At 62.4% G+C, this 50687-nt stretch carries 46 protein-coding genes and 2 tRNA genes; 25 read left to right on the forward strand and 23 right to left on the reverse strand.

Annotation, left to right across the window (positions count from 1 at the left end; translation table 11 throughout):
• Nucleotides 1-408, forward strand: a 408-nt coding sequence (locus tag CIT26_RS29495) for an ATP-dependent DNA ligase (RefSeq protein WP_483423510.1), incomplete at its 5' end; no start/stop codon positions are given.
• A gap of 677 nt (nucleotides 409-1085) precedes the next feature.
• Here the strand turns inward: CIT26_RS29495 and CIT26_RS29505 are convergent.
• The 4 genes from CIT26_RS29505 to CIT26_RS29520 form a co-directional block, all read right to left on the reverse strand.
• Entirely contained in the window at nucleotides 1086-2345 is a 1260-nt protein-coding gene (locus tag CIT26_RS29505; protein ID WP_095495839.1) for an O-antigen ligase family protein, read from the reverse strand.
• Complete coding sequence (locus tag CIT26_RS29510) at nucleotides 2342-3877, reverse strand: undecaprenyl-phosphate glucose phosphotransferase (RefSeq protein ID WP_095495840.1); 1536 nt, start codon at nucleotides 3875-3877, stop codon at nucleotides 2342-2344. The genes CIT26_RS29505 and CIT26_RS29510 overlap by 4 nt, the downstream gene beginning before the upstream one ends.
• 107 nt (nucleotides 3878-3984) lie before the next feature.
• Nucleotides 3985-5115 carry a glycosyltransferase family 4 protein gene (locus CIT26_RS29515; RefSeq protein ID WP_095495841.1) on the reverse strand — a complete coding sequence of 377 codons (1131 nt, stop codon included), beginning with the start codon at nucleotides 5113-5115 and terminating at the stop codon, nucleotides 3985-3987.
• Nucleotides 5116-5120: 5 nt separating this feature from the next.
• Nucleotides 5121-5684 (reverse strand): polysaccharide biosynthesis/export family protein, encoded by a 564-nt coding sequence (locus CIT26_RS29520; RefSeq protein ID WP_095495842.1) that lies wholly within the window; start codon nucleotides 5682-5684, stop codon nucleotides 5121-5123.
• A 360-nt stretch (nucleotides 5685-6044) separates the two neighbouring features.
• Here CIT26_RS29520 and CIT26_RS29525 point away from each other — a divergent pair, with 360 nt between their 5' ends.
• Nucleotides 6045-8234, forward strand: a complete 2190-nt coding sequence (locus tag CIT26_RS29525; protein WP_095495843.1) for a GumC family protein — start codon at nucleotides 6045-6047, stop codon at nucleotides 8232-8234.
• A 46-nt stretch (nucleotides 8235-8280) separates the two neighbouring features.
• Here the strand turns inward: CIT26_RS29525 and CIT26_RS29530 are convergent, their stop codons facing one another.
• Complete coding sequence (locus CIT26_RS29530) at nucleotides 8281-9510, reverse strand: GNAT family N-acetyltransferase (RefSeq protein WP_095495844.1); 1230 nt, start codon at nucleotides 9508-9510, stop codon at nucleotides 8281-8283.
• 91 nt (nucleotides 9511-9601) lie between these two features.
• On the opposite strand from CIT26_RS29530, the gene CIT26_RS29535 reads away from it, so the two are divergent.
• Entirely contained in the window at nucleotides 9602-10657 is a 1056-nt protein-coding gene (locus CIT26_RS29535; RefSeq protein WP_095495845.1) for a polysaccharide deacetylase family protein, read from the forward strand.
• A gap of 315 nt (nucleotides 10658-10972) precedes the next feature.
• Here CIT26_RS29535 and CIT26_RS29540 read toward each other — a convergent pair whose 3' ends face one another.
• Both CIT26_RS29540 and CIT26_RS29545 read right to left on the reverse strand, forming a co-directional pair.
• On the reverse strand, nucleotides 10973-12718 hold the full coding sequence (locus tag CIT26_RS29540; protein WP_095495846.1) for an adenylate/guanylate cyclase domain-containing protein: 1746 nt from the start codon (nucleotides 12716-12718) through the stop codon (nucleotides 10973-10975).
• Nucleotides 12719-13241: 523 nt separating this feature from the next.
• Entirely contained in the window at nucleotides 13242-13460 is a 219-nt protein-coding gene (locus tag CIT26_RS29545) for a DUF2842 domain-containing protein (protein ID WP_029353452.1), read from the reverse strand.
• Nucleotides 13461-13611: 151 nt separating this feature from the next.
• Here CIT26_RS29545 and CIT26_RS29550 point away from each other — a divergent pair, with 151 nt between their 5' ends.
• A complete protein-coding gene (locus CIT26_RS29550; RefSeq protein ID WP_095495847.1) occupies nucleotides 13612-14703 on the forward strand; it encodes a COX15/CtaA family protein in 1092 nt (363 codons plus the stop codon).
• On the opposite strand, the gene CIT26_RS29555 is transcribed toward CIT26_RS29550, so the two are convergent.
• Genes CIT26_RS29555 through speB form a run of 3 tightly spaced genes read right to left on the reverse strand, consistent with a single transcriptional unit; the run spans nucleotide 14693 to nucleotide 17496 of the window.
• Nucleotides 14693-15532 carry an aminoglycoside phosphotransferase family protein gene (locus CIT26_RS29555; protein WP_095495848.1) on the reverse strand — a complete coding sequence of 280 codons (840 nt, stop codon included), beginning with the start codon at nucleotides 15530-15532 and terminating at the stop codon, nucleotides 14693-14695. The two genes, CIT26_RS29550 and CIT26_RS29555, sit on opposite strands and share 11 nt — an antisense overlap.
• The gene (gene argC, locus CIT26_RS29560; protein ID WP_095495849.1) at nucleotides 15533-16465 is read right to left on the reverse strand and encodes an N-acetyl-gamma-glutamyl-phosphate reductase; all 933 of its coding nucleotides are present in this window, start codon (nucleotides 16463-16465) and stop codon (nucleotides 15533-15535) included.
• Between the two features lie 23 nt (nucleotides 16466-16488).
• Nucleotides 16489-17496, reverse strand: coding sequence for an agmatinase (gene speB, locus CIT26_RS29565; RefSeq protein ID WP_095495850.1), 1008 nt, complete (start codon nucleotides 17494-17496; stop codon nucleotides 16489-16491).
• Nucleotides 17497-17913: 417 nt separating this feature from the next.
• Here speB and CIT26_RS29570 point away from each other — a divergent pair, with 417 nt between their 5' ends.
• Complete coding sequence (locus CIT26_RS29570; RefSeq protein WP_095495851.1) at nucleotides 17914-18972, forward strand: glycerophosphodiester phosphodiesterase family protein; 1059 nt, start codon at nucleotides 17914-17916, stop codon at nucleotides 18970-18972.
• Between the two features lie 123 nt (nucleotides 18973-19095).
• On the opposite strand, the gene CIT26_RS29575 is transcribed toward CIT26_RS29570, so the two are convergent.
• On the reverse strand, nucleotides 19096-19968 hold the full coding sequence (locus CIT26_RS29575; RefSeq protein WP_095495852.1) for an aldo/keto reductase family oxidoreductase: 873 nt from the start codon (nucleotides 19966-19968) through the stop codon (nucleotides 19096-19098).
• A 94-nt stretch (nucleotides 19969-20062) separates the two neighbouring features.
• Here CIT26_RS29575 and CIT26_RS29580 point away from each other — a divergent pair, with 94 nt between their 5' ends.
• On the forward strand, nucleotides 20063-20971 hold the full coding sequence (locus tag CIT26_RS29580) for a LysR family transcriptional regulator (protein WP_095495853.1): 909 nt from the start codon (nucleotides 20063-20065) through the stop codon (nucleotides 20969-20971).
• A 79-nt stretch (nucleotides 20972-21050) separates the two neighbouring features.
• Here the strand turns inward: CIT26_RS29580 and rpsI are convergent, their stop codons facing one another.
• The 3 genes from rpsI to CIT26_RS29595 form a co-directional block, all read right to left on the reverse strand.
• Nucleotides 21051-21533, reverse strand: a complete 483-nt coding sequence (gene rpsI / locus CIT26_RS29585) for a 30S ribosomal protein S9 (RefSeq protein ID WP_027155304.1) — start codon at nucleotides 21531-21533, stop codon at nucleotides 21051-21053.
• 1 nt (nucleotide 21534) lies between these two features.
• Nucleotides 21535-21999, reverse strand: coding sequence for a 50S ribosomal protein L13 (rplM, locus tag CIT26_RS29590; RefSeq protein WP_023798353.1), 465 nt, complete (start codon nucleotides 21997-21999; stop codon nucleotides 21535-21537).
• 231 nt (nucleotides 22000-22230) lie between these two features.
• Nucleotides 22231-22695: a PaaI family thioesterase gene (locus CIT26_RS29595; protein WP_095495854.1), complete on the reverse strand. Its 465-nt coding sequence runs from the start codon at nucleotides 22693-22695 to the stop codon at nucleotides 22231-22233.
• A 178-nt stretch (nucleotides 22696-22873) separates the two neighbouring features.
• Here CIT26_RS29595 and CIT26_RS29600 point away from each other — a divergent pair, with 178 nt between their 5' ends.
• The 6 genes from CIT26_RS29600 (at nucleotide 22874) to CIT26_RS29625 (ending at nucleotide 27226) form a co-directional block, all read left to right on the forward strand.
• A complete protein-coding gene (locus CIT26_RS29600; protein ID WP_095495855.1) occupies nucleotides 22874-23695 on the forward strand; it encodes an enoyl-CoA hydratase in 822 nt (273 codons plus the stop codon).
• Between the two features lie 2 nt (nucleotides 23696-23697).
• The gene (locus CIT26_RS29605; RefSeq protein WP_095495856.1) at nucleotides 23698-24120 is read left to right on the forward strand and encodes a VOC family protein; all 423 of its coding nucleotides are present in this window, start codon (nucleotides 23698-23700) and stop codon (nucleotides 24118-24120) included.
• 12 nt (nucleotides 24121-24132) lie between these two features.
• Nucleotides 24133-24909 (forward strand): AAA family ATPase, encoded by a 777-nt coding sequence (locus CIT26_RS29610; RefSeq protein ID WP_095495857.1) that lies wholly within the window; start codon nucleotides 24133-24135, stop codon nucleotides 24907-24909.
• The gene (locus CIT26_RS29615; RefSeq protein WP_095495858.1) at nucleotides 24906-25427 is read left to right on the forward strand and encodes a CoA-binding protein; all 522 of its coding nucleotides are present in this window, start codon (nucleotides 24906-24908) and stop codon (nucleotides 25425-25427) included. Before CIT26_RS29610 ends, CIT26_RS29615 begins: the two co-directional genes overlap by 4 nt.
• Nucleotides 25428-25573: 146 nt before the next feature.
• The gene (locus CIT26_RS29620; RefSeq protein ID WP_095495859.1) at nucleotides 25574-26854 is read left to right on the forward strand and encodes an O-acetylhomoserine aminocarboxypropyltransferase; all 1281 of its coding nucleotides are present in this window, start codon (nucleotides 25574-25576) and stop codon (nucleotides 26852-26854) included.
• A gap of 21 nt (nucleotides 26855-26875) precedes the next feature.
• Nucleotides 26876-27226, forward strand: a complete 351-nt coding sequence (locus CIT26_RS29625; protein ID WP_095495860.1) for a cupin domain-containing protein — start codon at nucleotides 26876-26878, stop codon at nucleotides 27224-27226.
• On the opposite strand, the gene CIT26_RS29630 is transcribed toward CIT26_RS29625, so the two are convergent.
• Nucleotides 27227-28480 (reverse strand): cytochrome P450, encoded by a 1254-nt coding sequence (locus CIT26_RS29630; protein ID WP_095495861.1) that lies wholly within the window; start codon nucleotides 28478-28480, stop codon nucleotides 27227-27229.
• 146 nt (nucleotides 28481-28626) lie between these two features.
• On the opposite strand from CIT26_RS29630, the gene CIT26_RS29635 reads away from it, so the two are divergent.
• The gene (locus CIT26_RS29635) at nucleotides 28627-29730 is read left to right on the forward strand and encodes an NAD(P)/FAD-dependent oxidoreductase (protein WP_095495862.1); all 1104 of its coding nucleotides are present in this window, start codon (nucleotides 28627-28629) and stop codon (nucleotides 29728-29730) included.
• A 1-nt stretch (nucleotide 29731) separates the two neighbouring features.
• Here the strand turns inward: CIT26_RS29635 and CIT26_RS29640 are convergent, their stop codons facing one another.
• Nucleotides 29732-30322, reverse strand: coding sequence for a hypothetical protein (locus tag CIT26_RS29640; RefSeq protein ID WP_095495863.1), 591 nt, complete (start codon nucleotides 30320-30322; stop codon nucleotides 29732-29734).
• A 334-nt stretch (nucleotides 30323-30656) separates the two neighbouring features.
• Here CIT26_RS29640 and clpP point away from each other — a divergent pair, with 334 nt between their 5' ends.
• The 4 genes from clpP to CIT26_RS29660 all read left to right on the forward strand — a co-directional run bounded on the left by clpP (nucleotide 30657) and on the right by CIT26_RS29660 (nucleotide 36042).
• Nucleotides 30657-31286: an ATP-dependent Clp endopeptidase proteolytic subunit ClpP gene (clpP, locus tag CIT26_RS29645; protein WP_095495864.1), complete on the forward strand. Its 630-nt coding sequence runs from the start codon at nucleotides 30657-30659 to the stop codon at nucleotides 31284-31286.
• A gap of 294 nt (nucleotides 31287-31580) precedes the next feature.
• Nucleotides 31581-32855, forward strand: coding sequence for an ATP-dependent Clp protease ATP-binding subunit ClpX (gene clpX, locus CIT26_RS29650; protein ID WP_027155315.1), 1275 nt, complete (start codon nucleotides 31581-31583; stop codon nucleotides 32853-32855).
• A 308-nt stretch (nucleotides 32856-33163) separates the two neighbouring features.
• Nucleotides 33164-35575: an endopeptidase La gene (gene lon, locus CIT26_RS29655; RefSeq protein ID WP_095495865.1), complete on the forward strand. Its 2412-nt coding sequence runs from the start codon at nucleotides 33164-33166 to the stop codon at nucleotides 35573-35575.
• A 194-nt stretch (nucleotides 35576-35769) separates the two neighbouring features.
• The gene (locus CIT26_RS29660; protein ID WP_095495866.1) at nucleotides 35770-36042 is read left to right on the forward strand and encodes an HU family DNA-binding protein; all 273 of its coding nucleotides are present in this window, start codon (nucleotides 35770-35772) and stop codon (nucleotides 36040-36042) included.
• A gap of 85 nt (nucleotides 36043-36127) precedes the next feature.
• Here CIT26_RS29660 and CIT26_RS29665 read toward each other — a convergent pair whose 3' ends face one another.
• A complete protein-coding gene (locus CIT26_RS29665; protein ID WP_095495867.1) occupies nucleotides 36128-37150 on the reverse strand; it encodes an aldo/keto reductase in 1023 nt (340 codons plus the stop codon).
• A gap of 304 nt (nucleotides 37151-37454) precedes the next feature.
• Here CIT26_RS29665 and CIT26_RS29670 point away from each other — a divergent pair, with 304 nt between their 5' ends.
• Entirely contained in the window at nucleotides 37455-38198 is a 744-nt protein-coding gene (locus CIT26_RS29670) for a creatininase family protein (protein WP_095495876.1), read from the forward strand.
• Nucleotides 38199-38403: 205 nt separating this feature from the next.
• On the opposite strand, the gene CIT26_RS29675 is transcribed toward CIT26_RS29670, so the two are convergent.
• The 3 genes from CIT26_RS29675 to CIT26_RS29685 all read right to left on the reverse strand — a co-directional run bounded on the left by CIT26_RS29675 (nucleotide 38404) and on the right by CIT26_RS29685 (nucleotide 42221).
• Entirely contained in the window at nucleotides 38404-39321 is a 918-nt protein-coding gene (locus CIT26_RS29675; RefSeq protein WP_095495868.1) for a carbohydrate ABC transporter permease, read from the reverse strand.
• A 13-nt stretch (nucleotides 39322-39334) separates the two neighbouring features.
• Nucleotides 39335-40456: a carbohydrate ABC transporter permease gene (locus tag CIT26_RS29680; protein ID WP_095495869.1), complete on the reverse strand. Its 1122-nt coding sequence runs from the start codon at nucleotides 40454-40456 to the stop codon at nucleotides 39335-39337.
• 100 nt (nucleotides 40457-40556) lie between these two features.
• Nucleotides 40557-42221, reverse strand: a complete 1665-nt coding sequence (locus tag CIT26_RS29685) for an ABC transporter substrate-binding protein (protein ID WP_029353498.1) — start codon at nucleotides 42219-42221, stop codon at nucleotides 40557-40559.
• A gap of 293 nt (nucleotides 42222-42514) precedes the next feature.
• On the opposite strand from CIT26_RS29685, the gene CIT26_RS29690 reads away from it, so the two are divergent.
• The 3 genes from CIT26_RS29690 to rbsK all read left to right on the forward strand — a co-directional run bounded on the left by CIT26_RS29690 (nucleotide 42515) and on the right by rbsK (nucleotide 45045).
• Nucleotides 42515-43573, forward strand: coding sequence for an ABC transporter ATP-binding protein (locus CIT26_RS29690; protein WP_095495870.1), 1059 nt, complete (start codon nucleotides 42515-42517; stop codon nucleotides 43571-43573).
• Between the two features lie 88 nt (nucleotides 43574-43661).
• A complete protein-coding gene (locus tag CIT26_RS29695) occupies nucleotides 43662-44114 on the forward strand; it encodes an RbsD/FucU family protein (RefSeq protein ID WP_095495871.1) in 453 nt (150 codons plus the stop codon).
• A gap of 4 nt (nucleotides 44115-44118) precedes the next feature.
• Complete coding sequence (rbsK, locus tag CIT26_RS29700; RefSeq protein ID WP_095495872.1) at nucleotides 44119-45045, forward strand: ribokinase; 927 nt, start codon at nucleotides 44119-44121, stop codon at nucleotides 45043-45045.
• A 329-nt stretch (nucleotides 45046-45374) separates the two neighbouring features.
• On the opposite strand, the gene CIT26_RS29705 is transcribed toward rbsK, so the two are convergent.
• Nucleotides 45375-46160: an ion transporter gene (locus CIT26_RS29705; protein WP_095495873.1), complete on the reverse strand. Its 786-nt coding sequence runs from the start codon at nucleotides 46158-46160 to the stop codon at nucleotides 45375-45377.
• A 630-nt stretch (nucleotides 46161-46790) separates the two neighbouring features.
• Here CIT26_RS29705 and CIT26_RS36165 point away from each other — a divergent pair.
• The 3 genes from CIT26_RS36165 to CIT26_RS29720 all read left to right on the forward strand — a co-directional run bounded on the left by CIT26_RS36165 (nucleotide 46791) and on the right by CIT26_RS29720 (nucleotide 49388).
• A complete protein-coding gene (locus CIT26_RS36165) occupies nucleotides 46791-47336 on the forward strand; it encodes an EF-hand domain-containing protein (protein WP_143747941.1) in 546 nt (181 codons plus the stop codon).
• A gap of 53 nt (nucleotides 47337-47389) precedes the next feature.
• Nucleotides 47390-48496 (forward strand): flavodoxin family protein, encoded by a 1107-nt coding sequence (locus tag CIT26_RS29715; RefSeq protein ID WP_245319606.1) that lies wholly within the window; start codon nucleotides 47390-47392, stop codon nucleotides 48494-48496.
• A 367-nt stretch (nucleotides 48497-48863) separates the two neighbouring features.
• Nucleotides 48864-49388 carry a DUF1003 domain-containing protein gene (locus CIT26_RS29720; protein WP_095495878.1) on the forward strand — a complete coding sequence of 175 codons (525 nt, stop codon included), beginning with the start codon at nucleotides 48864-48866 and terminating at the stop codon, nucleotides 49386-49388.
• 94 nt (nucleotides 49389-49482) lie between these two features.
• On the opposite strand, the gene CIT26_RS29725 is transcribed toward CIT26_RS29720, so the two are convergent.
• Nucleotides 49483-49559, reverse strand: a tRNA-Asp gene (locus CIT26_RS29725).
• A 214-nt stretch (nucleotides 49560-49773) separates the two neighbouring features.
• Here CIT26_RS29725 and CIT26_RS29730 point away from each other — a divergent pair.
• A tRNA-Val gene (locus CIT26_RS29730) sits at nucleotides 49774-49849 on the forward strand.
• Between the two features lie 99 nt (nucleotides 49850-49948).
• Here the strand turns inward: CIT26_RS29730 and CIT26_RS29735 are convergent.
• Nucleotides 49949-50608 carry a pentapeptide repeat-containing protein gene (locus CIT26_RS29735; RefSeq protein ID WP_206072830.1) on the reverse strand — a complete coding sequence of 220 codons (660 nt, stop codon included), beginning with the start codon at nucleotides 50606-50608 and terminating at the stop codon, nucleotides 49949-49951.
• Nucleotides 50609-50687 lie beyond the last annotated feature (79 nt).

The following is a 50687-nucleotide window of genomic DNA, read 5'->3' on the forward strand; positions in this document are numbered from 1 at the left end:
TTGCGTAAGGCCTTCACGCGGCGCCAGCACGATCTCTACTTTGTTGCCTTCGATCTGCTGCACCTCAACGGCCACGACCTGCGCGACATGGCGCTCCAAGAGCGCCGCGACATCCTTGCCGGCATCATCCCGCCTGACATCCGCATCCAGTTCAGCCAGGCGCTCCCGGGCGACGCCAATGCGATCTATCACCTGATCGACCAGGCCGGCCTTGAGGGAATGGTGTCCAAGCGTCGAGACACTAAGTATCGCAGCGGCCCGTCGACCAACTGGCTGAAGACGTCGGGGAATTCGAACTGCTCGGCGACCTTCGAAAGTGAAGGGCTCGAAACGCGGGAACCTTTCATCCGCGAGCCGCTTTGTGTGCATGTCCCAAGCCGTGCAACCACCCATATTGCCAAAGGGTAGCCCAGATCGGGACGTCAACTGTGAAGTCGCCTTGGAAGTCGCATTTGCAGCCTTGGTGACCGCCTCGGAAGCGAAGGGGTGGACGCCGCGCGAAACGGCTGCAGCCCTACTGAAACTCGCAACGGAGCATGCCCAGCGGTTCAGGCTTGTGCCGGCTGAGCCGCCAAGGTGGCGAACGCGAAGAGGTATGTTGATCGCGTGTGCCGCGCTCGTGTTTTTGCTGTGTGCAGCCATCGTTTGGTGGGGTGCTTAGATGACGATCAACGTTTCGCCCCCGGATACGGCCGTTGCCGCGGTCGTAGTGATGGCGTTGCCGCCTATACGTTGGATTGCGCGACGCTCGCCTAAGTTCATCCGGCCTGCGCCATGCCGACGGCTATGCCTATGCCCATCACCAGCCCTGCAGCGAGTTCCCGCCATATTCGACGGCGATGGCTAAGACCACCACTCGCTACGCCCACGTGCTGGACGAAGAGGTGGCCGCAGCGATGGAGTTGCTACAAAACGCTGTCGCGAAGTCCCGAAAAAAGTCCCGAACTAGGAAGGGGAAAACGGCATAACGCAATGAACTTTAATCGAAATCCGCGTTGCGCCCAATTTCCTCGGGGTCAAGGGGTCGTCGGTTCGAATCCGGCCACTCCGACCATTTCAAAACTTAGACTTGCCCCCGAAATCCATCATGCCTTAGCCTTCGGCGCAGGCAGCGCCAGCGGCCGCAACTGCCGTTGATGGCGGTATTCCAGCGCGATGGCGCCCCAGATCAGTCCGAGCAGCAGATAGACGTGGCGCCAGTGATCGATGTCGATGAAGGTGCCCAGCGCGATATTGCCGATGAAGGCGACATAGGCGCACAGAAGGTAGGGCTGCCACGGCCTGTCGCGCAGGAGAATGCGAAAGCCGGCTGATATCGTCCAGCAGGTCAGCGTCAGGAACGACACGAAGCCGACCCAGCCATAATCCATCAGCATTTTTAGCCAGATGTCGTGCGTGTCCTCACCGAAAATCGTGCCGAAGACGAGCGGGCCGATGCCGAGCGGATGCTCCAGCGCCATCTGGAAACCGATCGTGTAGCGGGCGAAACGGCCGAGGCGGGCGGTATCGTAGCTCTGTTCCAGCTGGGCGCGGCTGGAAAACATCTCCGAGACGCCCGGCAGCTGCAGGATGATGAGCATCGCTATGACCAGCAGCGAGATGGCGGCGATGGTCATGACGACGACACGCAGCCGGAATTTTCCGCTGGCGCTCTGCAGAAACAGGGCGCCGGTGAGCAGGATCGCCGAAACGCCGAACATGCCCCAGGCGCCGCGCGAGAAGGAGAAGAAAATACCGGCCGTGATGATCAGCAGCGGCACCGCCAGCAAGGGCATGCGTGAGACGGGGCCTGTAAGCAGGAGGTAGAGCAGGTAGACGCCGGGCAGCACCAGGAACGGCCCGAACACGTTCGGATCCTGAAACGCGCCGGTGGCGCGGTCGTATTTGGTGAAGATCTCCGCCCCCGGGAAGGAATGAAAATAGCCTGCTATGCCGAGCAGCGAGGTCAGCACCGCCGACATCACATAGGCCAGGAAGATCACCCGGTAGAGATTGGGCTGGACTGATGTCACCGAGGCGAAGAACACCGCGGTGAAGGCAAGGAACAGCGACACGCAGAGATAGAGCGGGGTGTTGGCAATGTCCGACATCTGGGTCATCGAGATCATGCCGCCGATGTTCATGACCACCAGCAGCACCAGCAGCGGCGCCGCCGCGCGCGATATGCGCAGGCCAAACAAGCACCACGCTATGATCAGCCCGACCATGTAGAGGTCGTATGGCGCCGGCTCGGCGATGACGAAGCCGGACAGGAAGACGCCCAGGAAAATCGCGCCCGACGCAATCAGCGCGATCAGCTTGGCGTTGACGGCAGCCGGCGGCAGCTCACGCGCGACGGCGCTCAATAGGCATTTTCCGTATTGAGCAGCCGGATCGGTGTCAGGAACAGAATCCTCAGATCGAACAGCAGCGACCAGTTTTCGATATAATAGAGGTCGTATTCCGTCCGCATGCGGATCTTCTCGTTGGTGTCCATCTCGCCGCGCCAGCCATTGATCTGCGCCCAGCCGGTGACGCCTGGCTTGACCTTGTGGCGTGCGAAATAGCCGTCGACCACCTCATTGTAGAGAAGGTTGTGCGACTGGGCGGCAATGGCATGCGGGCGCGGCCCGACCAGCGAGAGCGAACCGAAAAGCGAGTTGAAGAACTGCGGCAACTCGTCGATCGAGGTCTTGCGGATGAAGCGGCCGACGCGGGTGACGCGCGGGTCGTTCCTGGTCACCGTCTGCTTGGCCGTCGGGTCGGCCTTGTCCGTGTACATCGAACGGAACTTGTAGACCTCGATGATCTCGTTGTTGAAGCCATGCCGCTTCTGGTGGAACAGCACCGGTCCCTTGCTGTCGAGCTTGATAGCGATCGCGGTCACCAGCATGACCGGCGAGAACACGATGATGCCGATGATCGAGAAGACGATGTCGAAGGCGCGCTTGGCGACCGAATCCCAGTCGTTGATCGGCTTGTCGAAGATATCGAGCATCGGCACCGAGCCGATATAGGAATAGGCGCGCGGCCGAAACTGCAGCGCGTTCGAATGCGCCGAGAGCCGGATATCGACCGGCAGCACCCACAGCTTCTTCAAAAGCTGCAGGACACGCGATTCGGCGGTCAGCGGCAGCGACACGATCAGCATGTCGATGCGGGCGATGCGGGCGAACTCGATGAGCTCGGAAACGGTGCCGAGCTTCGGATATCCGGCGACGATGGGTGGCGAGCGCTTGTCGCCGCGGTCATCGAAGATGCCGCAGATGCGGATGTCGTTGTAGGGCTGCTTTTCGACGGAGCGGATCAGGACTTCCGCCGCCGTGCCGCCGCCGACGATGACGGCCCGGCGCTCCATGCGCCCGTCGCGCGCCCAGCGCCGGATCAGCTTGGACATCATTAGCCTGAGACCGAAGATCAGCATAAAGCCGACAACGAACCAGGTGCCGAAAAACAGGCGCGAATAGTCTTCCGACATCTTCATGGCGAATGCCGTCAGCGCCATCAAGGCGAAGGTGCCGGCCCAGACCAGCAGCAGACGGCCGAAATTGGCGAGCGGCCGCATCAACGAGACGACCTGGTAGCAGTCGGTGACGTCGAGCAGCACCACGGCGAGGAACGAGGCGGCGGCGATCGTCAGCGGGTATTGCCAGGCGAAATGGCTGAGGAAGCCGACATAATAGAAATAGACGCAGAGGCCCGACAGGAACAGCAGCGTGAATTCGACCATGCGCAGGACGCCGCTGACCATGATCGGCGACATGGTGTCGCGCCTGTATTGCGACGCGACCTGACGGGCGACGTCGTTCATCCCGCCAAGCTTATCGCCGCTGGCCGGGCCGTCGAATTTGCGCACCGCGTCTATCGAAAAGCGGCGTGCGGGATCGATCTCGTTCATGGGTGCATCCGCAAAGCTTCCCTGAGGTGAATAGCAAAAGAGAGCTAAGAAACCCTTGAAACAACAGGTGGCTTTGGAGAAGCTTTTGGGGCTAGCGCCCTTTGGGGCTAACGCTTGAGCGCGGCGAAATAGGCCGTCTCGATCGCGGCGGCCATCACGTCGGCGCCGAATCGCGTCTTGAGGTCGGCGGTGTCGGGCATCAGGCTGCTATACGCTTCGGGGTCGGCCAGCGCCGCGCTCATCTTGCCGGCGAGTTCGCGCGGGTCAGGCCGGATCAGGGCAGGGGAACCGGCTCCGAAGATTTCCGGGATGCCGCCGACGGCGGTGGCGATCATCGATTTGCCGGCGGCGAGCGTTTCCAGCACGATGTAGGGCATGGCTTCCGCGCGCGAGGGAACGACAACCAGTTCGGCCATCGCGAAGGCTTTGCGCGCCGGCATCGGCGGCAGGAAGCGCATATGGCCTTCGAGCCCGAGCCGCTTCACTTGCGCATGGTAGCGCGGCAGGTCGTCGCCGTCGCCGACCATCACCGCTCTCACCGGGCGGCCGAGCCGCGTTCCGGCAAGGACCAGCGCATCGATGAAGATGTCCGGTCCCTTGAGGTCGCGCATCATGCCGATATAGAGGACGTCGGCCGCATTCTGCTCGGTCCGCACCGGCTCGAACTCGGCGGCGCTCAGGCCGTTGTAGACAAGGTTGTTCGGGATGGGCGGTTCGCCGACCTTCCTGCGATATGTCTGCCTTTCATAATCGGAGACAAACAGAAGATAGTCGGTGAAGCGCGCCATGAATCGTTCGAGCGCGAAGAACAGCTTCCCCGTGGCGGTGGTCTCGTCATAATGAAGAGAGCCGCCGTGAGGCGAATAAAGGCGGGCTACGCGAGACCTTGATACCCGCAACAATGAGCCGAACAGGCGGGCATAGGCGCCACCCTTGGCGCCATGCCCGTGGAGCACGTCCGGCCGCAATTCCTTGATGATCCCAAATGTGCGCCAGGCCGAGGCGAGATCGCCCGGTCCGACATGCCGCTGCATCGGCGTACGATGGATGCCGAGCGCCATTGTGCCCTTCATCTGTTCGAACAAATGTTCCTCGAAGTCGCCGCCCGTCGTCGAATCGCAGACGATGCCGACGGCATGCCCGGCGGCGACCTGCGCCTCGGTCAGGTCGCGCACGTGACGAAAAATCCCTCCGACAGGTGAGCGAAAGCAGTGAACGATCCTGAGTGTGTCCGCCACGTGGACTAGAACAGGCGTTCGCGAACATAGACCGTGTCGCCGGGCAGGAGCGGGTCGGAGGTGGCCACGCGACCGGTCATGACCTTGCCGTTGATGTCGCGGGTGATATCGACGCTTTCCTGGTTGGCGCGCGGGCTGAAACCGCCGGCGATGGCAATCGCCTTTTGTACGGTCAGGCCCGGAACATAGGAGTACTGGCCCGCGGCACCGACTTCGCCCATGATGAAGATCGGCCGGTAGCGGTCGATCTCGACCGAAACGTCCGGATCGCGCAGGTAACCCTGGCGTAATTTGTCGGCGATCTCGCCTTCGAGTTGCTGTGCGGTGTGGCCGCGCGCCGGTACGGCGCCGACGAGCGGGATGGACAGATAACCGGATTGGTCGACGCTGTAGACGTTGGTCAGCCCTTCCTGCTCGAACACGGTCACGCGGACCCGGTCGCCGGCGCCGAGGCGATAAGGCTGATCGAGCATTTTATGAAAGGCGGCCGGCGCCGGCCGGTAGCTGGAGCAGCCGGCAAGCAACGACACGGTGAGCAGCGCGCGGAAGAGGGAAGCAGTGCTTTTCATGGCCGGACACGTACCTTCGACTGGCCGCTGTTACACCGCGGCAAACTTTGGGAGTCGAGGTCCGTTATCATCCCGTTAGGGTTAATGGCCGGTAAAGGCGCGCGGCCGAAGCGGCGGCAACCGACAGAAGACGGCCGGTTTTGATGTTTTTGTTGCCGCTTGCAAGTAAAACCTAACAGATGCTTACCGCGATATTAACGGCTGAGTTACCATAGTTGTTTACGGTGCATCCTGACCAATGCATGTCGCCCCAAAAGTGCGCAGCGGTTTTGGGACAACGACATGCATGAAAACAAGAGCTTAAAGCGCGTTGCATGAACCTGTTCAAGGCGACGTGTTTTAAGTACCGGAGCAGGATGCATGTCCGTTCAATCCGCGGCCGCAGATGTCGACGTCGATCTCAGGCAGCTCTTCGCAAGCCTTGCGAGGAATTGGCCGCGCATTCTTGTCGTCGCGCTGGTCGTAACCGGCCTGGCGTTCGCGCTCACCTGGCTCGCCACGCCGCATTACAGGGCCGAAACACGGCTTTTGATCGAAACGCGCGAATCGGTTTACACGCGCCCCGACGGCACCAATGACAACGACAAGCCGATTCTCGACGAGGAAGGCGTGACCAGTCAGGTCGAGGTTATTTCCTCGACCGACATCCTCAAGCAGGTGGCGCAGAAGCTCAATTTGTCGCGGCTTGCCGAATTCGACGAGACGGCGGACATGCCGGTGTCGAGTCGTCTGCTCGTCATCGCCGGCCTGAAAAGCGACCCCAACGAGATCCCGCCGGAAGAACGCGTGCTGACGAAGATGCGCGAGAAGCTCAACGTCTATCGCGTTGAAAAATCTCGCGTCATCGTCATCGAATTCTCCTCGGAAAATCCCAGGCTCGCTGCTGAAATTCCGAACGCCATAGCCGACGCTTACATCTCCGTCCAGGGCAATGCCAACATCGAATCGAATTCCGCCGCGACCGACTGGCTGGCGCCGGAGATCGCCGACCTGTCGAAGCGGGTGAAGGATGCCGAGGCCAAGGTAGCAAGCTACCGCGCCCAGTCCGATCTTTTGATGGGCGGCAACAATTCGGTGCTTGCCACGCAACAGCTTTCCGAATTGTCCAGCGAACTGTCGCGGGTGCGCGCCAATCGCGCCTCGGCGGAAGCGACTGCCGACAGCGTACGCAGGGCGCTGCAGAACGGCGGCTCGCTGGATGCGGTACCGGAGGTGCTTTCTTCCGAACTCATCCAGCGGCTGCGCGAGCGGCAGGTCGAGCTCAAGACCAACATCGCCGACCTTTCCACCTCCTTGCTCGACAATCATCCGCGCATCCGGGCGCTGAGATCGCAGCTTGCCGATCTCGACCGCCAGATCCGCATCGAGGCGGAAAAGATCATGAAAGGGCTGATGACGCAGGCGCAGACTGCCCAGGCCCGCGAAAACCAGCTTGTCGGCGACGTCAACACGCTGAAGGCCGCATCGGCGCGCGCCGGCGACCAGCAGGTCGAACTGGACGCGCTGCAGCGCGAAGCGACCGCCCAGCGGCAACTGCTCGAATCCTACCTGACCCGTTACCGTGAGGCGTCCTCGCGCAAGGACAGCAACTATCTGCCGGTCGACGCCCGTGTCTTTTCGCGCGCGGTGGCGCCGTCCGAGCCCTATTTCCCGAAGATCCTGCCGATCGCCGGTGCGGCCTTCGTCGGCTCGTTGCTGGTCATGGCGATCGTTACGCTTCTGCAAGAGCTGTTTTCGGGTCGCGCCATGCGGCCGGCCGCCGGCGCCCGCTTCGAGCGGATCGAACAGGTCGCGATGCCGGTTGCCCACGAACCCTCCAATCACGAACCGACCGATTTCGAGGACGTCGAGGATCGGGCGGCGGAAGCGCAGGTGGAGCCGCAAGCGGCTGCCGCGGCGCCGGCAACTGCCCCAGCAACTGGCGAGGACGTCGAGCCGGTGCGCCCCACCCTTGGCGAGGTCGAAATCGACAGCGCGGTGGAAAAACTGATCACAAGCGGTGCGGCACGCGCCATATTCGTGTCGCCGGAAGGCGACGAGGCGGCCGCCTCGGCGGTGCTGGTGGCGCGTGAGGTTTCCGACGCCGGCCTGCGTGTGCTCCTGCTCGATCTCACCGCTTCGGGCGCCGCTTCGCGGCCGATGCTGGACAGCGGGCTTTTCCCGGGCATCACCAATCTGCTCGCCTCCGAAGCGCAGTTCAGCGACGTGATCCACCCCGATCTCTATTCGGACTGCCACGTCATTCCCGTCGGCACCGCCGATCCGGTCCGCGCCATGCGCGCCGCCGACCGGCTGCCGATCATCATGCAGTCGCTGACCACCGCCTACGATCTGGTCGTGGTCGAATGCGGACCCGCAGACGCGCAAGGCATCAGCCGCCTTGTCGGCGAGGGCACCGAGGTCTTCCTGTCGCTGCTGGAGCCGGACGACGAGGTGGCTCAGGCCGCAGTCGAACTGATCGAGAGCGGCTATCCCGACCTGACGCTGGTGACGCCGGTCGGCCATGAGACGCCAGGGACGCCGATACCCGGACGGCGCTCCGCCGCCTGAGACGGTTCGACAATTCTGCTCAATGCTCCGGAAATCTCGGCAGCGGTCAGCTGTCATCTTCGCCCGCCGCAGGTGCTGCCTGTCCGGCCGTCTTGCGGCGCAGCATCTTGGTCAGCTTCCAGATCGTCGGGCTGTTCTTGACGAAGGCTTTCAGGCGCGCGCTTTGCCGCAGGACAAACACCAGAGCGCGGCCCGTCAGCGTCAGCGGAATCAGGACCTCGAAATGCTGGGTCTCGATATCGCACCACAGCCGCTTGTAGGGTTCGTCGCCGACCGAGAAATCATAGACATCGAACCCCCTCTCGCAGGCTTCCTCGATGTTGTCGAAGAACAGGAAGTCGCCGGGGCTGGCATGGGCGACGTCGTCGTCGGCGATCGCTCCGAACTCGCAGATCAGGCGTTTTCCCGAGCGGCTCGATCCGGTGACCGCGCGAAGCTTGCCGGCGACTTCGAGCCCATGCAGCACGAAGGACGGCTTGTCGTCGGAAAGCGCTTCGACGAACAACGCGCGGAAGAAAGCACGAACCTCCGGCTCGCCGAAGACGTTGGCGACGCCCATCTTGCGGAAGCGGAACTCCTTCATCTCGAAAAACGCATCGAGCAGTCTGTTCACCTCGCCGGCAGTCTGCGCCTCGATGCGGCGGTGGCTGCCGACGGCCTCGAATTTGCGCGCCTGCGAGCGGTGCCTCTTGCGCCTGCGCTTGCCGCTCGCGCGGGAGAGCAGTGCATCAAAACCTCCCGCCAAGTCGACGGCCAGCGACAGGTTGGGGCTTGGAAAATGCGCAAGCGAGGCAAGCGGATTGGCAATGCCGTCGAGATCGGGCAGCAGCCGTTCCAGTGCGACGAGGTCGATGTCCGGCCGCGCCTTGGCGACCGCCGCCAGCATCGAGCGGATTGCCGCGCCATCCGCCTTGGTCAGCCAATACGGGTCGGCGGCGGCGAAATTGCCGTTGGCATGGCGACCGCCCATGAAACGGGCGACGCGGAACGGACCGCTGCTGGTGACTTCCAGCGCCAACGAAAAAGCCGGCCTGCCTTCAGCGTTCAGCGTCGCCAAAACGGTGTCCGCTTCGGCATATCTGGCCCAGTTCAGGACCCAGGCCGGGCTCTGCGCCGGCGCGAACAGCGCCGAACGGCAGAACTCGGCATAGGCCGCAAGTGCCGCACCGTCGGCGACCGAGACCGACAGGCCGGCATGATCCGCAGACAGCGCGCGCGGCGCCGCCTCCATGGCTTCGAGCCGATTGCCGCCAAATGACGCGGTGGCGTCAACCATACCTCAATCCTTTAGGGCGTATTCACCGCGTTTGGGGGCTCGCATAGGCGCATTCCGTGCTTGGATGAGCCTAGGCGCAAAAGGTGAATGAATGATCGACGGGGGCGAGGCGATCCGGAAACTGGCGCTCAACGTCGTCCGCTATACCGGTCTTGCCCCGCTGGCCAAGCCGTTTGTCGGCGGCATCGGCGCCATCCTGATGCTGCACCGGGTCACCGCGAGGCCGGAAAAACCTGATAGCGTCAACCGGCATCTCAACATCGCGCCTGAGTTCCTCGACGCCGTGATCGCCGACATGAAGGCGAACGGCTATACATTCGTCACGCTGGACGAGGCGATCGAGCGCATCAAGGCGGGCGGCAAGGATGGCCAGTTCGCGGCGATCACCGCCGACGACGCCTACCGCGACAACATGACCGAAGCGCTGCCGGTGCTGGAAAAGCACGGCGCGCCGGTCACCATCTATGTCGCGCCGGGGCTGATAAACGGCGCCGCCGATCTATGGTGGGAGGTGGTCGAGGACATCGTCAGCGCGCGCGGCCGGTTGATTCTGACAACACCGGACGGCCCGGTGACGATCGATTGCTCGACCCCGGGCAAGAAACTCCAGGCCTTTGCGCGCCTGCACGACTATCTGACGCTGGAGGTCCGCGAGGAGGACCAGCGGGCGGTGCTGCGCGAATTGGCGCGGTCGAACGGCATCGAGCGGGACGCGCGCCAGAGCACTTTGATGAACTGGGACGAGATCCGCGCCATGGCAGGGCATCCGCTGGTGACGATCGGCGCACACACCGTCAATCATCGCAATCTGAAGCGGCTTCCCGAAGCCGATGCGCGGCACGAGGTCGACGACGTCAGGCGCATATTGCAGGCCGAACTCGGCGAGGCGCCGCGCCATTTCGCCTATCCCTATGGCTATGCCAGCGCCGTTGGCGACCGCGAAGTCGGCTTTGCCCGCGACGCCGGCTATGCCTCGGCGGTGACGACGCGTCACGGCGTGCTGCGCGCCGAACATGCCGGCTTCCTGCACGCGCTGCCGCGCATTTCGGTCAACGGTCGCTATCAGAGCGTTGCCCATATCCGCACGATGCTGTCGGGCGTGACGACGCCGCTGGCCAATGCCGGCAAGATGCTTGTCACCATCTAGTGGTGAAAGTCTGACACTTGGTACCGGTGGACGGCAAGAACCGACCCCTTGCGGACCATCCCTGATGGGAGGTCAAGGGAACGTCGTGACCCGAAGGCGACATTTGTCTGGACGTCGGTAGGTCTCGTCAGGGTGGAAACCGGAAGTTCGACGCGAACCCAACAGAGAGCTCGCCGGCTGTTCACAGCTGCTCTACGCGCTCAGTCCTCGGACAACCCGGCCAGAGAACTATCCTTCCAGAAGCGACGCGGGATCAAGGGACGTCGCCTGGCCGGACGTGACGCGCAGGAGAGGGCATCTTTGCAAACGCGACGATCACTCCGGCACGCCGGCAATACCCAGCGCCTCGACGTAGCGCTCGGCGAACACCTTGTCCCGCCACGGGTTGATCTGCCTCTGCAGGCCGAGCGTGTAGGTCGGGAACGCCTCCATCAGCCGCCGCGCCGCCGCCTGCGCTTCGTCCGGCCGATTGAGTTTGACCAGCGCCATGATCACCACCCGGTGCGAGGAGCCGTAATTCGGCATCTCGCGCAGCGCTCGTTCTCCCCAAGCCAGCGCTTCCTCGTAGCGTTCGAGCATCAGGTAGCTCATCCCGATGCCGGAGAGCGCGATGCCCTTCTCGGGGTCGACCGGGCTCAGCCGCATTGCCCTGTGGAAGTGCTCGATCGCGACGAGGGGGCGGCCGGAATGGGCGTTCACCCAGCCGCTGCCCGTATAGCCCTGCGCCGAGTTGGGGTTGAGGAGCAGGGACCGTTCGATCGTGTCCAGCGCCGTCTCGTAATCCTTGGCGCTGTAGGCGATCACCTGCGCGGCGAAACGCAAGCTTGTCGGGTCGTCTCGCGCGTCCGCCAGCACCTCGCGGGCCATGCGCAAGGCGACGCGGATATCGTCGGGCTCGTGCCAGCACTGACTCACGGACAGGCTGCGGATATAGGCACCGAGTGCCTTCGCCAGGGTGAAGCCTGGGTCGATGCTGAGCGCCTCGTTGGTGAGCCGGCGCACGTCGGCGAAGCCTTCGCGCGTCATGCTGTAGAAGCGCGGCAGCGCACGAAGGTAGAGGTCGTAGGCACCGATGTAGTCGGTCGGCTTCATGCGCGCTTGCTTGATCTCCTCCAGCCGGATGCTCGGCTCGACCGCACCGACGACGCTCTCGGTCACCTTGTCCTGCAGGTCGAAGATGTCGCTCACGTCGCCCTCGAAGCGGTCGGTCCAGACATGGTGCCCACTGATCGCGTCCACCAGCTGCCCGCTGATACGCACCCGTGATCCTGCTCTGCGGATGCTACCTTCGAGCACGTAGCGGACGCCCAGCTCACGCCCGACCTGGCGCAGGTCCACCGCTCGGCCCTTGTAGGTGAAGGACGAGTTGCGGGCGATCACGAAGAAGGAGTTCACCCGGCTCAATCCCGTGATGATGTCCTCCACCAGTCCGTCGGCGAAGTATTCCTGGTCGGGGTCGCCGCTCATGTTGGTGAAAGGCAGAACCGCGATCGAGGGTTTCGCGGGCAGGGGAGGCGGTGCAGCCACCGAGGCGCTGGCGTCGGTCTCGACGCGATAGGCGCGTACAGGCCGCTCGATGTTCTTGAGGCGCAGGTCGCCGAGCAGCGTGAAGCCGCCGTCGAGCTTGCCCTGAAGGTGGTCGTAGGCGGTGCCCGAGACGACCACGGCGCCGGGATCGGCGATGCTTTCGAGGCGGGCGGCGATGTTGACACCGTCGCCGTAGAGGTCGCCGTCCTCCTCGCAGACCACGTCGCCGAGATTGACGCCGATGCGGAAGCGAATCCGCTCTTCCTCGGGCGTCTCCGCCTCGTGTTCTGCCAAAGCCTGCTGGATCGCCATCGCCGAGGTCACCGCGTTGACGACGCTCGCGAACTCGCACAGCATGCCGTCGCCGGTGAGCTTGACGATCCGGCCCTGATGCTCGGAGACCAGCGGTTCGAGGAGGTCCTTGCGGTATGACTTGAGCCGCTCGAGCGTGCCGCGCTCGTCGCGCTCCATCAGGCGCGAATAGCCGACCACGTCGCAAGCCAGGATCGCTGCGAGGCGGCGCTGCGCGGTCATTGCACCGCCCGGCCAGGCGCGTGCACGCGGGCTGCCTCGCGCCCATGCCCCGCCAACTTCCAGACGCCTAACGTGCATGGCATCCATCTCTCCCAGCCGCCGCCCGTCGCCGATTCAGAACGGAGAACGCAGCTTGACCTTGCCTTCACGAGATTTCGCTATCCCGCTTGCGAGGCGTGGAGCGATCCAGTCGCCGCGCTAACAGCCAACCGGCGACACGCCCACGCAGCCTCTGGGGACGCTGACACGCCACTCCCAGAAGGCCGGAGATATTTGCTGCCCTTGGTAACCGGTTGACGCCACCGTGGCGGTGCTTTTGTCACCGCGATGTAACAGCGAGATGCCCTACGAACGCGCGCATCGGGCATCACACCAGACGTTCGCGCTTAGAGGTGCTGAGGTCGGAAAGTGGCGCTGCCTGCGCGTTCCGATCGGCGACACGGAAGGCAGAAAACCACGCTGAGCTGCCCTACGCGTCGGGTAGCAAGCGTCAGGCTTTCACCACTAGCGGCGGCGGCGAGCCTCAGTTCTTCGGCCGCGGGGGCTCCAGGATCAGCCATTTGATGATGCCCATAGCCGGCAGCACCCAGAGCATGCCGCTGAGCAGGAAGAACAGGAAATGCGCCCACGGTCCCGATTCCGCCAGTTGGGCAACCGCCACGATCGATGCGACCAGCGCATAGACGATGACCAGCGCCACCAGCAGGAAGGTTCCGATCAGCTTCTTCAGGCGAATGGGCATTTCGTGATCCGTTGACCCCTACCGCTTATGCCCAACCAAAGAGACACGCAACCCGCAAGAAGCGGCGCGACGGCGTGCCGCGCTGTCCGGTCTTGCCAGTGGGGTTGCGATGGTTCACCAATCCGCGACTGCAACCTGCCGGGACAAGCCTATGGCTGCCATATCAACTGCCGCGCCTTTCGTGGCCCGCGACCGCGACCTGCGCAACCGGGCGCTGGTGCGCGGCTGGCTCTACGTCGTGCTTCTGGTGCTGTTCGCACTGGTGCTGGTCGGCGGCGCCACCAGGCTCACCGAGTCCGGCTTGTCGATCACCGAATGGAAGCCGATCCACGGCATCATCCCGCCGCTCAACGACGCCGAATGGCAGGAGGAATTCCAGCGCTACCAGCAGATCCCGCAATATGCCGAGCTCAACAACGGCATGAGCATCGAAGCCTTCAAGTCGATCTTCTGGTGGGAATGGCTGCACCGCATCCTGGCGCGCGGTGTCGGCGTGGTTTTTGCCGTGCCGCTGGTGTTTTTCTGGGCGACGCGCCGCATAGAACGTGGTCTTGGACCGAAACTATCAGGCATCCTCGTTCTCGGCGGCCTGCAGGGCGCGATCGGCTGGTGGATGGTGGCGTCGGGGCTGGTCGACCGGGTTTCCGTCAGCCAGTACCGGCTGGCGACGCATCTGACGCTGGCCGCGCTGATCTTCACCGCGACCATGGTGGTCGCGCGTGGATTGGCCCCTCATTCCGCGCCCGCCGCCGACCGTTCGACGCAGCGTCTGGCCGGCTTTGTCGTGTTGCTGGCGCTGATCCAGATCTATCTCGGCGGGCTGGTCGCCGGCCTCGATGCCGGCCTGAGCTACAACACCTGGCCGCTGATGGACGGCAAGCTTATCCCCGGCGATCTGTTGATCCTCGAGCCGGCATGGCGCAACTTCTTCGAGAGCCCGAAGACGGTTCAGTTCGTCCACCGGCTCGGCGCCTACGCGATCTTCGTCGCAGCACTTTGGCACATGATCGCGACGCACCGCCGTCAGTCAGGCACGACGCATGCGCACCGCGCGTCGTTGTTGTTTCTGCTGGTGCTGGCGCAGGCCTTGATCGGCATCGGCACGCTGCTGATGCACGTGCCGCTGCACATGGCGCTGACGCATCAGGCATTCGCGCTTGTCCTGCTAGGGTTTGCTGCAGCGCATTGGCGCGGCACCAAGGGCGCTTATCCGCTGCCCAACCAGATCGCCGTCAGAGGCTGAGCCGCACCGTCCTGATCGCCGTGGCAATGGACAATTCGCGGCTTTCCTCGATCGCGTTGGCGTCCTCATGATGCCATGACGCCGACAAGCAGCCATAGGCGACGGCATGATCCAGGATGGCTGGTGGCGTTTGGCCGAGCGTCTTGGCGAAGATCTCGGCCATGTGGGCAATCCGCCGGGGATCACGGCAAAGATCGTCGCGCTCGAGCGGGTTGTAGAACATGTTCGCCGCATCGAAGCCGGGATCGCCGAGAACGCCCTTCGGGTCGATAGCCAGCCAGCCGCGCGGTCCCAGCATGATGTTGTCGTGATGCAGGTCGCCATGCAGTGGCAGCACGTCGACAGGATCGGCCAACAGCCGGTCCGCGGTCGCAGCCGCTTCGACGTAGAGGCTCTTTTCGTCGGCGTCGCGATCGATCTTCGCCTTCTTGAACAGGCTGGAGAACCGTACCCGCAGCGGCTGCAGATCCGGTGGGGCAGGGTGGTCAGATGGCGAGAACAGTCTTGCCATCATTTCGGCCGCGATTGCTGTGGCGGCGTTGTCTCCCTGCTTCGCGAGTACCTGTGACAGCAAGGTTTCGCCGGCATATTCGAGCAGCATGCAGTGGCCGTCGCGGCCGAGCAGCCGCACCGCGCCTTCGCCGCGCCGCCAGGCGAGAAAATGCTCGCCGCGCAACTCGTCTTCGACATCGTCGAAAGCTTTAAGGGCCTTGACGATCGCCGGTGAACCGTCCGCGCGAACAACCTTCCAGACGCGGCTGCTGAAGGTTTCGGCAATCAGTTCTGGCGCACCGACCTTCCAGCGTTCTGGAAATGCAGGAGCGTCCATTCAGTGCTTGAGGCCGAGCATCAGATCCATGTTCTGTACAGCAGCACCCGAGGCGCCCTTGCCGAGATTGTCGTAGACGGCAAGCAGCAGCGCCTGGGCCCTGTCGTCGTTGGCGAAGACATAGAGCTTCATCCGGTTGGTGCCGTTGTATATTTCCGGATTGATCTCCGGCATGCGCTCCAGATGCTCATAGGGCGCCACCTCGACCACGCCGCCGTCGATGGTGGCGAAATGGTCGGCAATCGCCGCATGGAGCTCGGCGCCGGTCGGCACGTAGTCGAGGCCGCCGAGCTGCAGCGGCACCACGGTAATCATGCCTTGCGCGAAATTGCCGACCGCAGGCTGCATGATCGGATCATGCGACAGCTTCGCATAGGCCCTGAGCTCCGGCACATGCTTGTGCTGCAGGGTCAGCCCGTAGGGCAGGAATTCCGAGGCGTCCTCGCCCTTGGCGACATAGTCCTCGATCATCGGCCGGCCGCCGCCCGAATAGCCCGAAATGCCGTTGACGGTAACTGGAAAATCCGGCGGCAACAGCCCGGCCGCCACCAGCGGCCTGAGCGTCGCGATCGGACCTTGCGGCCAGCAGCCCGGATTGGCGACGCGCTTCGCCCTCGCGATTGTCTTCGCCTGATCCTTGTCCATTTCGGCGAAACCATATTCCCAGCCGTCAGCCACGCGATGCGCGGTCGAGGCGTCGATGACCTTGGTGGTGTCGTTGGTGATCAGCGAGACGCTTTCCTTCGCGGCTGCGTCCGGCAGGCAGAGGATCGCGACATCAGCGGCGTTGAGGAACTCGGCTCTAGCTGCCGGTTCCTTGCGGCGCTCGGTCGGAATGGAGATGATCTCCAGGTCGCCGCGCTCGGCAAGCAGCGCCCTGATCTGGATACCGGTGGTGCCGTGCTCGCCGTCGATGAAGATTTTCGGTTTCATTGCCTGCCTTTGAGTCCTGATAGTTATATGCCGCTTGCCTGATTCAATGCGGCAACGACGTTATTGCCGCTGTTCAGCTCTTCGAGCCGGGCCTTTCGTTCCGCCAGGAGCCCGAGATAATGCATGGCCACCGTCGACCCGGCAATTGCCGTTATATCGGCGTGATCATAGGCCGGCGCAACCTCCACGACATCGGCGCCGACGATATCGACCTGATTGATCTGGCGCAGCACCGACAGGATCTTTGCCGAGGACGGCCCACCGGCGACAGGTGTGCCGGTGCCGGGCGCGAAGGCCGGGTCGAGGCAATCGATATCGAAGGTGACATAGGCCTTCTTGCCGCCGGTGCGGTCGACGATGGCATAGGCGATATCGGACGCGCGCATTTCCTCGACTTCGTGGCCGTACAGGATCTTGATCCCGAAGGTGTCGGGCGCATGGGTGCGGATGCCGATCTGGATCGAACGGTCGGGGTCGATAATGCCCTCCTTGACCGCACGGCCGACGAAGGAGCCGTGATCGATGCGCTTGCCGTCGTCCGGCCAGGTGTCCTGGTGGGCGTCGAATTGCACCAGAGCCAGCGGGCCGTGGATGGCGGCATGCGCCTTGAGCAGCGGCCAGGTGACGAAATGGTCGCCGCCGAGCGATAGCAGGAAGGCGCCGGATTTCAGGATCTTTGCCGCCTCGCGCTCGATCGTCCCAGGCGTCTTCTGGTGATTGCCACTGTCGAGCAGGCAATCGCCATAGTCGACCACGGCGAGATGTTCAAACAGATCGCGCGAGAACGGATATTGCGGATCGTTGTCGAGGATGGTCGAGGCGCGGCGAATCGCCTGCGGCCCGAAGCGCGCGCCCGGCCGGTTGGTGACGGCGGCGTCGAAGGGGATGCCCCACACCACCGCGTCCGCGCCCTTCACGTCCTTCGTGTATTTGCGTCGCATGAACGACAGCGCGCCGGCATAAGTCGGCTCGAAGGAGGCGCCCGTCCTGGCCCGGGCGGTGAAGGCGTGGTCGATGTTGCTGTTCGGCATGAAGCGATCTCCTGTGCGTCGAGGCGCAACCTTATTGGATATAATTCTCAGAAATGCGACCCCTTCCGAGGCCATGGCGATTCGAGCTCGGTCACAAATTCTTGCTTGCCAGGTGAGCCCGCATGGCAAACCCGGAAATTGCATAGGTAAGCATGAATACAACCGATAGTAGATTTCCGTCCCGTCATGGGACGGTGTCGGCCGGGGAACGGAGCAGATTTGGGTACGCCAGGTCGGCTACATCGACCGCTACGGCGGCGTCGATGTCGGTAAGCTGATTGCCGTCGGTTCGGGATTGAAAAACGGTCGTTTCAGCCGGCATTGACCTGACTTTCCGGCGTTAGGAAGCCGGCTTCGTTCACTGGGCTGTCACGTGCGTCGCTTAACCGGGGTTCCATCCGGTACGGAGCGATTCTCATGCGAACGACCTGGCTGAACCTTCTCCTTGCCGCCGCCCTGGTGCTGTTCACAGGCTCGGCATCGGCAGGCGAAACACGCGCCAGACAGATTCTAGACCGTTTCGAACACGCCAACCAGTGGCGCGACCATGTCATGGTGGCGGCACACCGCGCCGGCAGCATGCAGGCCCGCAAGACGCTCTATGCGGAGAACTCGATCGCCGCCGTCGAGGCATCGATCGCGCTTGGTGCTGAAATCGTCGAGGTCGACGTCAGGCGCTCGAAGGACGGCCAGTTCGTCGTCATGCATGACAGCTGGCTCGACCGCACGACGAACTGCAAGGGCGAGGTGGTCAAGCGCACGTTGGCCGAGCTCAAAACCTGCAGGCTGGTGATCGAAGGCACCGGCGCCGTCACTGATGGGCCGGTTTCGACGCTGCGCGAGATGCTGATGGCGACCAAGGACAGGATCCTGATCAACATCGACAACAAGCTCGATGTCGACAGCCTGGCCGGCATGATCGCCGTTGCGCGCGACCTGGGCATGGCCGAACAGGTGATCGTCAAGGAAAACCTGTGGAACCCGGCCAGGATCACCACTGTCAAGGCCGCCATGGGTGCGATCGGCAGTGGGTTCCAGTTCATGCCGATCATCGCCGACGACGCGGTTCGCGACGCCGGCTTCGCCGAGAAAGTCAGCGGGATATTTTCGCCGCGTGCGGTTGAGATGATCAACTGGCGGGCGGGATCAGAGACGCTGACCGACACCGGCGGTCCGCTGTTCAGCCCCCGCATGCGCGCTGCTGCGATTAGGGGCGACTGGCACATCTGGGCCAACACCTACGCCATCGTCAACAAGCCGGGCGGCTTCCTTGCCGGCGGTCGCGGCGACGAGTTGGCAGTGCTCGCCAGCCTGCCGCGCGAGACCTACGGCTTCTGGGCCGAGCGGGGCGCCACAATCATCCAGACCGACGAGCCGAAAGCGGCGATCGATTGGCTGGCGGCGAACGGCTACCGCGTGCCATATTCTGATGAGGTGCGGCCGGCGGAGCCGGCGAACACCGCGAGCATCAACTAGACGTGGTGGCCGAAGCTGCCGATCTCCCCCTTGTGGGGGAGATGCCCGGCAGGGCAGAGGGGGCGCTGTCCCGCCAGCCTGTTGATCGGGGGGAGATTGGCCCGTTGCCGCTTTCGCCAATCCTCAGGCGGCCATCGCCACGCCGTCCAATTCCCTGACGGCATCCTCCGGCAGGTTGAGTTCGGCTGCGGCAAGATTCTCCCGCAAATGCGCCACGGAAGACGTGCCGGGGATGAGCAGGATATTGGGCGCGCGACCGAGCAGCCAGGCGAGCGCGACCTGCATCGGCGTGGCGCCCAGGCGCTGAGCGACGCCGGACAGGGTAGACGACTGCAGCGGGTTGAAGCCGCCGAGCGGAAAGAACGGCACGTACGCGATGCCGTCGCGGGCGAGTTTGTCGATCAAGGCCTCGTCGCCCCTGTGGGCCAGATTGTATTGGTTCTGCACGCAGACGATTTTGGCGATGCGTCGCGCCTCTTCGATCTGTGCTGACGTGACATTGCTTAGCCCGATATGGCGCACCAAACCCTGCCGCTGCAGCCCGGCCAGCACAGTGAGCGGCGCCTCGATCGACCCTTCGGCAGGGCCATGCGCGTCGAACATAATCCTGAGATTGACCACGTCCAGCACGTCGAGCCCGAGATTGCGCAGATTGTCGTGCACTGCTTGGGTTAGCTCGTCGGCCGAGAAGGCCGGCAGCCATGATCCGTCTTCGCCGCGCCGGGCGCCGATCTTGGTGACAATGACGAGGTCGTCCGGATAGGGCGCGAGCGCCTCGCGGATCAGCAGATTGGTGACGTGCGGCCCGTAGAAATCGCTGGTGTCTATGTGATTGACCCCGCGCGCAACAGCTTCGCGCAGCACGGCCAAGGCTGCATCGTGATCTTTGGGCGGACCAAAGACACCGGGTCCTGCGAGCTGCATGGCGCCGTAGCCGAGCCGCTTCACGGTGCGGTCGCCGAGAGTGAACGTGCCGGAAAGGTCAATGCTGGACATGGTCTATCTCCGTTCAAGATGACACTGAGATAGGCGCTGTCAGATCTCACGATAATTGGGTACATTCCGCACGGGCTGTACGGAATATCGAACAATGAAGATCGATCTCGGAGACCTGAACGCCTTCGTGGCCGTAGCGCGAGCCAAGGGTTTTCGCGATGGCGCCCGCGCGAGCGGCGGCAGTGCGTCGGGCTTGAGCGAGGCGGTGCGCCGCCTCGAGACGCAGCTCGGTGTCAGGCTGCTCAACAGGACGACCCGCAGCGTCGTCTTGACCGAAGCGGGCGCGAGCTTGCTGGCCCGGCTCGGCCCAGCCTTGACCGAGGTGGAATCGGCCCTCGACGTTGTGAATGGCTTCCGCGACAGGCCGGCAGGTACGTTGCGCCTTAACGTGCCGGTCAGCGCGGCGCGACTGGTGCTGCCCAGCATCGTCCCGGGGTTTCTCGCTGCCTATCCCGGCATCCGGCTGGAGGTGATCGCCGAGGAGAGCTTTGTCGACGTACTGGCGGCAGGCTGCGATGCCGGGATCCGTTACGACGAGCGGCTGGAACAGGACATGATCGCGGTGCCGATCGGACCGCGCCTTCAGCGCTTTGCCACCGCCGCCAGCCCTGCCTACCTTGATCGCCATGGCCGGCCGCAACACCCGCGCGACCTGCTCGGCCACGCCTGCCTGCGCGGCCGCTTCGCCAGCGGGGCGATGCCGCCATGGGAATTCGAGCGTGCCGGCGAGGTGGTGCGGGTCGATCCGACGGGGCCGCTTCTCGTGACCCTGGGCGGAGCGGCCGATCTCGCCGTCGATGCAGCCATCGCCAGTACCGGCATTGTCAGCCTGTTCGAGGATTGGCTTCGCCCTTACTTTGAGAGCGGTGTGCTCGAACCCGTCCTCGAACCTTGGTGGCAGAGCTTCCCCGGGCCGTTCCTCTATTATCCCGGCCGGCGTCTCGTGCCGGCGCCGTTGCGGGCGTTTATCGACTTCATCAAAGTACCGGCCGATCGGTCTTGAATTTGGGCCAGGTTGGTAATCACCAAAAGAAAAGGCCGCCCGGAGGCGGCCTTTTCGAATTTCTGAAGCTGCGCAGTGCTTAGCGCTTCGAGAACTGGAAGCTGCGGCGGGCCTTCGCCTTGCCGTACTTCTTGCGCTCAACGACGCGGCTGTCGCGGGTCAGGAAGCCGCCCTTCTTGAGCACGCCGCGCAGCGCCGGCTCGTAATAGGTCAGCGCCTTGGAGATGCCGTGGCGCACCGCACCGGCCTGGCCGGAAAGGCCGCCGCCGATGACCGTGGCGACGATGTCGTACTGGCCGGCGCGGTTGGCAGCGATGATCGGCTGGTTGAGGATCATCTGCAGGACCGGGCGTGCGAAATATTCGGCGAACACCTTGTCGTTGACGACGATCTTGCCGGAGCCGGGCTTCACCCAGACACGCGCGATGGCGTTCTTGCGCTTGCCGGTGGCATAGGCGCGGCCCGACTTGTCGAGCTTCTGGACATGGACGGGTGCAGCCGGCTGCGTGTTGGTGTTGCCGGTGGCAGTTCCGAGTTCTGCGAGCGAGGAAAGCTCAGCCATTTTACGAAACCTTCTTGTTCTTGGCGTTCAGCTTGGCCACGTCGAGCGTGACGGGCTGCTGGGCGACATGCGGATGTTCCGTGCCTGCATAGACGCGGAGATTCTTCATCTGGCGACGGCCGAGCGGACCACGCGGGATCATGCGTTCGACGGCCTTCTCAACGACACGCTCGGGGAAACGGCCCTCGAGCAGCTGGCGCGCGGTGCGCTCCTTGATGCCGCCGGGGTGGCCGGTGTGCCAGTAATAGACCTTGTCGGTGAATTTCTTGCCGGTGAACACCACCTTGTCGGCATTGATGACGATGACGTTGTCGCCGTCGTCGACATGCGGGGTGAAAGTGGGCTTGTGCTTGCCGCGAAGATGATTGGCGATGACAGTGGCGAGACGGCCGACGACGAGACCCTCGGCGTCGATCAGCACCCACTTCTTCACCACATCCGCAGGCTTCTGCGAAAAGGTTGCCATGGATTGTTGCTTTCGGTTCGGACCTTCCCCCATTCACGATCGACAAGGGAAGGCGTTTCTTGTTGCTTGGATTGACGCAGAGCGCTCGCCCGCCGCCAATAACAAAACGGCGGCCTTTGCGGGCCGCTGTTCTGTGAGGGCTTATAGGTGAGGGCGGTTATCGCGTCAAGGCTGGTGAAAACCAACAGGGTAGGAAAAATACAGTAAAAACAAAGGTTTGAGTGAAAGGTATTATTTTACCTCATCATCAAACCGCTTCGGCGGCATCGAATAGGTTCCCGTGGCGTGCGCTACCGTGTGTCCGCCCGGTCCGGCGACGATGTCGATTTCGAACACCATCAGGTTCTTGCCCAGCTTCAGGATCCGGCAATGGCCGTCGATCGATCCGGCCTCGGCTTTGCGGACAAAATTGATGTTGAGATTGGTGGTCACCGAAAGCGCATCCGGCCCGGCATGCGAAAGCACGCAGACATAGCCGCCAATGTCGGCCAGCGTGAACAGTGACGGGCCTGACACGGTTCCGCCGGGGCGCAAATGCCGCTCGTCGGCATTCAGGCGCACCGTGCAGCCGCCCGGAAACACGTCGATCGCCTCGTAGAAGGTGAACTGGTCGTTGAGCTGCGGATAGACGGTCTCCATCAGCGCATTGACTTGCGCGGCAGTCAGCACCGGCTTGAGATTGTTTTGGCCGGGCATAGGCGGTTTCCTATATACGGCGCCGTAGGGCCGGCGGTCTCAAGGCGAGGGCGCTTGGCTGAGGCCGCGCTGCCGAGAAAACACGTCTCAAGGCTGTTCTTCAATCGGCAGCGTGCTAGTTCTTTTGTTCCATGGCCCGCGAATCCGATGCCCGCTGGCCGATGAAGGGGTTGGAGACATGGCTGAAATCGTCGCCATCAAGCCGGCTGTTGCCGAAGGTCCTGTTGTCGCGAGGCTGGACAAGGGCGTGCTCCGCCTCACGCTCACCAATCCGCCGGCCAATGCGCTGTCGCTGGCGGTTATGGCGGCGCTGATGGCGGAGCTCGACCGCGCCAAATCAGACAGATCCGTCCGCGTCATCATCCTGGCGGCGGCCGGAAAGATGTTTTGCGCCGGACACGACCTCAAGGAAATGACGGCGCGCCGCGCCGACGCCGATCGCGGCAAGGCATTCTTCGAGGAGACGTTTTCCGCTTGCGCGGCACTGATGCAGGCGATCGTGCGCCATCCCAAGCCGGTGATCGCCGAGGTCGATGGTCTGGCGACGGCGGCTGGGGCGCAACTGGTCGCGAGCTGCGATCTGGCGATCGCCTCGCATGAGGCGACCTTCTGCACGCCCGGCGTCAATATCGGGCTGTTCTGCTCGACGCCGATGGTGGCGCTGTCGCGCAACGTCTCGCGCAAGCACGCGATGGAGATGCTTTTGACCGGCGAGACCATCGATGCGGCGACGGCCAAGGAATTCGGCCTGGTCAATCGCGTGGTGCCGCGCGAATATCTGAATCAGATTGTCACCAAATACGCGCAAACCATTGCTGCAAAATCGGCATTGGTCGTGAAGACCGGCAAGGAAGCCTTCTACGCGCAGGCCGAGATGGGGCTGGCCGAGGCCTATGCCTACACTGGCCGCGTCATGGTCGACAATATGCTGGCGCGCGACGCGGAAGAGGGCATCGGCGCCTTCATCGGCAAGCGCAAGCCGGAATGGACGGACGAATAGACATGGAACCCCGCATCTCCATCATCACCATCGCCGTCGACGATCTCGATCGCGCCACACGCTTCTACGAGGCGATGGGTCTGACCCGCCATGCCGGGATCACCGACGGCGTCGCCTTCTTCCAGATGGGCGGCGTCATTCTCGGGCTGTTTCCGCGCGAAAGCGCCGAAGCGGATTCAGGCATCACCTTCGGCACGGCGCCGTCGGCGATTTACCTCGCCTACAATACCCGCTCCGACACGGAAGTCGATCACGTGCTTGCGATGGCCGAGAAGGCCGGCGGTCGTATCGTCAAGCCGGCCGGCCGCGCCTTCTGGGGCGGCTGGTACGGTTATTTCGCCGACACGGAAGGGCATGTCTGGGAAGTGGCGCACAATCCGGCTTTTCCGATCGCGGAAGACGGCAGCATCTCGCTGCCGGGCTGATCCCACTGCCAGATGGCATATCGCAAGCAACTGACGCGACTTAAGGCTCCCTATCTCAAGCGCATCCTGATAGAGCCGGCGCGGGTCGAAGATTGGGAAAAATACCCCTGGAATCTGCCGATCTTCCGCGGCCATAATTTCGAGCTCGAATTCACCACGCCGATCACCATCATCGTCGGTGAGAACGGCACCGGCAAATCGACGCTGCTCGAGGCGATCGGCGCGCTGGCCGGATACGATGAGGCCGGCGGCGGTAAGGGCTACATGCCCATCGACCACTCCCGCGCCATCGACAAGAGCGGCGCGGCACTGGCGGAAACGCTGCGCGGCCATTGGCTGCCGAAGGTCACCGCCGGCTGGTTCTTCCGCGCCGAATCTTTTTACTCCGTTGCCCGCTATCTCGATCAGGCCGCCATCGACGCCCATGCGGCGCCGCCCGACTTCCTGTCCTGGTCGCATGGCGAGGGTTTCATCCGCTTCTTCGAGGAGCGCTGCCGCCGGCAAGGTATCTACATCCTCGACGAGCCCGAAAGCGCCTTGTCGCCGACGCGCCAGATCGAGCTTCTCAAGATGCTGCGGCGGATGGATCTATCAGGCACGGCGCAAGTGATCATGGCGACGCATTCGCCGCTGCTGATGGCCTGTCCCGGCGCGCGGCTGTTCCGCATCAGCCGGTTCGGGCTCGACCCGACCGATTTCCATGATATCGATCATTTTCGCATGATGCGCAGTTTCTGCAACGACCCGGATGGTTTTCTCGCCGAAGCTCTGTATGAGGACGAGGCATGAACCACGACGCCTACGACAATACCTATATCGCCGGCATCCTCAATTCGGTGAAAACCATCGCCATGGTCGGTGCGTCCGCCAATGATGTGCGGCCGAGCTACTTCGTGTTGAAATACCTGCTGGGCAAGGGGTTTTCGGTGTTCCCGATCAACCCCGGCCAGGCCGGCAAGGAAATCCTTGGCCGGATGACCTATGCCAGGCTCGCCGATGTTCCCGAGCCGATCGACATGGTCGACGTGTTTCGCGGCTCCGCGGCAGTGCCGGGCGTCGTCGACGAGGTCTTGCGGCTCGATCCGTTGCCGAAAGTCATCTGGATGCAGCTTGGCGTGCGCCATGACGAGGCGGCCGCGCGCGCCGAGGCCGCCGGCATCAAGGTCGTGATGAACCGCTGCCCCAAGATCGAATATGGCAAGCTGTCGGGCGAAATCGGCTGGACCGGCGTCAACTCAGGCGTGTTGTCGTCGAAAAAGCCGCTGATGCGGCCGGGATTCCAGAGCTTCGGCGTTCGCCAGAAGTAGACGGAAAGTTATTCCGGTAACCGGAGCATTTTCTCGCGCCTCGATCACAGAACGTGCATCGAAGGGCATTTTCTTCTTTGCATTCGCGACCGGGCTTGGCCAAGAATGCCCGGCGTTTTTCAGACGGTTCAAAAGGGAGGTATTCGATGACCCGCACGCCCGGTTTCAACACGCTCGCCGTCCATGCGGGTGCCAAGCCCGATCCGGCGACCGGCGCGCGTGCCACGCCGATCTACCAGACGACCTCCTTTGTCTTCGATGATGCCGACCATGCCGCCTCGCTGTTCGGGCTAAAAGCCTTCGGCAACATCTACACCCGGATCATGAACCCGACGCAGGCGGTGCTGGAAGAGCGTATCGCGGCGCTCGAAGGCGGCACGGCAGGGCTGGCCGTGGCGTCGGGCCACGCCGCGCAGGTGCTCGTCTTCCACAATCTGATGCAGCCCGGCGACAATTTCGTTGCCGCGACAAGGCTTTACGGCGGCTCGATCAACCAGTTCGGCCACGCCTTCAAGAATTTCGGCTGGCAGGTGCGCTGGGCCGACACCAATGACATCTCGACCTTCGAAAGCCAGATCGACGAAAAGACCAAGGCGATCTTCATCGAAAGCCTGGCCAATCCGGGCGGCGTCTTCGTCGACATCGAGAAGATCGGCGACATCGCCCGTAAACACAGCCTGCCGCTGATCGTCGACAACACGCTGGCCTCGCCCTATCTGGTGCGGCCGATCGAACATGGCGCCGACATCGTCGTGCATTCGCTGACCAAGTTCATCGGCGGCCACGGCAATTCGATCGGCGGCGCCATTGTCGACGGCGGCACCTTCGACTGGTCGAAATCCGGCAGATATCCGATGCTGTCGGAGCCGCGCCCCGAATATGGCGGCCTCGTCCTGCACGAGACCTTCGGCAATTTCGCTTTCGCCATTGCCGCGCGCGTGCTTGGCCTGCGCGACATGGGCCCGGCGATCTCGCCCTTCAACGCATTCCTGATCCTGACCGGGCTGGAAACCCTGCCGCTCAGGATGCAGCGCCATTGCGACAATGCGGTCACTGTCGCCGGCTGGCTGTCCAACCACCCGAAGATCGCCTGGGTGTCCTATCCCGGCCTGCCCAGCGACAGCAACAACGCGCTGCAGAAAAAATATTCGCCGCTTGGCGCCGGTGCTGTGTTCACCTTCGGCCTGAAGGGCGGCTATGCGGCGGGCATCAAATTCGTCGAGGCGCTCGAACTGTTCTCGCACCTCGCCAATGTCGGCGACACCAAGTCGCTGGTCATTCACCCGGCATCGACAACGCATCGGCAACTGTCGGACGAGCAGAAGGTCGCCGCCGGCGCTGGGCCAGATACGGTCAGGCTCTCGGTCGGCATCGAGGATGTCAACGACATCGTCGCCGATCTGGAACAGGCCCTCGCCAAGGTTTGATCCCCGCTGGAAGGAGTTTCCATGACTGCGCCGAAATTTCTCTCCGTCGATATTGAAAGCGTCGAACCGGAACGTGGTGCGCCGGCGCCGGATCGCCTGATTTCAGGCGATCCAAAATTCCGCACCTGGAATGTCGAGGAGCAGGACGGCGGGCTCTATGCCGGCATCTGGGAGGCGACACCGGGCAAATGGCGCATCGAGTATGACGAGTGGGAGTTCTGCCATATCCTGTCGGGCATCTCGGTAATCGCCGAAGAAGGCGGCGAGGCGCGCACCGTCAGGGCCGGCGACGGTTTCGTGCTCAGGCCCGGGTTTAAGGGCAGCTGGGAAGTGCTTGAAACGACTCGCAAGGAGTATGTGATCAGGCTTTGATCACCGTCCGGTGTGCACGGCGAGCGTTTCCAGCCCGTGGAAATGATAGGTATCGCGGACGCGCGGCTGTCCGGCCAGATGGAGTTGGGGTAGGCGCTCGAACAAGGTTTTCAGCGACACCTGCAATTCGAGCCGGGCGAGCGGCGCGCCGATGCAGAAATGAATGCCGGCGCCGAACGAGACGTTCTTCTGGTCCGCACGATCCGGCCGAAAGGCGAGGGGCTCGGCAAACGCCGCCGGGTCGTGGTTGGCCATGCCGAGCAGCAGGCCGATCGTCTCGCCCGGCCGCACGATCACGCCTGGCCCGGCCTCAATCTCCTCATAGGCGTAGCGTGTGAACATGTGCAGCGGCGCATCGAAGCGCAGGCATTCCTCGACGGTCGCTGCGGTCGTTTCCGCGGACATGAAGAAGCGGCGCGGGTCGCCGCCTTGCGCAAGGATCGAGCGTACCGCATTGCCGGTCTGGTGGACGGTCGCCTCGTGGCCGGCATTGAGCAGTAGAATAGCCGAGGACACCAGTTCATCCTCCGAGAGTTTTTGTTTGTCCTCCTGCGCCGAGATCAGCAGCGACAATAGATCGTCGCCGGGGTTTTTGCGCCGCTCGGCAACATAGCCGCGCAGGAAATCCGAAAAATCTCGCGCCGCGCGATTGGCGATCTCTTCCGTTTCGCGTGTGCGGCCGTGCATGTACATGGCGACCATCTGATGCGACCAGTCGAGCAGTTGCGGCCCCATCTCGACCGGCACGCCGAGCATTTCGGCAATGATGGTGATCGGCAAAGGCGATGCGAAAGCCGGCAGCAGGTCGACCTGGTCCGGCTCGAAACGGTCGATCAACTCGTTGGCCAGCGCCTCGACGCGCGGCCTGAGCCGCTCGATCTGACGTGAGACGAAGGCGCGGTTGACCAGGGTTCTGAGCCGGGTGTGCACGGGCGGTTCCAGCTCCAGCATCGAATTGGTCTCGATGCCGTCGAATGCGCTGAGGCGCGTGCGGTCCTGGCCGATGCCGCTTCTGTCCGGGATGCCGGCCGGGTTCTGGCGGCCGAAGCGGCGGTCGCGCAGCAGCCGGTTGACGTCGTCGAAGCCGCCAAAGCACCAGAAGCCGAACTCTTCCCAAAAGAAGGCGTTCGATGCGCCGTGCATAAAGGCATAGGCCTCATAGGGGTTCTGGAAGAAAGCAGGCTCGTGCGGGTCCAGTCGCACATGGCGGGTGGCTGGATCGAAGGCAAGATAGGTCAGCATCAATTTGGTCATGCCAGACAATTAACGCGGCTTGCCAGCTTGATGCCAGACCGTATGTTGGCGCCCGGCAATCTGATGCGTGTCGCCCAAAAGTGTGAATCGGTTTTGGGACAAAAAAGCGTTGAGCCAGCCGAAGCGGCTGCGGAAAGACTGACTTGATGAATGTGATCGTGATTGGTGCAGGCATTGCGGGGCTTTCGACGACCTGGTCGCTGGCTCAGGCCGGGCACCGGGTCACGATCGTCGAGCAGGGGTCGATTCCCAATCCGCTTGCCGCCTCAGGCGACCATCACCGCATCATCCGCCGCGCCTATGGTGCAGCGGCGGGCTATGGCCGGCTGATCACCGAGGCCTATGAGGCCTGGGACGAGATGTGGGCCGATCTCGGCGAAAACCATCTCGACCGGCGCGGCTTCATCTGCATTTCGCGGGAGCCGGGAGACGAAGCCGAGGAATACCGCGAAGGCATGGAAGCCGGGAACTACCCATTCGAACTGTTCGAGCCGGACGCCGCGGTTAGACGCTGGCGGTTCCTGGAGCCCGGCTCGTTCCGCTACGCGTATTTTTCGCCGGACGGCGGTGCGCTGCATTGCCGCAGGATCGCCGCCGGTCTGGCCAAATGGCTGCGGGCCAACGGCGCCAATGTCTACGAGAACAGCAAGGTGACGGAAGTCGACGCCGAGGCCGGCCGCATCGTGCTTGAAAGCGGCGAGACGATGCAGGCCGACCGCATCGTCGTCACCGCCGGCGCCTGGGTGCTAAAGCTGTTTCCGGAACTGGATGGCGACCTGAAGACCTGGCGCACCGCGCTTGCCTATGTCGATCCGCCGGCGGATCTGAAAGCGGCATGGCAGGCAGCCCCGGTCATCCTCGATGTCGGCGGCGCTGTCGACGGCCACGTGATCCCGCCGTCCGGCGGCGCCGGCATGAAATTCGGCTCAGGGCTGCACCGGGTGCCGACCAGCGACGCCGACTGGAACCGCCAGCCGGTGGCGGGCGAGGGCGAGGCGATCCGCAACCTGTTTTCGCCGCCGATCGCCCGCATCGAGGAGTATGTGGTGACCGAGGTCGTCACCTGCGCCTATACCTTCACCGCCGATGAAAAATTCCTGGCGCATGAGAAGGGCAAGTGCCTTGTTGTCTCGGCCTGCTCCGGCCACGGCTACAAGTTCGGCGCAGCGGTCGGCCGGCGTGTCGCGGCGACTGTCGGCAATGGCGACGTCGCCGGCTTGAAGGCTTGGCTGCGGGCCGAGGCGGTCTGACCTAATACCGGCAGTGCCTTGGAACATGCACGCGCCGCCAGCCTGACGAGCCTTCCCTGACCACCACGCGTCGCGCCACTGTCTGGTAGGAGGCGGGAACCTCGATGATGCGTCGCTGCTCCGGCTGCACCAAAACCTCTTCGGCCAAGCTCTCATACTCGGCGGGACTGACGACGCGCCGTCGGCGCTCCGGCTGCACCACCACGGTCTCGGCCACGCGTTCATAGCGCGCCTTGTGCCTGATCTTGCACAGCACCTTGCGGCCATTGATGACGCGCCATTTCCAGGAATAGCCGCCGTCATTGACCTTCACCGTGCGGTAGATGGTGCGGGTGATGGCAGGCACGATCTCGTAACTGACACGCTGGGGCGCGATCTGCACCACCCGCTCGCGCGTCCCATAGATTGCCGGAACATACTCCACCTGCTGACCGGCCGGGCTGACGAGCACGTTTTCGTAGACTGTTTCGTAGACGGCCGGCCTGTTGACCTGCTCGTAGCATTCGACGGCGCCTCCGCCGGCAGCCGTTTCGGACACCAAGCCGAGGACGGCAAGGCTGGCGATGGCCGAGGAAGCAGTTTTCCTGATCACGGCACTCCCCTGTTTGAACCTTCAGCGCAAGTTCAACGTTGAATTGTAGGGGAAGCCGCATCGCCGGAAAGCAATTTCGAGATATTTCGTTAAGCGACGCGGTTAAGAAAGTGCTACGCAGCCGTGCTGCTTCAACAGCAGCAGATGGCTGCCGAAATAGCCTCGGGCGAATTCTGTGCAGAAACCTTGATTCGACTTAACCGGATGGCTAGGAGGGGCGGCCTTGCGCTAGGGTGAGCCGACATCCTATTTACAGGACAACGATCCAGAACCGATTCTGCCCGACTTGCTAATCTCCCGGCGCCGGAATCCCATCTTCAATAAGGGATAGTCCATGAAGAACCCCGTCGAAACCTACATGAACCTCGTTCCGATGGTGGTCGAACAGACCAATCGCGGCGAGCGGGCCTACGACATTTTCTCGCGGCTCCTGAAAGAGCGCATCATTTTCATCACCGGTCCGGTCGAGGACGGCATGGCGACGCTGGTCTGCGCGCAGCTCCTGTTCCTCGAAGCAGAAAATCCGAAGAAGGAAATCAACCTCTACATCAATTCGCCCGGCGGCGTCGTCACCTCGGGCATGGCGATCTACGACACTATGCAGTTCATCAAACCGGCGGTGGCGACGCTGTGCATCGGCCAGGCGGCCTCGATGGGCTCGCTGCTTCTCACCGCAGGCGAGAAGGGCATGCGCTTCGCCACGCCGAACGCCCGCATCATGGTCCACCAGCCTTCCGGTGGTTTTCAGGGCCAGGCTTCCGACATCGAGCGTCACGCCCAGGACATCATCAAGCTGAAGCGCCGCCTCAACGAGGTCTACGTCAAGCACACCGGCAAGAGCTACGACGAGATTGAAAGGACGCTCGACCGTGACCACTTCATGACCGCCGACGAGGCCAAGGATTTCGGCCTCATCGACAAGGTCATTTCGTCGCGTGAGCCGATCGAAGGTATTGCCACATAAGCCCGGTGGCAGTTGGATAGTGGGAAAACACGCTTTTGATGCCGCTTGCGGCATTTCGGCCACAATTGGCTGTTCCCTCGACGGGAGCAATTGCCTACGTTAAGCCTATGTTGATTTTCGACGGCTTAGCTTTGTGCGGGGTTGGTGCGAATCATTGCGACGTTTTCTGATATGTGTTTCGTATGGAATGCGTTGCGGGAGCCGGAATACTGGCGGCGGCGATTTCCCGCGATAGATTGAGTTATGCGCCCTTTCAACCAGACCATCGGCGGGCGGCTATGAAAGGACATGAAAATGAGCAAGGTCGGCAACAGCGGCGGTGATTCCAAGAACACGCTTTATTGCTCGTTTTGCGGCAAAAGCCAGCACGAAGTCCGCAAGCTGATCGCCGGCCCGACGGTGTTCATCTGCGACGAATGCGTCGAGCTCTGCATGGACATCATCCGCGAGGAGAACAAGACCTCGATGGTGAAGTCACGCGAGGGCGTGCCGACCCCGCAGGAGATCCTCAAGGTTCTCGACGACTATGTCATCGGCCAGCCCTACGCCAAGCGCGTGCTGTCGGTGGCCGTCCACAACCATTACAAGCGCCTCGCGCATGCCGGCAAGAACAACGACGTCGAGCTGGCGAAGTCCAACATTTTGCTGATCGGCCCGACCGGTTGCGGCAAGACGCTGCTTGCGCAGACGCTGGCCCGCATCATCGATGTGCCGTTCACCATGGCTGACGCCACCACGCTGACCGAAGCCGGCTATGTCGGCGAGGATGTCGAGAACATCATCCTGAAGCTGTTGCAGTCGGCCGACTACAATGTCGAGCGCGCCCAGCGCGGCATCGTCTACATCGACGAAATCGACAAGATCTCGCGCAAGTCGGACAATCCTTCGATCACCCGCGACGTGTCGGGCGAAGGCGTGCAGCAGGCGCTGTTGAAGATCATGGAAGGCACGGTCGCCTCCGTGCCGCCGCAGGGCGGCAGGAAGCATCCGCAGCAGGAATTCCTGCAGGTCGACACCGCCAACATCCTGTTCATCTGCGGCGGCGCCTTCGCCGGCCTCGACAAGATCATCTCGGATCGCGGCCGCAAGACCTCGATCGGCTTCGGCGCCACCGTCGCTTCGCCCGAGGATCGCCGCACCGGCGATGTTTTCCGCCTGGTCGAGCCCGAGGATCTGCTGAAGTTCGGCCTCATTCCCGAGTTCGTCGGCCGTCTGCCGGTCCTGGCGACGCTGGAGGACCTCGACGAGCCGGCGCTGATCCAGATCCTGACCGAGCCGAAGAACGCGCTGGTCAAGCAGTATCAGCGGCTGTTCGAGATGGAGAATGTCGACCTGACCTTCCATGAGAATGCGCTGTCGGCGATCGCCAAGCGCGCCATCGAGCGCAAGACCGGCGCGCGCGGCCTGCGCTCGATCATGGAAGCGATCCTGCTCGACACGATGTTCGAACTGCCGGCGCTGGAAGGCGTGCGCGAAGTGGTTATTTCGGAAGAGGTGGTGTCCGGCAACGCCAGGCCGCTCTACATCTATTCCGAGCAGAAGGAAAAGAAGGGCAACGTCAGCGCCTGACGTGAGCCTCTGCAGTGGAAATTCTTCAAACGGCGCCGCGAGGCGCCGTTTTGTTTTGCGGACGGGCCGACTTATGATGAACGGATTGTGACAGATTGGATGAACGGATTGTGACAGATTGGATGAACGGTTTCGTGTTGACCCTTGATCTTTGCCCCCCGTGCCTCCAACTAACTGAGGAAGGCCGGGGTGCCGAATTCTGTGCTGTAAAACTCCCGTCACAAACGGTGGTAGGCGGAACGATCCTCGGTCGTTAATATGAGATTCGCGGTTGGCCGATTGGCGGTCGCGACATGAAAGGTTGGACAATGGCCAAAATATCCAAGGCTCCCAGCGACGGCGTCTTCGCAGTCCTCCCACTGCGCGACATCGTGGTGTTCCCGCACATGATCGTTCCGCTCTTTGTCGGGCGTGAAAAGTCGATCAAGGCGCTGGAGGAGGTGATGGGTCAGGAAAAGCAGATCCTGCTTGCGACCCAGATGAATGCCGCCGATGACGATCCCGAGTCCGATGCGATCTTCGACATCGGCACGCTCGCCAATGTGCTGCAATTGCTGAAGCTGCCGGACGGCACCGTGAAGGTGCTGGTCGAAGGCGCCTCGCGCGCGAAAATCGTTTCGTTCACCGACCGTCCCGACTTCCACGAGGCCCGCGCCGCGGCGCTGGTCGAACCGGATGAGGAAGAGGTCGAGGTCGAGGCGCTGGCCCGTTCCGTCGTCACCGACTTCGAGAACTATGTCAAGCTGAACAAGAAGATCTCGCCCGAAGTGGTGGGTGCCGCCAGCCAGATCGACGACTATTCCAAGCTCGCCGATACGGTTGCCTCGCATCTTGCCATCAAGATCCCCGAGAAGCAGGAGATGCTCGCCACGCTTTCGGTCAAGGAGCGGCTGGAAAAGGCGATGGGCTTCATGGAAGCCGAGATCTCCGTCCTGCAGGTCGAGAAGCGCATCCGTTCGCGCGTCAAGCGCCAGATGGAGAAGACGCAGCGCGAATACTACCTCAACGAGCAGATGAAGGCGATCCAGAAGGAGCTCGGCGAGGGCGAGGACGGCCGCGACGAGGCCGCCGAGATCGAGGCGCGCATCAAGAAGACCAAGCTCTCCAAGGAGGCCCGCGAAAAGGCCGAAGCCGAGCTGAAGAAGCTGCGGACAATGTCGCCGATGTCGGCTGAATCGACCGTCGTGCGCAATTATCTCGACTGGATCCTGTCGATACCGTGGGGCAAGAACTCCAAGGTCAAGCAGGATTTGGCCTTCGCGCAGAACGTGCTCGACACCGACCATTTCGGCCTCGACAAGGTCAAGGACCGCATCGTCGAATATCTCGCCGTCCAGAGCCGCCAGAAGAAGCTGAAGGGGCCGATCCTGTGCCTCGTTGGACCTCCCGGCGTCGGCAAGACCTCGCTCGGCAAGTCGATCGCCAAGGCGACCGGCCGCGAGTTCATCCGCATGGCGCTGGGCGGCGTGCGCGACGAGGCCGAGATCCGCGGTCACCGGCGCACCTATATCGGCTCGATGCCCGGCAAGGTCATCCAGTCGATGAAGAAGGCGAAGAAGTCCAACCCGCTCTTCCTGCTCGACGAGATCGACAAGATGGGCCAGGATTTCCGCGGCGACCCGTCGTCGGCCTTGCTTGAGGTGCTCGATCCCGAGCAGAACTCGACGTTCATGGACCACTACCTCGAGGTCGAATACGACCTGTCGAGCGTGATGTTCGTGACGACGGCGAACACACTGAACATCCCTGCGCCCTTGATGGACCGCATGGAGATCATCCGTATCGCCGGCTATACCGAGGACGAGAAGATCGAGATCGCCAAGCGCCACCTGATGCCCAAGGTGATCCGCGATCATGCGCTGCAGCCGAAGGAGTTCTCCGTCGGCGAGGACGCGATCCGCGGCATCATCCAGACCTACACCCGTGAAGCGGGCGTCAGGAGCCTGGAGCGCGAGCTGATGAAGCTCGGCCGCAAGGCGGTGACCGAGATCCTGAAGACGAAGAAGAAGACGGTCGACATCACGGCGGACAATCTCGCCGATTACCTCGGTGTTCCGCGCTTCCGCTTCGGTCAGGTCGAGGCCGACGATCAGGTCGGCGTCGTCACCGGGCTCGCCTGGACGGAAGTCGGCGGCGAGCTGCTGACGATCGAAGGCGTCATGATGCCCGGCAAGGGCCGCATGACGGTGACCGGCAATCTGCGCGACGTGATGAAGGAATCGATCTCGGCTGCGGCCTCCTACGTCCGCTCGCGGGCTATCGATTTCGGCGTCGAGCCGCCGCTGTTCGACAAGCGCGACATCCACGTCCACGTGCCCGAGGGCGCAACGCCCAAGGACGGACCGTCTGCGGGTGTGGCGATGGCGACGGCGATCGTCTCGGTGCTGACCGGCATCCCGGTCAGGGCGGATGTGGCGATGACCGGCGAGATCACGCTGCGCGGCAGGGTGCTGCCGATCGGCGGGCTCAAGGAGAAGCTGCTTGCAGCGCTGCGCGGCGGCATCAAGAAGGTGCTGATCCCGGAAGACAATGCCAAGGATCTGGCGGAGATTCCGGACAACGTGAAGAACGGTATGGAGATCGTTCCGGTCGGGCGGGTCGGTGAAGTCTTGCGCCATGCGCTGGTGCGTATGCCGGAGCCGATCGATTGGGTTGAACCGGTCAATGCGCCGGCTGCGGTGGATGCCGGAGACGACGCCGGCAAGTCGCTAGCTCATTAGCACCTTCTAAAGTTGCAATGCACAAGAGAGAGCCGGGCCGAGCGCCCGGCTTTTTCATGTGAAAAACCCCGGAATTCCGCGGTTTTTTCGACTCTTTTGACGCTTTTCGACTTGGTTGCGGAAGCGCTTCTTTCTAAAGTCCGTTTCCTGCCGGATGAGTCGTACGTTCCGGTTTCTCATGGAAGGGAATTTTTATGAACAAGAACGAACTGGTGTCCGCTGTCGCCGATGCCGCGAGTATTTCGAAGGGTGACGCGCAGTCGGCGGTTGATGCGGTGTTCTCCGTCATCACCGGCGAACTGAAGAGGGGCGGCGATGTCCGGCTTGTCGGCTTCGGAAATTTCACCGTGTCGAAACGCGCTGCCTCGACCGGCCGCAATCCTCAGACCGGCGCGGAAGTGCAGATTCCGGCGCGCACCGTGCCGAAGTTTTCGGCCGGCAAGGGCCTCAAGGACGCAGTCAACTAAGCGGCCTTCTTACCCTTTTCAGAGATCAGAAAAGCCGGGCATGCCCGGCTTTTCTTTTGCGCCTGTCGGCCAGCAGCAGGCGGCTTTACGCCGTCGGCGCATCGGCGCGCATCAGCTCTTCCTTCTTGAGATCGGCCCAGAGTGCTGGTGGCAGCTTCGCGTCGAGCAGCGACCGGTTGCTTTCGACCTCGCTCGGCCGCTGTCCGCCGGGGATCACCGACACCACCGAAGGGTGCAGCAGCGGAAATTGCAGTGCCGCCTCGATCAGGCGCACGCCGTGGCGTTTGCAGATGGCCTCGATGCGCGCGACGCGGTCGAGGATGTCCTGCGGCGCCTCGGAATAATTGTAATAGGCGCCGGGCTTCGGTCCGGTTGCCAAAATGCCGGAATTATACGGCCCGCCGAGAACGATGCCGATGCCGCGCTTCTGGCATAGCGGCAGGAAGGATTGCAGCGCCTCCTGCTCCAGCAGCGTATAGCGCCCGGCAAGCAGGAAAAGATCGAAGTCGCCACGCTCGGCAAGTGTCTGGGCAACCTGCCATTCGTTGATGCCGCCGCCGAACGCCTTGATGACGCCCTGATCACGCAGGGACAGCAGCCCGTAATAGCCCGAGCGCATGAACTCCTCGATGCGCTGGTCCGAGGCCTCCTTGCTGCCGTGCGTGAAGATGTCGACGTCATGCACGAAAAGGATGTCGATGCGGTCGACGCCGAGGCGCTCGAGCGAGGCTTCGAAGGAGCGCATGACGCCGTCATAGCTGTAGTCGTAGACCTCGCGGCGCGACGGCGTGTCGAAGAACTTGCCGATGCCGGTGCGTTGGTCCGGCGGGCACGCGCGCATGATGCGGCCGACCTTGCTCGACAGCACGTAGTCGTCGCGCTTTTTCGAGCGCAGGAACGGATTCAGCCGCGTTTCCGACAGGCCAAGCCCGTAGAGCGGCGCGGTGTCGTAGTAGCGGCAGCCGACTCGCCAGGCGGTCTCCAGAGTGGCGTTGGCATCTTCATCGGAGACGGCGCGATAGAGGTTTCCGAGCGGCGCCGTGCCGAAGCCGAGTTCCGAGAAACTGATGCCGCCATTGCCGATGCGGTCGAAATGCCGTGTCTTCATGTCCTGCCGTTTCCTCACCTACGCAATTGCCACGACACTATCACGCCTGGGGCGCTGCAAAAGCACTCCGAGCCGTTGGACACGAACTTTCACGGTGATAGCATGAGCAAAAACAAGCTGTTCGGGGAAAAAATGGCCCAAACATTCAGGCAAGTTTCGGGTTCCGGGAAATTGGTCGAACCATCGTGACCAATGCCGGCACAGATCTGTTCAGAATTGCGCTCGACGAGCTTGGCACTGTGCTGGCTCGGATCGGCGAAAGCCGTATCGACGCCGACCGTCACACCAACATGGAGTAATGGGCATGCGTTACGAGCTGATGCTGCCGTACCAGATCCGCAAGGCGATCGCCGAGAACTGGCCGGTCGTGCTCCCGCTCGGCGTGCTCGAATACCACGGTGAGCACATGGCCGTCGGCATGGATACGCTGGCGGTGGTCAAGATGCTGGAGCTGTTCGAAAAGGAAGCCGACATCGTCATTCTGCCAGCCTTCTACTATGGCGCGGCGAGCTACGCGGTGGCGCCGCCGGAGGGCAATGGCTCGGTTCAGGTCGGCGGCAGGGCGCTGGCGCCGTTCGCGGAGGAACTGTTCTACAGCCTATTGCGCATCGGTTTTCGCAACATCCATGCCATCATCCACCACCAGACCGAGAATTTTGCCGCCGGCATGCCGACCGATCTCGCCTTCAAGACCGCCGGCCGCCAGGCGATCTTCCGTTTTCTGGAAAAGGAGCGCGGCGAGGGCTGGTGGGGCTCCGAGACGATGGCCGGCTACTATGCCGAGCACGCCGAGGGCGGCAATTTCTTCAACTGGATACAGGTGCATCCGCTGATGCCGACGGTGACGGACGGCCAATATCCCTTCGATCATGCCGGCATCGGCGAGACGTCGCTGATGCTGGCGCTGTGTCCGGAAGCGGTGGACGCCGGCCACTTCGCCGACAATACGGGATGGTACACGGCGACCGCCCCTGAGGCCTCGATGGAACTTGGGCAAAAGGGCGTCGCGATGATCCTCGATCATTTGAGGGAGATGTTGACGGCCTAGCGCGGTTCTTCCTTCTCCCCTTGTGGGCGAAGGTGGCCGAGCCCGCGGGTCTTGCCTCCGGCAAGCCCGAGGACAGGCTCCGCTCGGTCGGATGAGGAGTGTTCCAGGGAACGCTACGCCTCATTTCTTCCAGCACCCCTCAACCGTCTTGGCGCTACGCGCCAATCCACCTTCTCCCACAAGGGGAGAAGGTGGACAGGGCGGTCTACTTCACCGCGCCCGCGGTCATGCCCATGATCAGATAACGCTCCAGCGCGATGCCGATGACGGCAAGCGGCGTGATCGCGGCGGTGGCCAGCGCCGCCATCGACCACCAGTTGATGCCTTGCGAGCCGGTCTGGCTCGCCACCATCACGGGAATGGTCTTGGCGTCAGTCGAGGTCAGCAGTGCGGCGAAGAAATACTCGTTCCAGCACAGCACCATCGCCAGGATGAAGGCGGCGACCATGCCCGGCAGCGCGATCGGCATGACGATGCGGAAGAAGGCGCCCCAGATCGACAGGCCGTCGACCAGGGCTGCTTCCTCCAGTTCGACCGGGATCGAATTGAACTGGTCGCGCATGATCCAGATGACGATCGGCAGCACCATCAGCGTGTAGAGCAGGATCAGCCCGATGCGCGTGTCGAGCATGCCGACTTCCCGGTACAGCACGAGAAAGGGCAGGGCGAGCACGACCGGCGGCAGGATCAGCTGCGACAGGAAGAAGAAGGAGATGTCCTCATTCTTGAACCAGGCGAAGTGATAGCGGTAGCGGGTGAGGCCATAGGCGGCGAGACTGCCGATGACGATGGCGAGGCTTGACGCGCCGACCGAGGTGATGACCGAATTCATGAAGCGCTTGATGAACTCGTCGCGCACCGTCGAGGTCCGGAAGATCGAGTCCGGCGACAGGCCGAGCGAGCGCCAGCCCTTCCAGTCCGGCCGGAAGTCGACGAACGGGATGAGATGGCCCTGGGTGACGTCGACCGCGGTTTTGAACGAGGTGGTTATCGTCCAGTAGATCGGGAACAGGCAGATGAAGGCCCAGAACACCAGCGCGCCATAGATGAAGGCGCGGTTCGCGAAAAAGCTCGCCGGCGAGCGGATTTCTGAAGCGGCATACTCGGTGGTCTGGACGCTCATGTCACCGCCCCATTCAATTGACGTTGCGCACGAAGCGGTTGGCGAATTTCAACAGCCACGTCACGAATATGATGATGATGATGAGGTAGGCCATCGCCAGCATGGTGCCGTAGCCGACATTCGAGCGGTCGCGATACTCGCGATAGATGAAGCTCGACACGGAATCGGTCGCGCCGCCCGGGCCGCCCGAGGTGACGGTGATAATGATGTCGGCAAGCTTCAGCTTGAAGATGATGCGCAGGATGATCGCCGTCACCGACACCGGCAGCATCAGCGGGAAGGTGACCTGCCAGAAGGTCTGCCAGGCATTGGCGCCGTCTACCCTGGCCGCCTCAAGAACCTCGCGTGACATCGCCTGAAGGCCGGCGAGCAGCATGATCATCATGAACGGGATGAACGTCCAGGCATCCAGCACCATGATCGAGATGCGGGCAGTGATCGGATTTGAAAAGAAGGCGGGATTTTCCCAGCCGAGCTGGCGCGCCAGCGCCGCGGCCGGCCCGAACCGGTATTCCATCAGCGACTTGCCGATCATCCACGACACCGCGACCGGCGACAGCATCAACGGCATGAGGAAGACGACACGGAAGAATTTGCGCGCTCTGATCTGTGCGTTGAGAAGCAGGGCGAGGCCGAAGGCGATGACATATTCGACCAGCACCGCGAGCACATAGAGCACCATGTTGAACAGCGCGTTGCGGTAGTAGGGATCGGCCAGCATCTGCCAGAAATTGTCGAGCCCGTTGAACTTCCGGCCGGAGAAGGAACTGAGGTTCCAGTCGGTCAGCGCGATGTAGAAGCCGAACAGCGTCGGGAAGATCACCATGGCGATGGTGAACAGCAGCGCCGGCAGCAGGAACAGCGCGCGCTGGCCGTCTTCGCCGCGCGTCAGCACCTGGCCGACGCCGAGCGCAACACCCCACAGCACATAGGCGTAGACGACAGGCCGCCAGGTCTCGAATCCGATCGTATCGACCTCAGTCTTGTAGAGGATCTGAACTGCGATCACTGCCAGCAGGCCGACCGTCGCAGCGGCCATCAACGCCCGGCCGAGCCGCTTGCGGCCCGGCGATATCAGATCGGATGGAGCGGCGTTTGCCGGCCACGCATTGGTGGGCAAAGTCTGGTCAGCCACGCGTCTCGTCCGTTCACTGAAGGCTTTTATGACCGGCTGGCCGGTCAGGCTGCGGTCCGGCGGCTTCGCGTCGCCGGACCACGGTTCCTAGAATCTCAGCCTACATGCCAAGCGAGGCCTTGTAGAGCTTGATCTGGTTTTCGCGGCCGATCTGGTCGGTCAGCTTCTCCCAGGCGGCAGCAATGGCGTCGGCGCCTTCCTGCGCCGTCATCTTGCCGGCGAATGTGTTGGCCAGGATGTCCTCGGCGGCGCTGTAATATTGGAAGATGCCGGGGATCCGCGGCTCGATCGCGGCGTTCGGATGGTTGTAGCTGTCGGCCTCCGACTTCAGATACGAGGTGATGAAAGCCTCGTCGTAACCGGCCGCCACCCATTCTGGAATGTCGAAATGCGAGTTGCGGTAGGGCTGGAAGCCGGACGGATATGCCGCGCACCAGAGCGACAGGTCCTTGCCGCCGAGATGGGCGGCGGCAGACCAGGCCGCCTTCTTCTTCTTTTCGTCGCTGTCGACCCGTGCCATGACGTAGACGCCCCAGCCGAGATAGGCGCAGTTCGGCGAATAATTCGGGCCGCTTGCCAGCTTGTCCCACTGGCCGGTCTTGGAATTGTAGACGTCGTCCGAGCCAGGCAGGATCGAGAAGCCGGTGACGTCGCCGACGACAGAACTGTCGTTGGTCTTGACGTTGGAGCCAACGTCGCCCCACCAGGTGACCATCGAACCGGTGCCAGCCAGGAACTGCTGGAAGGCGGTGGTGTTCGGGTCGGCGTTGATCTGGTCGGCAGGCTCGGAAGGCAGCGCGTCGATCACGTCCTGGATCGCCCGCACCCAGGCTGGATTGTTGATGCGCGGCTTCATCGTATCGGCATCGAACAGCCAGGCCTTGTCGTCGGGATGCTTGGCATAGGCGCTGGCGCGGCTGCCGAGGAAGTAGAAGCCGAAGCCGCCCCACGCCTTGGGCGCGTCGAGATAGCCGAAGACGTCCTGGCCCTGGAACTGCTTGCCCTTGAGGAACTTGGTCACCGCCTGCACCTGCTGCCAGGTCTTCGGCACGCCCCATTCACCGCCACCGCCGCCGTCCTTCCACGCCTTGGCGAGGTCGGCATCGGCAAACACGTCGGTGCGGTAGTTGAAGTTGTGCGCATCGCCGTCGACGGTCACGCGGTACTGCTTGCCGTCCCAGGTGCCGACCGGTGGCTGCAGATAGGCCACGACATCTTTCATGTCGATCTGGTCCTTGACCCAGTCCGGCATTTCGGAGGTCAGGCCCTTGCCGCAGACGTCGCCTTCGAACGGCGCGCCCATCTCGATGATGTCGAAATCGACGGTGCCGGTGGCGATCGACTGCTGCAGGCGGGCGTTGTAGTCCGCCTGCGCAAGGTCGATCCAGTTGATCTTGGCGCCGGTATAGGTCTCCCACGGCTTCAGGAAGCCGCGAAACAGCACATTGTGCAGGTTCTGGTTGTTGAGCCCCATGAAGGTGAGCTGGACACCGGCGAATTCGCCTTCCTTGACGCTGGCCTTGGTCGCCTCCAGGCAAAGCTCGCCGACCTGCTGGAAGTCGGCATCGGTCGGCTGGCCCTTGCCGACACCGGGGATCTGCAGGATCTGCGCACGCAGCTCGCTTGCGGCGGAAGCAGGGCGCGTCAGTGCGCCAAGCCCGGCGCCGGATGCCGCTGCGATCGCGGCCATGCTGGCCGCGCCCTTGAGGACATCGCGGCGAGTGGCTCCCGCGCGCATAAATTGGTTGTAAAGGCTGACTTTCATTTCGTTCCTCCCAGAATCTCAATGGTGATTGTTTCGGGTGTTTGGAGCGCTGGACGTGTTCCCCAACAACAGCGACTCCTGGAAATAGGGCCCAAGTTTCCTCCCGCGACACTTCGATTTCCGTATTCAGAACTAGTGTGCCGGCGCGCCCGGAACAGGGTCATAACCCGAGCCCTTTCACTATTCTCACAACCAAGTGCCGTGTCAACGAGGATGGGGTTTTTTATCTATAAAAGACTGACTTGCCCTCGCCGTTTGCGTTGTTTAGCTTCACCGCAACGAAAGGGGGGCCGATGGCTCAAGTCGCGATCAGCAATGTGGCCAAGGCGTTCGGAACCGTCAAGGTCCTGCACGATGTCAGCGTCGACATCGCCGACGGGCAGTTCGTGGTGCTGGTTGGCCCTTCGGGGTGCGGCAAGTCCACGCTACTCAGGATGGTGGCGGGGCTGGAGACCGTTTCCGGCGGCACGATCGCCATCGGCGACCGTGTCGTCAATCATCTGCCGCCAGCCAAGCGCGACATCGCCATGGTGTTCCAGAACTACGCGCTCTATCCGCACAAGACGGTCGAGCAGAACATGGCCTTTGCGCTGAAGCTGCGGAAGACCGATCCGGCTGTGGTCGCCGAGCGGGTCAAGCGCGCCGCCGATATCCTCGATCTCAATCCCTATCTCAAGCGCTATCCGCGCCAGCTCTCGGGCGGCCAGCGCCAGCGCGTCGCCATGGGCCGCGCCATCGTGCGCAACCCGCACGTGTTTCTGTTCGACGAGCCGCTGTCTAACCTCGACGCAAAGCTGCGCGTGCAGATGCGCACCGAGATCAAGGAGCTGCACCAGCGGCTGAAGACCACCACCATCTATGTCACGCACGACCAGATCGAGGCCATGACCATGGCAGACAAGATCGTGGTGATGCGCGACGGCCGCATCGAGCAGGTCGGCGCGCCGCTGGAACTGTTCGACCGGCCGGCCAATCTGTTCGTCGCCGGCTTCATCGGCTCGCCGTCGATGAACCTGCTCAAGGGCGTGGTGCGCAAGGGCGACAAGCCTGTCGTCGAGATCGCCGGGACGCCGTTCCCGATTGCTGCCAACAGCGCGGTGGAGGATGGCCGCAAGGTCGTTTACGGCGTGCGGCCCGAGCACCTCGAAATCCACCCCGAAGGCGTGCCGGCGAAGATTTCGGTGGTCGAGCCGACCGGTTCCGAAACGCTGGTCTTCCTGCGCTTCGGCGAGGGCGAGATGGTGGCGCTGTTCCGTGAGCGCCACGACTTCAAGCCGGGCGACACGCTGCACCTGAAACCCCGGCTCGACCAGGTCCATCTCTTCGACTCAGAGACCGGCCGTCGTCTTTAACACTTTGAATTTGCGCCTGAAAACCGACATCACATTTCGGGATCATGCGCCAGGTTTCGCATCAAAAAAGCCCGTTCGGGAGGGAACTATGCTTAAAGGGATCAATCCGCTGCTGAATGCCGACGTGCTCCAGGCGCTGCGGGCGATGGGCCATGGCGACGATTTGATCATCGCCGACACCAACTTCCCCTCCGATTCGGTGGCGCGCCAGACCGTGCTCGGCCGGCTGCTGCGTATCGATGCGCCGGCCGCGGACGTGGTCAAGGCGGTGCTGTCGCTCTATCCGCTGGACAATTTCGTCGACGACGCGGCCGCCCGCATGGAGATCGTCGGCAAGCCGGACGAGATTCCCGCGGTGCAGACGGAAGTGCAAAGAGAGATCGACGCGGCGGAGGGCAAGGCATGGCCGATGATCCCGGTCGAGCGCTACGCCTTCTACGAACGTGCCAAGAAAGCCTATTGCGTCATCCAGACCGGCGAGCGCCGCTTCTATGGCTGTTTCGCCTTCCGCAAGGGCGTCGTGCCGCCGGACGGGGAGTAGCAGGATGCCAGGCAAGCCTGTCGTCATATTGGGCGTCTTCGTCGCCGATACCGCCTATCGCGCCGCCCGCCAGCCGCGCATGGGCGAGACGCTCCTTGGCACATCCTTCACGCTTGGCCCGGGCGGCAAGGGCTCCAACCAGGCGGTTGCGGCCGGCCGTCTCGGTGCCGACATCACCTTCCTGACGCGCCTCGGCGTCGATCCCTTTGCCGACATGGCCAGGCAAACCTGGGCGCAGGCCGACGTGAAGAGCGCCGTCATCGACACGCCGGAAAGCTACACGGGTGCGGCTTATATCTTCGTCGAGGACACGACCGGCAACAACGCCATCATCGTCAGCCCGGGTGCGGCCATGCTGATTTCGCCCGACGACATCGAGGCTAACGCCGGCCTGATCCGCTCGGCCGGCGTCTTCGTCACCCAGCTCGAACAGCCGATCGAGGCGGCGCTGCGGGCGCTGGAGATCGCGCGCGGGGCAGGGGTAACGACCATCCTCAATCCGGCGCCCGCGGCAAGCCTGCCCGAGCGCATCTACACGCTTTGCGACTATGTCACACCTAACGAGACAGAGGCCGAGGAACTGACCGGCATGAAGGTGTCCTCCATCGACGACGCCCGCCGCGCCGCCGATCGTTTGCTTGGAAAGGGCGTCGGCGCCGTCATCGTGACGCTCGGTGAAAAAGGCGCGCTGTTGCATACGGCCAGCCGCTCCGACCATGTCGGCGCGATCAATGCCGGTCCTGTGGTCGAGACCACCGGCGCGGGCGACGCCTTCAATGGCGGCCTGGCCGCCGCACTTGCGAGAGAGGTGGAACCGCTGCAAGCGGTCCGCTTCGCCTGCGCCGTCGCCGGCATCTCGGTCACCCGGCCCGGCACGGCGCCGTCGATGCCGACGCTACAAGAGGTCGAGGCATTGCTCGCCAAGGGGTGAGCCCGCGCAGCCTCGCCGGCGCTCTCGACTTAGTCCGTTCCGACCACGGTGACATATTAGCCACAGTTAATGTAAATCGAAAAACCTATCTTGCGTCATTGGCAAAGGTGTCCCGTAATGGGTCACTGGGTCTGGCGCCGCAATTGCACGGTCAGCGATGCCGGGGGGCAATCTTGACCTGGCAATGGGGGGGTGATTGGGGGGGCCCGCCGCTTCGCAAATGGAGCGGCGGGCTCTTTCACGGCACCACACCATCCAGAAGCCGCCGACGGATAGGAATGTTTTGCAATGCTCGCGGGGAAGTATCTGTCGCGGCCGAATGAGGCGATCTAGCCGCGAACTCTCGACAATTCCCGGACCTCTGCCCGCAGCGCCTGTAACTCCGCGAGGATGATGGCCTGATCGCTGTGCAGCGTTGCCCTGTCGGCCGATTCTACGGCTTCATGCTCGGCCTCCATCGCCGAAACGATCACGCCGATGAAGAGATTGAGCACGGTGAACGAGGTCGCGATGATGAATGGGATGAAGAACAGCCAGGCGGTCGGATAAACCGCCATGACCGGGCGCACCACGCCGTCCGACCAGCCTTCGAGAGTCATGACCTGGAAAAGCGTGAAGAGCGATTCCGGTATGCCGCCGAACAGTTCGGGAAAGGACGAGCCGTAGAGCTTCGTCGCCATCACCGCAAAGACGTAGAACACCAGCCCGAGCAACAGCATGATCGAGCCCATGCCGGGCAAGGCGGTGATGAAGCCGGTGACGACACGGCGCAGCGACGGAACGATGCTGATCAGGCGCAGGACCCGCAGGATGCGCAGCGCCCGCAGCACGGAGAGCGAACCGGTCGCGGGGATGAGCGCGAAACCGACGACGAAGAGGTCGAAGATGCGCCATGGATCGCGGAAGAAATTCGTCCTGTAGACGACCAGCCGGATCGCGAGTTCGAGGACGAAGACGCCGAGGATCGCGCGGTCGATGGCCGTTAGAAGCGGGCCAAAAACAGCAATCGCATCGGGCGAGGTTTCGAAGCCGAGCGTAACGGCGTTGATCAGGATCAGGACCATGATCGTGAGGTCGAAATGGCGCGATTCGATGAGCGATTTCAGGGCGTCCAAGGCTTCTTCTCCGTTAGAGCATCGTACCCGAAGTGGGACCGGGTTAGGGAAAATCCAATGCCCAAACGCATATGACAGGCTTGGAAGGCAACAAATACAAAAGTTGAAACTCTCAGGAAACCGAAAGTCGAAACCTTTTGTATTTGGGAATCAAGTAGTTCGGCACAGTGATTTTGACAGATCGGGGGCCGATCGGCAGCTCCCGTCAGCGGGCCGATCTCAGTGGCAGCTCGCAAACCTTCAAGATTAGCCGAAGCACCCCTCAACGTCGTCATCCCAAGGCGGAGCAAGGGGCGAAGCGACGCGGCGCAGACCCTGGGATGACGAAGGCGCGGGGGATTACGGCTAATCGCAGACGTTGGAGATTGGCAGCTGGAGGCCGGCCGATAGCGACCGTCGACAGGGCTCAGTCGAAGAACCAAATCCTCTGTGCATAAAAACTAGGCAATCCGCGACCTCCAGCGTGACAGGCCCCGGTCGGAAATGGCCTCTGGCCCGCTGTCAAAGCCAATCACTGCTCTATGTCGCTGTAGGGACTGCATTTTTCTACGGCAGCGCGAAGGATGAACCGGCACACAGCGATCATCTGCCAAGTCGCCAGGAACCATGCGGGGGAGCAGCGGGTTTGGCTTGGATGCCGACACGTTCGGTCCACCATTCTCCAAGGAGAATACGATGACACTAGCAAGCAAGACCACAGCAGTTGCCGCGGCGTTGGCTATGCTGGCTTCGCCGGCACTATCCCAGACAAGCTCACCTGCGCCCGCCGCACCTGCACCGGATCGTGGCTCAGAGGCCTCGCCAGGAGTGAGCGGGCCAACTGAAGACTCCATGCGCAATATGATGCGTCAGATGATGACCGAGATGCTGGAGGAGAGAATGCAAGAGCATCGCCGGCCCCGAGCAGAACGACGAGGTGGCGACCGTTGGCATCGCGATTTCCGAAGAGGTCCGCATGACGGGCGCCATTTGGGAGGCGGGATGATGCATGGCGCACGGATGCGAATGATGTTCGCCATAGTAGATGCCGACGGCGATGGTGCGCTTTCTCAAACCGAGGTTCAGGATTTCATCGGGCGGATATTCAACGCCGTCGACGAGAACGGCGATGACAGCGTCGACAGGGAGGAAATCCGATCCTTTTTCCGCGGAGGTGCCGACGAAACGGGTGAATAAACACTGCAGGTCTTGCGCGTTCCTGGACGAAAATTCGGGAAAGGAATTCGGAAATGGCCGGTCTCGTTGGCAAGTTTGTCGGGAAAACCCCGGCGCCTCGCAAGGGCATGGCTAGTCCCAAACTGAGTGAGAAAGCCTTCAAGGCGAGGTACAAGCAGCAATTCGTCGATCCAGCGTTCGAACCGGTCGCCCAGTCGATTGAGCAAATCGCTTCGATCGCCTGGCAGGCTTACGCGGATTCCCGCAAGAGCCCGATCACGAGGAAAGCCGGTCCTGCGTTCAGCGACCCCGACTACGATCTGTCAGTCGATTGGATTGCGGCGCACGAAGCGGTGCTACAGGCGCAGCGTCGGTACGAGGATCTAACGGTTCCGCCGCGTCTATTGATCATCAACGGGTCGTCGCGCAGCGAGCACACCTGTCCCGGCGAAATGTCGAAGAGTTTTCGGCTCGCCGAAATCGCCCGTGAGACCATCGACAAGGAAACGAAACTTGCGGTCGAAATTCTCGATTTGTCGCGGCTTGCTTCCGAATACGGGAGGAACATCCATCCGTGCAAGGCGTGCTTTTCGACGGCCGCTCCGCTCTGCCATTGGCCCTGTTCCTGCTATCCCAACCATTCGCTTGGGCAAGTTCAGGACTGGATGAACGAAATCTACCCAATGTGGGTCGCCGCCCATGGGATCATGATCATCACCCCGGTGAATTGGTATCAGGTTTCCTCGCCTGTCAAACTGATGATGGACAGGCTTGTCTGCGCTGACGGTGGCAATCCAGACCCCTCGCTGACACAAGGCAAGGATGCGGCAAAGGCAAAGGAGGTAGAACTGGCCGGGTGGGACTATCCGCGTCATCTGGCAGGCAGGCTGTTTTCTGTGATCGTGCACGGCGATGTCGAAGGTGCGGAGAATGTGCGGCATTCCATCGCTGACTGGTTGCGCTTCATGAAGTTGTCGCCGGCCGGCCCCAGCGCCGAGCTCGACCGCTACATTGGTTACTGGAAGCCGTACGCTACAAGTCATGATGAACTCGATGCCGACGAGACAATCCAGGAAGAAGTTCGCAACGCCGCCCGCTCGCTCGCCGAAGCCGTCGTCGAACGTCGGTCGGGCCGTTTCCGTCAGATCGGCATCGGCTTGGAAGACCCGCGGCAAAAATAGGCGACCCCGATCAGCGAAGCACAGAATCCCGCAATTCCGCACGGAACCGAGCCCGAGCTAAGTCAGCGAACGTGCCGCGCATCGGCTCACTGAGCGTTGGGAAAATGCTTTTATGAAAGCTCTGCCGGGTCGATCTCACGACCTTCACCCTACTGCCAGTCGCGCCGAGCCGGGCAACCATGCGCCACAACAGGCGTTAAGGAGCTCAGCGTCCGAGAGAAGCGGCAGCGAGCACGCATCCCCGGCCGCGTTGTCCCGCTTCCAGCCGGGAAACCGAGAGGCCTGTCAGGTTGAGAACGTCTATGAAACTTCCTTGCCGCCGCGGCTGGACCTCAGGCCTGGCGCTTCAAGTCGGGCCTTGATGTCCATGGCCGCGCCACAATCCGCCGACATGCAGTCGGTCCTCCACAACAACATTCAAGCTCTGGTTGACCATCGACGAGAGCAGGAGCAGCATCGGGCGTTTCAAGATCGAATTGCCGGCGTCATTTCCCGTTTCGCGGGGAGCATGGCATTCGTGTATCTGCACCTTGCAATCCTGATCGTCTGGGTCGTGCTGAACCTTGGAGCGATCCCGGCTATTCCACCCTGGGACCCAAGTTTTGTGATATTGGCAATGGTAGCCTCGGTTGAGGCGATCTTCCTGTCCACCTTTGTACTGATCAACCAGAACAGAATGGCTGAGCTCAGCGAGCGCCGCGCCGAGCTGGATCTGCAGATCAGCCTGCTCAACGAGCATGAAACCACACGACTGATCGAAACCGCCCTGACGGAGCGTTTGAAAGTATCGACGCCGGCAGATGACGAACTGCCCCAGCTAGCTCAGAACGTCGATCCGCAAGCGGTGATGAGCCAAATCGAACAGGTTTCTAAAAATCAGACCAAGCGCTAGAATTTATCGGGTGCCAAGGTCGACCCGAATATCTGAATTGCCGGTCCGGCATTCAGAGTTTTTTTTCATTTCCAATCAGCTAAGTGATTGAAAATGGCGCGAGTGACGGGGCTCGAACCCGCGACCTCCGGCGTGACAGGCCGGCACTCTAACCAACTGAGCTACACCCGCGCAAGACGAGCACGGTCAGCCGTGTTCGTCGTTGGGCGGTGGATAAGGCGTAAGCCACCGGGTGTCAAGCGGAGCGCGACAGCATAACAGCAAACAGGAGAAGGTTTTTTGACAAGCCGAGTTTTGTTGCCGAAAACGATCAACGGCGAGGGCGTTGTGCGCTCATTTGGCCTTGCGAACCCCGTCCTAACTGCTTAAAGGTCCGGCCCGGAGCGGGCGATTAGCTCAGTTGGTAGAGCGCTTCGTTTACACCGAAGATGTCGGCGGTTCGAGCCCGTCATCGCCCACCATAAAATCAATAACTTCCGCCCAGAAGACGAAGTTACCTCCGGGTTCATTGAACTGGGAGGCAATTCAAAACGGCACCCCCTCTCCATCAAATGCCGGGACTAGCAGCCCCTGTTATCTATGAGGCCGTCCGGCATTGTTGTGTTGCAAAGTTTCGCGTCCACAAGCAGCGCCGCGTCCAAGTTTAGCACCAAATGCAAGTTTGCTCCCTCCAGGTTTGCGCCCGACAGCCGCGCTTGCGCAAGGCGCGCGCCCCTTAGGCTTGCGCCAGTCAAGAGCGCTCCTGACAGGCTCGCATTTGACAGGTTTGCGCCAGAAAGGCTCGCCTTCGACAGGTTCGCATTCGACAGATTCGCGCCTGACAAGTTCGCGTAATTTAGGCTGGCGCCAGATAGTTCCGCGCCGGAGAGATTCGCACCGCTAAGGTCCGCACCATTTATGTTTGCTTCCTTAAGGTCGGCGCCCGTCAGGTTCGCATTGGTCAGTATCGCGCCGGGCAGATACCTCCCCGTCATGCTGGCGCCCGATAGGTCGCAGTCTGCGCATATTGGCTTGGACCTGAGACGCTCGACCGCATCCAAATCGAACGCAGTCGAGTAAGAAGTGCCCAGCCCAACGGCCAGCACAGTGAAAACTGTCAGTTGTTTTATCCTCCATCCCCACATGTTTGCGGCTCTATTTGGAAAAATGCGACCTGCGGTTGTAGTGCCGTAGATCGCCCAGCGTCTTGGCGTCGTTCCTAATGTCACGCCATCTGTCAAGGTCGCGTCCCTACAGGTGGTGTAGCTCGGCGGTAGCGAAGCCGCTCGCGAGCGCGCCCTCGATAGCGCTGTAGCGAGC

Origin of the sequence: Mesorhizobium temperatum, assembly GCF_002284575.1 — a bacterium.
Classification (GTDB): domain Bacteria; phylum Pseudomonadota; class Alphaproteobacteria; order Rhizobiales; family Rhizobiaceae; genus Mesorhizobium; species Mesorhizobium temperatum.

What these genes read in the sequence shown, in the direction of transcription:
- CIT26_RS29660 (WP_095495866.1), top strand. Translation starts at nt 35,770, where the DNA reads ATGAACAAGAACGAACTGGTGTCCGCTGTCGCCGATGCCGCGAGTATT.
- argC (WP_095495849.1), bottom strand. Translation starts at nt 16,465, where the DNA reads ATGAAACCGAAAATCTTCATCGACGGCGAGCACGGCACCACCGGTATC.
- rbsK (WP_095495872.1), top strand. Translation starts at nt 44,119, where the DNA reads ATGCCAGGCAAGCCTGTCGTCATATTGGGCGTCTTCGTCGCCGATACC.
- CIT26_RS29685 (WP_029353498.1), bottom strand. Translation starts at nt 42,221, where the DNA reads ATGAAAGTCAGCCTTTACAACCAATTTATGCGCGCGGGAGCCACTCGC.
- CIT26_RS29610 (WP_095495857.1), top strand. Translation starts at nt 24,133, where the DNA reads ATGGCATATCGCAAGCAACTGACGCGACTTAAGGCTCCCTATCTCAAG.
- CIT26_RS29615 (WP_095495858.1), top strand. Translation starts at nt 24,906, where the DNA reads ATGAACCACGACGCCTACGACAATACCTATATCGCCGGCATCCTCAAT.
- CIT26_RS29665 (WP_095495867.1), bottom strand. Translation starts at nt 37,150, where the DNA reads ATGAAGACACGGCATTTCGACCGCATCGGCAATGGCGGCATCAGTTTC.
- CIT26_RS29510 (WP_095495840.1), bottom strand. Translation starts at nt 3,877, where the DNA reads ATGAACGAGATCGATCCCGCACGCCGCTTTTCGATAGACGCGGTGCGC.
- CIT26_RS29630 (WP_095495861.1), bottom strand. Translation starts at nt 28,480, where the DNA reads ATGACCAAATTGATGCTGACCTATCTTGCCTTCGATCCAGCCACCCGC.
- CIT26_RS29535 (WP_095495845.1), top strand. Translation starts at nt 9,602, where the DNA reads ATGATCGACGGGGGCGAGGCGATCCGGAAACTGGCGCTCAACGTCGTC.
- CIT26_RS29520 (WP_095495842.1), bottom strand. Translation starts at nt 5,684, where the DNA reads ATGAAAAGCACTGCTTCCCTCTTCCGCGCGCTGCTCACCGTGTCGTTG.
- clpP (WP_095495864.1), top strand. Translation starts at nt 30,657, where the DNA reads ATGAAGAACCCCGTCGAAACCTACATGAACCTCGTTCCGATGGTGGTC.
- CIT26_RS29595 (WP_095495854.1), bottom strand. Translation starts at nt 22,695, where the DNA reads ATGCCCGGCCAAAACAATCTCAAGCCGGTGCTGACTGCCGCGCAAGTC.
- speB (WP_095495850.1), bottom strand. Translation starts at nt 17,496, where the DNA reads ATGCCGAACAGCAACATCGACCACGCCTTCACCGCCCGGGCCAGGACG.
- CIT26_RS29545 (WP_029353452.1), bottom strand. Translation starts at nt 13,460, where the DNA reads ATGCCCATTCGCCTGAAGAAGCTGATCGGAACCTTCCTGCTGGTGGCG.
- clpX (WP_027155315.1), top strand. Translation starts at nt 31,581, where the DNA reads ATGAGCAAGGTCGGCAACAGCGGCGGTGATTCCAAGAACACGCTTTAT.
- CIT26_RS29690 (WP_095495870.1), top strand. Translation starts at nt 42,515, where the DNA reads ATGGCTCAAGTCGCGATCAGCAATGTGGCCAAGGCGTTCGGAACCGTC.
- CIT26_RS29600 (WP_095495855.1), top strand. Translation starts at nt 22,874, where the DNA reads ATGGCTGAAATCGTCGCCATCAAGCCGGCTGTTGCCGAAGGTCCTGTT.
- CIT26_RS29670 (WP_095495876.1), top strand. Translation starts at nt 37,455, where the DNA reads ATGCGTTACGAGCTGATGCTGCCGTACCAGATCCGCAAGGCGATCGCC.
- CIT26_RS29555 (WP_095495848.1), bottom strand. Translation starts at nt 15,532, where the DNA reads ATGGACGCTCCTGCATTTCCAGAACGCTGGAAGGTCGGTGCGCCAGAA.
- CIT26_RS29525 (WP_095495843.1), top strand. Translation starts at nt 6,045, where the DNA reads ATGTCCGTTCAATCCGCGGCCGCAGATGTCGACGTCGATCTCAGGCAG.
- CIT26_RS29635 (WP_095495862.1), top strand. Translation starts at nt 28,627, where the DNA reads ATGAATGTGATCGTGATTGGTGCAGGCATTGCGGGGCTTTCGACGACC.
- CIT26_RS29620 (WP_095495859.1), top strand. Translation starts at nt 25,574, where the DNA reads ATGACCCGCACGCCCGGTTTCAACACGCTCGCCGTCCATGCGGGTGCC.
- CIT26_RS29605 (WP_095495856.1), top strand. Translation starts at nt 23,698, where the DNA reads ATGGAACCCCGCATCTCCATCATCACCATCGCCGTCGACGATCTCGAT.
- CIT26_RS29675 (WP_095495868.1), bottom strand. Translation starts at nt 39,321, where the DNA reads ATGAGCGTCCAGACCACCGAGTATGCCGCTTCAGAAATCCGCTCGCCG.
- CIT26_RS29540 (WP_095495846.1), bottom strand. Translation starts at nt 12,718, where the DNA reads ATGACCGCGCAGCGCCGCCTCGCAGCGATCCTGGCTTGCGACGTGGTC.
- CIT26_RS29625 (WP_095495860.1), top strand. Translation starts at nt 26,876, where the DNA reads ATGACTGCGCCGAAATTTCTCTCCGTCGATATTGAAAGCGTCGAACCG.
- CIT26_RS29550 (WP_095495847.1), top strand. Translation starts at nt 13,612, where the DNA reads ATGGCTGCCATATCAACTGCCGCGCCTTTCGTGGCCCGCGACCGCGAC.
- CIT26_RS29530 (WP_095495844.1), bottom strand. Translation starts at nt 9,510, where the DNA reads ATGGTTGACGCCACCGCGTCATTTGGCGGCAATCGGCTCGAAGCCATG.
- CIT26_RS29580 (WP_095495853.1), top strand. Translation starts at nt 20,063, where the DNA reads ATGAAGATCGATCTCGGAGACCTGAACGCCTTCGTGGCCGTAGCGCGA.
- CIT26_RS29695 (WP_095495871.1), top strand. Translation starts at nt 43,662, where the DNA reads ATGCTTAAAGGGATCAATCCGCTGCTGAATGCCGACGTGCTCCAGGCG.
- CIT26_RS29570 (WP_095495851.1), top strand. Translation starts at nt 17,914, where the DNA reads ATGCGAACGACCTGGCTGAACCTTCTCCTTGCCGCCGCCCTGGTGCTG.
- CIT26_RS29575 (WP_095495852.1), bottom strand. Translation starts at nt 19,968, where the DNA reads ATGTCCAGCATTGACCTTTCCGGCACGTTCACTCTCGGCGACCGCACC.
- CIT26_RS29720 (WP_095495878.1), top strand. Translation starts at nt 48,864, where the DNA reads ATGGCCGCGCCACAATCCGCCGACATGCAGTCGGTCCTCCACAACAAC.
- lon (WP_095495865.1), top strand. Translation starts at nt 33,164, where the DNA reads ATGGCCAAAATATCCAAGGCTCCCAGCGACGGCGTCTTCGCAGTCCTC.
- rplM (WP_023798353.1), bottom strand. Translation starts at nt 21,999, where the DNA reads ATGGCAACCTTTTCGCAGAAGCCTGCGGATGTGGTGAAGAAGTGGGTG.
- rpsI (WP_027155304.1), bottom strand. Translation starts at nt 21,533, where the DNA reads ATGGCTGAGCTTTCCTCGCTCGCAGAACTCGGAACTGCCACCGGCAAC.
- CIT26_RS29715 (WP_245319606.1), top strand. Translation starts at nt 47,390, where the DNA reads ATGGCCGGTCTCGTTGGCAAGTTTGTCGGGAAAACCCCGGCGCCTCGC.